Consider the following 56,201-nt stretch of genomic DNA (forward strand, 5'->3'; position numbering starts at 1 on the left):
CCGTAGAGCGCCTCGACCTCGCGGGCGATGCGCTCTACCGTCGGCGGATGCAGCCCGAACTGCCCCGGCCCCATCAGCGCCTCGCCCGAGATCTTCAGGAGGATGCGCTTGTATGCGGGACGGGGGACCGATGCTGCCATGGTTGCGACGCCGTCGGTCATGCCTTCGTCCCTGCTGTCTGGATCGCGCGCCAAAATGGCGGAATTCGGATACGCGCGCAACGGCTATTCCCGCAGCGCACGACGACCGGCCCGAGCGGGCCGGTCGGGAGCCGTCAGCGGCCGGCGGTCTTCGCCACCTCGGCGGCGAAGTCCTCGGTTTCCTTCTCGATCCCGTCGCCCACCGCGAGCCGCGCGAAGCCGAGAACCTCGACGCCCGCGTCCTTCGCCGCCTGGCCGACGGTGATGTCGGGATTGATGACGAACTTCTGGTTCAGAAGCGTCACCTCCTCGAGGAACTTCTTCATCCGCCCGGGGATGATGTTGTTGTGAATCACCGCCTCGGGCTTCGGCTTCGACGCGGTGGCGTTCTCCTCGAGCGCCTTCTGCGTCTGCACCTCGCGCTCGCGCTCCAGCACGGCGGCATCGAGGTCGGCCTCGCTCAGCGACTGCGGCGCCGCGGCGGCGACGTGCATGGCGATCTGCTTGCCGATGCCGTTGTCCGCGCCCTTGAGCGCGACCAGCACGCCGATCTTGCCGAGGTTGTCGGCGACCGCGTTGTGGACATAGGATGCCACGCTGTCGCCCTCGACCGCGACCATGCGGCGCAGGTGCAGGTTCTCGCCGATCGTGACGATCTTCTCGGTCACCGTCTCCTCGACGGTCTTCTCGCCGAGCTTCGCGCCCTTCAGCGACTCGATGTCGGAGACGCCGGTGGCGACCTCGGCGATCGCGCGCACGACGGCCTGGAAATCGGAGTTGCGCGCCACGAAGTCGGTCTCGGAGTTCACCTCGACCGCCACGCCGACGCCGCCCTTCACCGCGACGCCGATCAGGCCCTCCGCGGCGGTGCGGCCCGACTTCTTCGCGGCCTTGGCGAGGCCCTTGGTGCGCAGCCAGTCGATGGCCGCTTCCATGTCGCCGTTCGTCTCGGTCAGCGCCTTCTTGGCGTCCATCATGCCGGCGCCGGACGCATCGCGCAGTTCCTTCACCATCGCGGCAGTGATCGACATGGCAATCTCCTCAAGGCTCGAAAAACGGAAATGCGGCCCCCTTCTTGCCCGGGGGCCGCGACAGGAACGTGACGGCGGGATCAGGCGTCGGCTTCGTCGGCCGCCAGCTCCTCGAGCGGCGCCTCGTCGAGGCCGCCGATGTCGACGCCGGCCGCACCCATCTGGGCGGCCATGCCGTCGAGCGCCGCGCGGGCGATCAGGTCGCAGTAGAGCGTGATGGCGCGGGCCGCGTCATCATTGCCCGGGATCGGATAGTCGATGCCATCCGGCGACGAGTTCGAATCGAGCACCGCGATCACCGGGATGCCGAGCTTGCGCGCCTCGGCGATCGCCAGGTCTTCCTTGTTGGTGTCGATGACGAAGATCAGGTCCGGCGTGCCGCCCATCTCGCGGATGCCGCCGAGCGACTGCTGCAGCTTCGCCTGCTCGCGCTCGAGACCGAGCCGCTCCTTCTTCGTCAGGCCGCCAGCGCCGGACGCCAGCTTCTCGTCGATGTTCTTCAGCCGGCTGATCGACTGGGAGACGGTCTTCCAGTTGGTCAGCGTGCCGCCGAGCCAGCGGTGGTTCATGTAGTACTGCGCCGAGCGCTCAGCCGCGTCGGCCACAGCCTTCTGCGCCTGCCGCTTGGTGCCGACGAACAGGATGCGCCCGCCCTTCGACACGGTCTGCTGCACCGCGTGCAGCGCCTGGTCGAGCAGCGGCACGGTCTGCGTCAGGTCGATGATGTGGATGCCGTTGCGGTCGCCGTAGATGTACGGCCCCATGCGCGGGTTCCAGCGGTGGGTCTGGTGGCCGAAGTGGACACCGGCCTCGAGAAGCTGGCGCAGGGAGAATTCGGGCAGAGCCATGGCCTGCAGTTTCCTTTCCGGTTTCGCCTCGGCGGGGAGAAGAGCCTTCCGGCCCAACCGGGTGGACCCTCGGGGATGTCTCCCCCGGGAGCCGCGACCCCGCCTGTGGATTTGAGTGGCGCGCATCTAGTCGGTTTCCCGCGGCAATGCAAGCCGAGAGTGCGCGACGGTCCGCGCCCCCGGGTTGACGCTCGGGCCGGGCACGCCGAAAAGGGCGGCGCGCCCGAGCCGGGCGGAGCAGGGGGCGGAACCACATGAGCGTGCCGGACGACATCGACCAGCTCCTGAACACCCCGGCCGAGGCGCTGCGCCCGCCGGCGCCCGCCCGCCCGAGCCTCTGGAAGCGCGAGTTCCCCTATCTCCTCATCCTCGTCCTCGCCGCCGGCGGCGCCGGCTGGGTCAGCCTCACGCGCGAGCCGATCGTGCGCTACTGGGATGTGGTTGCCATCGTCGTCGCGGCCGTCGGCATCATCGAGGGCTGGGCCGATGCCGGCGAGCGCGGCGGCCGCTGGCGGCTGATCTGGACGCAGGCCGCGCACTGGGGCGCCTTCCTCATCGCGATGAACCTCGTCTTCCTGCCGAGCATGCAGGCGGTGCTGACCACCGACGCGCTGAGCCTGACCGTGCTGCTGCTCCTCGCGCTCGGCACGTTCGTCTCGGGGATCCACACCGACTCGCCGCTGATGGCCGCGAACGGCGTCTTCATGGGCCTCTGCGTCCCGGCGATCGCCTGGCTCGACCAGACGGCGCTGATCGCCACGCTGGTGATCGTCGTGCTCGCCGCCGGCGCCGGCCTCTTCTTCTGGCTGCGCCGCCGCTACCTGGGCTGAGGGCCCACCGTCCCGGCACCGCGCGAACAGGTCGGGACGCGGGAGATAGAGACGGATTTGACGAGCGGCAAATCCGCCCGCGTCTGTCCCTCCGGGCGGGCGGCGAAACGACCCGCCAGGCCGACCCGTCCGAGTTTCGAACAGGCTGTCAGTCCCCCTGCCACCACACCTCGGGCAGCCAGCCGATCCAGTCGCCGTAGACCGGAATGTGCGCCGGGTGATGCAGGTCGGCCTTGTGCGCCACGAGTGCGCGGTCGGCGTACCAGACCGGGATCACATAGCGCCCCGTCGTCAGCACCCGGTCGAGCGCCTGCACCGCCGCGGTGAACTCCGCCGGGTCCCGCGTCGCCAGCATGTCGTCGATCATCGCCTCCACCGCCGGGCTGTCCACGCCGGCATAGTTGCGCGACCCCGGCGTCCTCGCCCCGTCGCGCCCCCAGTAGAGCATCTGCTCGTTGCCGGGCGAAAGCGACTGGTTCCAGGCGTTGACGATGACATCGTAGTCGTAGTCGTTCTTGCGCAGATTGTACTGCGCCGCGTCGACCGTCTCGACGTGCATCGTGATCCCGAGCGGGCGCAGCGCGGCGGCGAAGATGTTGGCCACCGCCTCGCTCTGCCCGGCCGACAGCATCCCGGCCTGTGCGCTCGACAGCATCACGGTGAACTCGAAAGGCACGCCCTCGGCGTTCTGCAGCACGCCGTCGCGCACCGTCCAGCCGGCCGCCTCGAGCTGCGCCCGGGCGATCCGCAGGTTGCCCCGGTTGCGCGCCCCGTCCGACACCGGCAGCGCATAGGCGTCGAGCGCGTCCGGCGTCAGGTCGGCCGCGAACGGTTCGAGCAGCGCGCGCACCCGCCCCTCGGCCGGCCCGTCGCCCATCGCGAGGCGCGAGTTGCCGAAGTAGCTCGGCCGCCGCGGCAGGGCGCCGCCGGTCTGGGTCTGGTTGATGAACTCGAAGTCGAAGGCGTGCAGGAGGGCATCGCGCACCCGCCAGTCCGCAAAGATCGGCCGGCGGGTGTTGAGGACGAACCCCTCCATCCCGGACGGCCGGCCGTTCGGGATTTCCTCCTGCACCACCTCGCCGTCGCGGGCGGCCGGAAAGCCATAGTCCGTCCGCCACCGCGCCGCGCTGGTCTCGCGATAGACCGACAGCTGCCCGGCGGTGAACGCCTGGAACATCACGCCGCTGTCGAGGTAGAACTCGTAGCGGATGGCATCGAAGTTGTTCACGCCCCGGTTGATGGGCAGGTCGCGCCCCCAGTAGTCGGGATTGCGCACGAACGTGATCGAGCGTCCCGGCTCGAATGTCCCAACGGTATAGGCCCCCGACCCGACCGGCACGCGCAGGCTCGACGCGGCAAAATCCACCCCGTCCCAGTCCGCCTTCTTCAGGATCGGGCGCAGACCGATGACCAGCGGCAGCTCCGCATCCGGCGCGTCGAAGGTGAACCGCACACCCCGATCGCCCACTTTCTCGACCTTGGCCACCTTTTTCCAGGCATTGGAATACTTTGGCAGCCCCTGTTCAGCCATTGTCTGCATCGACCAGATCACATCGTCGACCGTCACCGGGCTGCCGTCCGAAAACCGCGCCTCCGGCCGGAGGGCGAACTCGACCCAGGACCGATCCTCAGGCGTCTCGATCGATTCGGCCAACAGCCCATAGAGACCAAAGGGCTCGTCCCAGTTCCGCGCCATCAGCGTCTCGAAGACGTGACTCTGCATCCCCGAGGGCGCGTGCCCCTTCAGGATGTAGGGGTTCAGGGAGTCAAAGCTGCCCGCCTCGCCGAAAACGATCGTCCCGCCCTTCGGCGCTTCCGGATCGGCATACGGCAACGATACAAAATCCGGTGGCAGGGACGGGGCTCCGTACATAGCTATGCCATGCGTCGGCTCCGCCACCACCCCGGTGACCGGCGCCAACCCCGCCACGAGCGCCAGGGCGAGCGCCCGGAACCACCGTGTCATCTCTGTCACAACCTCGCCCGCGTTAACCGTGTTCCCCCTAAACCACGCCGCGCGGGGGTTTCACACAGATTTTTGGCTTGGCGATAGGCCTTTGATTTTGTATAAGGGTTTCACTGCTCGATAGGTTTCTTGCCTGTATGAAACCTGCCTCAACGACTTGGCGCCCTCCTCGTGAGGGCGTCTTTTTTTGTCCCTCACGTTCCTCCGAGTTGTTGCAGCCGTTGAGCGGGAACCGCCAAGGTCTTCATTGACCACGCATAACCCGGCCGTGACGCGGAACCCCGCATTTCGCGACACACACACGCTCCCGCGACGACCGAAATCCTCAAGGTTCCATTGCCTTGCGCGAAGCAACTCACCTCTCGCCTTTGCCGGGAGCCCCGCATTGCGACGGGCGCAGGGTGGTCGGGAACAGCCGCGCCGCAAAACCCGCGACTCACGCCCCGCTCTCTGGCCGATCCGCCCGCCGCGCCGGCCCTCGGACGGTGACGGCTGGCCCACTTTTAGGTCAATCTGCCTGTCCTTTTGGCAAGCGATCGCCCTTTCGCGCGGCTGCGGCGACATCCCGAGGCGGCTCCGGGACTCGCTCCGTCCGTGCAAGCCAGGATTTCCCGGCACGAGGGGCACATCCGCCGCTCACAGTCCGGGATTGTCAGAAATGATTGAGCTGTTGATCGCCGCCTGCCTTTCCACAGGCCCATGCCAGGACTTTCGCCCCCTCCGTGACGCCCGCGAGGTGTCGCTGCTGACCTGCATGACCGCCGGTCAGCCGCAGGTCGCCAGCTGGCAGCAGGCGCATCCGCTCTGGCAGGTGCGCCGCTGGCAGTGCGGCATCCCCGATCCGACGACCGCCCGGCTCTGAAGGCCGGGACGTTCCGCGCCGGGGGGGCAACCCGGCCGAGCCTCCCCGCCGGCCGCCGAGCCAGCCGCCGGAACCGCTGCACCCGCGTTGACAGCCGCAACCCGCCCGGTATCGTCGGGCCGGATGCGGAGGCACGGGTGGCGGAGAGGAAGAACAGCTTCGCGGTGATCGGCCTCGGCGCCTTCGGCAGCACGGTCGCGGTCGAGCTTGCCCGCCTCGGTGCCTATGTCCTCGGCGTCGACCTCGACGACCGCCGGGTCGCCCGCGTCGCCGACCAGCTCGCCGAGGCGAAGATCCTCGACGCCACCGACGAGACCGCCCTGCGCGAGGCAGGCTTCGACCGCTACGGCGCGGTGCTGGTCGCGATCGGCGAGAGCCTCGAGGCGTCGATCCTCGCCACCCTCAACGCCCGCCTCGTCGGCTGCCGCACCGTGTGGGTCAAGGCCCGCGACAAGACCCATCACCGCATCCTCAGCCGCCTCGGCGTCGACCGGGTGATCCTGCCCGAGATCGAGATGGGCCAGCACGTCGCGCAGATGCTGCACAATCCGCTGGTGCGCGACTACGCCAGCCTCGGCAACGGCTTCTTCGCCATGAGCCTCGATGTGCCGGCACCCCTCGACGGCCGCCGCATCGCCAGCCTCGATCTCGCCCGCCATGGCCTCCGGGCGCTCGCCCTGATGCGCGGCACGAAGGCGCTCGACCTCGCCGACGATCCGGTGCTGGCGCGCGAGGACCACCTCGTGCTGCTCGGCCGCGACAGCGACCTGCGGAGGTTCGGCGACGCGCTCTGAGCGCGCGCGCCCCGCGCCATGGCCATCCCGCTCCGCCAGCTCCTCGGCAAGCTCGTGCTCCGGCTCCCGCCGCCGCTGGTGCTCGCCGTCTTCAACATCGTGCTCGCCCTCGCCGCCACCCCGGTGCTGATGCTGCCGGCCGCCCAGACATCTCCGTTCTCCTGGGGCGACGCGCTCTTCACCGCGCTCGCCGCCGTCACCGTCACCGGCCTCGGCGTCATCAGCCTGCCCGAGCACCTCTCGACCTTCGGCTATGTCGTCATTCTCGTGCTGATCCAGCTCGGCGGCCTCGGCCTGATGACCTTCGCCGTGCTGGTGCTCTCGGCCTTCGGCCTGCCCATCGGCCTCACCCATTCCGCCTATCTCAAGGAAGACCTGAACCAGACCTCGGTCCGCCGGGTGATCGCGCTCCTCGCGGTCATCCTGCGCGTGGTGATCGGCTGCGAGCTGGCCGGCACGCTGCTCCTCGCCTTTGTCTTCGTCCCGGCCTTCGGCCTCGGCGCCGGCCTGTGGCACGCGGCCTTCCATGCGGTCTCGGCCTTCATGAATGCCGGCTACTCGTCGCTGCCGGGCGGCCTCGCGCCGTTCCAGACCCGGCCCCTCGTCACGCTCGCCGTGCCCGCGCTCGTCATCATCGGCGGTCTCGGCTACGGCGTGCTGACCGAGATCGTCACGCTGCGCAGCTGGCCGCGCCTGTCGCTGCACGCGAAGCTCATGCTGGTCGGCACCGTGGCGCTCATCGGGCTCAGCGTCGCGCTGTTCGCCGGGCTCGAATGGTCCAATCCGCGCACCCTCGGCCAGTTCGACGGCTGGGGCGAGAAGCTCGCCGTCGCGTGGTTCCAGGGGGTGAACCCGCGCACCGCCGGCTTCACCACCCTCGACGTCGCCGGGCTCGAGGACAGCACCACCTCGCTGTTCATGGGACTGATGATCGTCGGCGCCGGCCCCACCTCCACCGGCGGCGGCATCAAGGTGACGACGGTCATGGTGATGCTGCTCGCCACCGTCGCCTTCTTCCGCCGCCAGACCGAGCTGCACGCCTTCGGCCGCTCCATCGGCCTCGAGGAGGTGCTGAAGGTGATGGCGCTGACCGCGATCAGCCTCGGGGTGATCTTCCTCACCACCTTCCTGCTCACCCTGACGCATCAGGGGGCGTTCCTCGACATCGCCTTCGAGGTGGCGAGCGCCTTCGGCACCACCGGCCTCTCCCGCGGCCTGACGCCCCAGCTCGACGGCTTCGGCCGCGCGGTCATCATGGCGGTGATGTTCCTCGGCCGCGTCGGCCCGCTGACGCTCGGCTTCTTCCTCGCGACGCGGGTCCAGCCGCGGGTGCGCTATCCGGCGGCGCAGGTCTTCCTCGGCTGACGACTGCCGCGGGGCCGGCCGCCGCGGGCCGGCTGCCACGGGAGCTTGCCTTGACAGCATAGGGGGCAGGCGCGACAAGGCCGCTCAGCCCAAGCGGCGCTGCAGCAGCACGGACGGATCCTGAATGGCGACGAAGACCAAGGCCAAGGGCGGGTTTCTGGAACTCGTCAAGACGATCGTCTATGCGCTGCTGCTCGCCGGCGTCATCCGCACCCTGTTCTTCCAGCCGTTCTGGATCCCCTCGGGCTCGATGAAGCCGACGCTGCTGATCGGCGACTTCCTCTTCGTCAACAAGATGGCCTACGGCTATTCCCGCTATTCCTGCCCGTTCGCCATGTGCCCGATCGACGGCCGCCTCCTCGGCCGCGAACCGAAGCGCGGCGACGTGGTGGTGTTCCGCCACCCGACCAACGGCACCGACTACATCAAGCGGCTGATCGGCCTGCCCGGCGACACGATCCAGATGCAGGACGGCGTCCTCTTCCTCAACGGCGTCGCGGTGCCCCAGGCCCAGGACGGCACCTTCACCGAGGTGAACGAGCCGCAGGGGCCGATGGCGAGCCCGCCGCGCTGCAAGAACCAGCCCGCGCCCGGTGGCGACTGCGAGGCGGACCAGCTGATGGAGGCCCTGCCCGGCGGCCCGGAGCACCTGATCCTCAACCTCGAGAACGGCTTCGGCGACAACACGCCGGTCTTCACCGTGCCCGAAGGCGAGTTCTTCTTCATGGGCGACAACCGCGACAACTCGATGGACTCGCGCTTCCCGCGCTCGGCCGGCGGCGTCGGCTTCGTGCCGTTCGAGAACCTGATCGGCCGCGCCGACCGGATCATCTTCTCGTCCGGCGGCTCGTCCATGCTCGCGTTCTGGACCTGGCGGCCCGACCGCTTCCTGAAGGCGATCCATTGAAGCCCGGCCGCGCGGTCGAGGAGGTCGCCGCCCGGCTCGGCCACAGCTTCGCGCGGCCCGAGCTTCTGGTCGAGGCGCTGACCCACCCCTCGCTCGCGACGGCCAGTCACAACCAGCGGCTGGAATTCCTCGGCGACCGCGTGCTCGGCCTCGTCATTGCCGAGGCGCTGCTCGCCGCCGACCCGAAGGCGCAGGAGGGCGCGCTCGCCACGCAGCTGAACGCGCTGGTCCGCAAGGAGACCTGCGCCGAGATCGCCGCCGAGCTCGGGCTCGGCGCCGGGCTTCGCATGGGCCGGTCGGAGATGCTGACCGGCGGCCGCAAGAAGATGGCGCTGCTCGGCGACGCGATGGAGGCGGTGATCGCCGCGGTCTATCTCGATGCCGGCTACGACGCCGCCCGCCGCCTCGTGCTCTCCGCCTGGGGGCCGCGGATCGCCAGCGCCCACGTGATCGCGCGCGACGCCAAGACCGCGCTGCAGGAATGGGCGCAGGCGCGCGGCCTGCCGCCGCCCGAGTACGTCGACATCTCCCGCGATGGTCCCGACCACGCGCCGCTCTTCCGCGTCGCCGCCCGTCTCGCCGATGGCCGCGACGCCGAGGGCGAGGCCGCCTCGAAGCGCGCGGCGCAACAGGCCGCGGCCGAGGCGCTGCTGGTCGCGGTAGAGGGCGGGGCGTGAATTTCCGCACTGGGGCATTGTGCGCTCCGGGGCAAACTCCCCGCCGCCCGCAGTTTGCAACGCTGACGCCAGACGGATTTGTCCGTCGACAAATCCGTCCGCGTCTGCCCCTGCGGGGGGCAGGCGCGTTGCCGCGCCAGCCGGGGCAGCCACGGCCGGATTGGTGCTTTTCCGCAGAAATTTCCACCCCTGACGGCTTCCGCGCGTCCCGCGCTCCCTGCCGTTGGCGCGGCGAAAGCAGTGCTTTCGCTTGTCGCGCCGAGGCTCGCGGGCAAGCCCGCTTCGGCCGCTTGGCGCCTCCCAGTACAGGGCGACGTCACGGCAGGAGACCCTCAGGATCTGGCCTCCTCAACTTCGACGCATTAACCGCCCCTTCCCGCATGAAGTCCCCCCGTTCCGCCCCCAGCCGCTTCGGAGCCCGCCCGTGACCGCCCCTGACCCCCGCTGCGGCATCATTGCGCTGATCGGCGAACCCAACGCCGGCAAGTCCACGCTGCTGAACCGCATGGTCGGCGCCAAGGTCTCGATCGTCACCCACAAGGTCCAGACCACGCGCACCCGCGTCCGCGGCATCGCGCTGAAGGGCCCGGCACAGCTCGTCTTCGTCGACACGCCCGGCCTCTTCCGCCCGCGTCGCCGCCTCGACCGCGCCATGGTCAAGGCCGCCTGGGGCGGCGCCGCCGACGCCGACGTCACCCTGCTCCTCGTCGAGGCCCACCGCGGCATCACCGATGGCGTGCGCTCGATCCTCAACTCGCTCGCGACCCAGCTGCCGCCGAACCGCACCGTGGCGCTCGCCATCAACAAGATCGACCGGGTGCAGGCCGAGACCCTGCTCGCCCTCTCCGCCGAGCTGAACGCCCTGCGCGCCTTCGCCGCCACGTTCATGATCTCCGCCGAACGCGGCTACGGCGTCGACGACCTGATGGAATGGCTGGCCGAGCAGGTGCCCGCCGGCCCGTGGCTCTACCCCGAGGACCAGATCGCCGACCTGCCCCTGCGCCTCCTCGCCGCCGAGACGACGCGCGAGAAGCTGACCCTGCGCCTGCATCAGGAACTGCCCTACGAGCTGACCGTCGAGACCGAGAAGTGGGAGGATCGCAAGGACGGCTCCGTCCGCATCGACCAGATCGTCTATGTCGCCCGCGACGGCCACAAGGGCATCACCCTCGGGCCGAAGGGCACCACGATCAAGGCCGTCGGGCAGGCCGCCCGCGCCGAGATCGCCGCGTTCCTCGGCCGCGAGGTGCACCTGTTCCTGACGGTCAAGGTCCGCCCCGGCTGGCTGGAAGAGCGCGAGCGCTACGGCGAGATCGGCCTCGACTTCTCCGACGGCGAGCCGTGACGCGCCTCACCGCCGAATTCTGGGTCGCCGCCTACCTTGCCCGCCTGCGCCTCGCCGAGATCCCGGCCTTCGTCGTCGCCCGGGGCGACGCCACCGCCGGCGCCGTCGTCGTCAAGGCGAACCGCCTCGACGGCACGGCCGCCGCCTTCGCCCGCAGCTGGGACGCCGCCGGTGCCCGGGTCTGGACGCCCATCGCCGACGGCCCCGACGCCGAGGTCGAGGCCGCGCTCACCCGCCAGCGCCGCTTCGACCCCGACCTCTGGATCGTCGAGGTCGAGGACCGGCAGGGGCGCACCCTGCTCAGCGAACCGGGCCTCGCGGATTAACCTCGCGACGCGATCTCCCGCCAGCCGTGGAGTGCGGCGAGATCCGGCAGCCGCGCCCGCCAGAAATGCCCCTGGAACGGCTGGTCCCACTGCCGCCCGATCGCCGCCCCTTCGAGCGCGGCGAGCAGCAGCGCCCCCACCGCCCCGTGCGCCACGACGGCGAGATCACCCGCCTCATGCCCGGCCACGATCCGGCGGACGGCGGCGCTGACCCGCGCCTGCGCATCCACCGCCCGCTCCCAGCCGCGCACGCTCTCCTCCGGTCGGGCGAAGAAGGCGTCCGCCGTGCGCTCGAACTCGGCCGGCGGCAGGAACCCCGTCGCGCTCCGGTCGTTCTCCCCGAGCCCCGGCTCCACCGCCACGCCGAGCCCGAGGCGTGCGGCGACGATCCCCGCCGTCTCGATCGCCTTGGTCTCGGCGCTCGCCCAGACCACCGAGACCCCGTCCGCGACGCCACTTTCCGCGAAGACGCGCGCCCGCGCGATTCCGGCGGACGAGAGATGCCACCGCGCGACCGGCTGCCCGGGGTCCATCACGACCTCCGGGTGGGTGATGAAGAGAAGCTCCGCCATGGGCCGCCACGCTAAAGGCAGCACGCCTCGCCCTCAAGCCCGCGACAGGCTATGGAAGCGCCATGGACTGGCGCGACGAAGGCATCCTCATCTCCGCCCGCCGCCACGGCGAAAGCGCCGCCATCGTCGAGCTGCTGACCCGGGCCCACGGCCGCCACGCCGGGGTCGTGCGCGGCGGCGCCGGCCGTCGGCTCGCGCCGGTCCTGCAACCGGGCGCCCGCCTCGCCGTCGACTGGTCGGCCCGGCTCGAGGAGCACCTCGGCAGCTTCCGCGTCGAGCCGCTCGCCCCCGTCCCCGCCGCGCTGATGGCCGACGGCGCCGCGCTCGCGACCCTCGCCTCCGTCGCCGCGCTGCTCGGCGCCACCCTCCCCGAGCGCGACCCGCACCCGGACCTGCACGCCCGGACCTGCGCGCTGGTGGAGGCCCTCGGGCGCGCGCCGGACTGGCCCGCCCGCTATGCCGCGTGGGAACTCGGCCTGCTCGCGGAACTGGGCTTCGGCCTCGACCTCGCCCGCTGCGCGCTCACCGGCGCGACGGACGACCTCGCCTTCGTCTCGCCGCAGACCGGCCGCGCCGCCAGCCGAACCGCCGCCGCCCCCTGGGCCGACCGCCTGCTGCCGCTGCCGGCGTTCCTGCGCGACGGCTGGGACGCCCCGCCCCCGGCGTCGGAGGTGGCCGCCGCCCTCGCCCTCACCGGCCACTTCCTCGACGCCCGCGTCGCGCCGGGACTGCCGCGCGAGACCCTGCCCGCCGCCCGCGCCCGCGCCCTCGACGCGATCCGCCGCCGCTAGCTCCTGATCCGCCAGCCGGTGCGGAAGATCCACCAGATCGCCAGCAGGCACAGCCCGGTGAAGAGCCCGATCGCCGCGAGGCTGAAGCCGACGCTCACGTCCGCCATCCCGAAGAACGACCAGCGAAAGCCGGAGATGAGGTAGACCACCGGATTGAACAGCGTGATCGTCTGCCAGACCGGCGGCAGCATCGAGATCGAGTAGAACGCGCCTCCGAGGAACACCAGCGGGTTGATGACCAGAAGCGGCACCAGCTGCAGCTGCTCGAAGTTCTTCGCCCAGATGCCGATGATGAAGCCGAAGAGCGAGAAGCTGACGCAGGTCAGCACCAGAAAGCCCAGCGCCGCCAGGGGATGATTGACCGGCAGCGTCACGAACAGGTTCGCCGTGAGGTAGATGACGAGCCCGATCATCAGCGACTTCGTTGCCGCCGCCCCGACGTAGCCGACCACCACCTCGAGGAACGACACCGGCGCGGACAGCACCTCGTAGATCGTGCCGATGAACTTCGGGAAGTAGATACCGAACGAAGCGTTGGAGATCGACTGCATCAGCACGGTCAGCATGATGAGGCCCGGCACGATGAACGCGCCGTAGGCCACGCCGTCGACCGTGTCGATCCGCGAGCCGATCGCGGTGCCGAACACCACGAAATAGAGCGAGGTGGAGATGATCGGCGCCACCAGGCTCTGCACCAGCGTGCGGAACGTGCGCGACATCTCCGAGCGGTAGATCGTCCAGATCGCGCGCCAGTTCATGCTTCTTCCTTCACGAGGCCGACGAAGATGTCCTCGAGCGAGTTCTGCCGGGTCTGCAGGTCGCGCAGCACCAGCCCCGCCTCCGACAGCGCGCTCAGGAGCGAGACGATCCCCGTCCGCTCCGCCGCCCGGTCGTAGGCATAGGTGAGCGTGCGCCCGTCGTCGCCGCGCTCGAGGCCGAACGCCGCGAGCGCCTCCGGGACCGCCTCGACCGGGCTCTGCAGCTCGATCACCAGTTCCTTGCGACCCATCCGCTGCATCAGGCGGTCCTTCTCCTCGACCAGCAGGATCTGGCCGCCGTTGATGACGGCGACCCGGTCGGCGATCTCCTCCGCCTCCTCGATGTAGTGCGTGGTCAGGATGATCGTCACGCCCTCGGCGCGCAGCGCGGCCACCACCTCCCACATCGACTTGCGCAGCTCGACGTCGACGCCCGCGGTCGGCTCGTCGAGGAACAGCACCCGCGGCCGGTGCGACAGCGCCTTGGCGATCAGCACCCGGCGCTTCATGCCGCCGGACAGCTCCTTGGTCATCGCGTCGCGCTTGTCCCAGAGCGAGAGCTGCTTCAGCAGCCGCTCGATGTAGGACTCGTCCGGCGGCGCGCCGAACAGGCCGCGGCTGAACCGCGCGGTGACGGCGACCTTGGTGAAGGGCTCCAGCGTGATCTCCTGCGGCACGAGGCCGATCAGCTTGCGGCTGGCGCGGTAGTCGGTGACGACATCGTGCCCGGCCACCGTGACCCGGCCCGAGGTCGGGCGGGTGATGCCGCAGATCGTCGAGATCAGCGTGGTCTTGCCCGCGCCGTTCGGCCCGAGCAGCGCCAGGATCTCGCCCTGCTCGATCGCGAGGTCGACGCCCTTCAGCGCCTCGAAGCCGCTGTCGTAGACCTTGCGCAGGTTCTCGACCGAAACGATCGCTGCCATGCTCGTGCCTCCCATGCCGCGCCTCATCTAGCAGCGGCGGCGGCGAGGGCAAATGCCGCCGCTCGACATTTCCCCGCCGCTCGGGCAGGACGCCTCCATGAGCGACGCCCCCGACCTTCCCGACGAGACCCCCGAGCCCCCCTCCGGTGCCGACGCGCGCCGCGCCGTCGTGCGCCTGCGCCCCGACCGGCGCCGCCGCGGCCTCGGGCCGTGGGCCTACGCCGACGAGGTGGTGCTCGACCGGCGCACCCGGGCGATCGCCCCGGGCTCGGTCGTGACGGTGGAGGACGCCGAGCGCCGGCCGCTCGCCACCGCGGCGTTCAACCCGGCCTCGAAGATCGCGCTGCGCCGGCTCGACGCCGATCCGGCGGCCGAGATCGGCCGCGACTGGTTCGCGGGCCGGCTGCGCCGCGCGCTGGCCCTGCGCGAGACGATGTTCGACGCGCCGTTCTATCGCCTTGTCCACGCCGAGGGCGACGGACTGCCCGGGGTGGTCATCGACCGCTTCGGCGAGGCCGCGGTCATCCAGCCGAATGCCGCCTGGGCCGACGCCCGGCTCGACGAGCTGGTGGCGGCGCTGGTGGATGTCACCGGCATCGCCACGGTGGTGAAGAACGCCGCCGGCCGGGCACGCAGCCTCGAAGGGCTCGACGATGCCTCGGGCGTGCTCACCGGCGCGCTCGACGGGCCGGTGGCGGTGCCGATGAACGGGGCGACCTATCTCGCCGACCTGACCGGCGGCCAGAAGACCGGCCTGTTCTACGACCAGCGGCCGAACCACGCCTTTGCCGCGCGGCTCGGCCGCGGGCGGAGCGTGCTCGACGTCTTCGCCCATGTCGGCGGCTTCGGCCTCGCCGCACTGGCGGCCGGGGCAAGCTCGGTGCTCGCCGTCGATGGCTCCGCCCCGGCACTGGCGCTCGCCGAGCAGGGCGCGGTGGCGGGCGGGGTCGCCGGGCGGTTCACCACGCAGAAGGCCGACGCGTTCGACGCGATGGCGGGCCTCGCGGCCGAGGGACGCCGCTTCGGCCTCGTCGTCTGCGACCCGCCGGCCTTCGCGCCGGCCAAGGCGGCGCTCGATGCCGGGCTGCGCGCCTACGAGCGGGTCGCCCGGCTCGGGGCGGCGCTGACCGAGGCGGACGGCTTTCTCGTCCTCTGCTCGTGCAGCCACGCCGCCGACCTCGCGAAGTTCCGCGAGGCGAGCCTGCGCGGGGTGGCGAAGGCCGGGCGGCAGGCGCAGGTGCTGCATGTCGGCAGCGCCGGGCCCGATCATCCGGTCCACGCCGATCTGGCCGAGACGAGCTATCTCAAGGCGCTGTTCCTGCGGCTCGACTGATGCGGGTGCTGCTCGACGCCTGCGTGCTGTTCCCGACGGTGCTGCGCGAGGTCCTGCTCGGCGCGGCGGCGGCGGGCGGCTTCGAGCCGGTCTGGTCGGCGCGTCTGCTGGAGGAATGGGCGCGCGCAACCCGCCGCCTGCCGCCGGGCGCGGAGGCGGTGGCCCGGGCCGAGATCGCGGTGCTGCGCGACCGCTGGCCAGCGGCGGAGGTGGCGGTGCCCGAGGATCTGGTCGCCAGCCTGTCGCTTCCCGACCCGGACGACCGGCACGTGCTGGCCGCGGCGATCGCCGGCGGCGCCGGGGTGCTGATGACGCGGAACCGCGCCGATTTCCCCACCCGGACCCTCGGACGGCACGGCGTGCTGCTGCGCGAGCCGGACGGCTTTCTCGTGGAGCTGGCCGGCGAGGGGATCGGCCTCGGCAGTGTGGCCGAGGCGGTGCGCGAGCGGGCCGAGGCGGCGTCCGGCCGGCCGCAGGCGCTGCGCCCGCTCCTGAAGCGGGCGGGCCTGCCCCGGCTGGGGAAGGCGCTCGGCGCAGGGTGAGGCGACACGCGGCGCCTCACCCCCCGCGCAGCATCCGGGCGGCGCGAGGAGCGAGGTAGGTGAGGATCCCGTCGCAGCCGGCGCGCTTGAATGCGAGCAGCGTCTCGAGCATCGCCTTGTCGCCGTCGATCCAGCCGTTCGCCGCCGCCGCCTCGATCATCGCGTATTCGCCCGAGATCTGGTAGGCGTAGGTCGGCACGCCGAACTCGGCCTTCACCCGGGCGCAGACGTCGAGATAGGGCAGGCCGGGCTTCACCATCACCATGTCCGCGCCCTCGGCGAGGTCCGCCGCCACCTCGCGCAGCGCCTCGTCGGTGTTGGCCGGGTCCATCTGGTAGGTCTTCTTGTCGCCCTTGAGCGCGCCGGTCGCGCCCACCGCGTCGCGGAACGGCCCGTAGAAGCACGAGGCGTACTTGGCCGCGTAGCTCATGATCGCGGTGTCCTGAAAGCCCTCGCGCTCCAGCGCCGCGCGGATCACGCCGATGCGGCCGTCCATCATGTCGGACGGCCCGAGGATGTCGCAGCCGGCCTCGGCCTGCGCCAGCGCCATCTTCTCCAGCGCCACCAGCGTCTCGTCGTTCAGGACCACGCCGTCGCGGACCAGACCGTCGTGGCCGTCGGCGTTGTAGGGATCGAGCGCCACGTCGAGCAGGATGCCGATGTCCGGCACCGCCGCCTTGATCGCCCGCGTGGCGCGGCAGACGAGGTTTTCCGGGTTCCACGCCTCGGTGGCCTCGCGGTTCTTGTCGCGCGCGTCGGTGTAGGGGAAGAGCGCGAGGCAGGGGATGCCGAGCCCCGCCGCCTCCTCCGCCGCGCGCACGGCCCGGTCGATCGACAGGCGGTCGACCCCGGGGAGCGAGGCGATGGGCTCGGCGACGTCGCGCCCGTCGCGCACGAAGATCGGCCAGATCAGGTCGGCCGTGGTCAGGCGATGCTCGGCGACGAGGTCGCGGATCCACGGCGTCCGGCGCAGGCGGCGGGGCCGGTTGTGCGGAAACGGGGCGATCGGGTGCATGGCCGGACTCCGGGCGAAACGATGGCCCGGATCGTCTGGCACGCGCGCCCTCCAGCCTCAAGCCCTCCGGCCTCAGGCCCGCGTTGCCCGCCTTCGGACCGCGTTGACCCTGTGACGCCGTTTCGGTTGACGCCCGCGCCGCCAGCCGCCACTCAAGGAGAGCCGGCACGGGATGCCGGCCCGAGCCGTTCTCCCCCGGGGCCTTGATCCGCTTGCTCGCCACCGCGCATTTCGACAGCCCCTGGTACTGGGTCCTCCACGTGGTCGTCTGGTCGGTCGTCTGCGCCCGCACGCTCGGCGTGCCGACCGACATGCTGGTGCGCGCCCGCCGCGACGGCGACGCCGCCGCGCGGGTCGACCTGCTCGCGGGGATCGCCGCGGAGCGCGTCGCCGGCGTCTCGGACCGGGCCGGCCCGGCGATCGCCGCTGCTGCCGGCTTCGTCATCGCCGGCCTTGCCGGCATCGGCTTCGGCAGCGGCATCGAGGCGGCGCAGGCCGTGCTGTTCCTGCTCGCGCCCCTGGCCGCGATCGGCTACTCCAACGTCCGGCTGTCACTCTATCTGCGGCAGAGCCGCCTGGTCGGGCCGCATCTGGTGCTCGCGCTCGGCTGGCGGCGGATCTGCCACCAGACGATTGCGGTGGTGGCGATGCTCGCAGCAATCGCCACCGCGGTGCTGCTGCACGGCCGGGCGGTCTGAGGGGCGGGCGGTCTGAGGGGCGGGCGGTCTGAGGGGCGGGCGGTCGGACGGGCGCGCCGGCCGCGAGGGCGCCGCTTGTCAGCCCACCGGCCTTGCGCTAGGTCGCGGGACCATGACCGAACTCCGGCCGCTTCGCCCCGGACGCCTGCTCGTCGGCGGCTGTCCCGAAGGATTCGACGCCCGCTATCTGGCGGAGGTGATCGCACGCGCCGGCGGGCCGGTGATCCACGTCGCCCGCGACGACGCGCGGCTGGAGGGTCTGCGCGCCGCGCTGCGCTTCTTCGCGCCGGACGTGCCGGTGCTGTCGTTTCCGGCGTGGGACTGCCTGCCCTACGACCGCATCTCGCCGAACCCGGAGATCGCCGCGCGGCGGATGGCGACGCTCGCGGCGCTCGCCCGCGGTTTCTCCCGGCCGGCGGCGATCCTGACCACCATCAACGCGGCGACCCAGCGGGTGCCGGCGCGCGACGTCCTGGCGGCCGCGAGCTTCGTTGCCGAGGTGGGCGGCCGTGTCGACGAGCGCGGCCTGCGCGCGTACCTCGTGCGCATGGGCTATACCCAGACGCCCACCGTGACCGAGCCGGGCGAATTCGCCGTGCGCGGCGGGCTCGTCGACATCTTCCCGCCGGGAACGCGGCAGCCGGTGCGGCTCGACCTGTTCGGCGATGTGCTGGAAAGCGCGCGGCGGTTCGATCCCGAGACGCAGCGCACCAGCGAGACGGTGCGCCGGGTGGAGCTGGCGCCGGTCTCGGAGGTGATCCTCGACGACGACGGCATCCAGCGGTTCCGCACCCGCTACCGCGCGATGTTCGGCGCCGCCGGCAACGACGATCCGCTCTACGAAGCGGTGAGCGCGGGCCGCAAGCATCAGGGCATGGAGCACTGGCTGCCGTTCTTCCACGCGCGGCTGGAGACGATCTTCGACTACCTGCCCGGCGCGCCGGTGCTGCTCGACGACCAGACGGGCGCGGCGCGGGTGGCGCGCTGGGCGGCGCTGTCGGAGCAGTACGACGCGCGCACGTCGGCGCTGGCGGCGAAGTCGCGGCTCGGCACGGTCTACAAGCCGGTGCCGCCGGGCGAAGCTCTACCTTGACGATCCGGCGTTCGACGCGGCCGTGGCCGGGCGGCCGCTGCACCAGCTCGCGGCGCTGCCGCAGCCGCTCGGGCCCGGCGTGATCGACGCGGGCGGGCGGATCGGGCGGGACTTCGCCCCGGAGCGGCAGCAGGAGCGGGTGAGCCTGTTCGGCGCGCTGGCCGATCACGTGAAGGCGCGGCGCCGCGCGGGCGACGTGGTGATCGCGAGCTATTCCAAGGGCGCGCGCGAGCGGCTGATGGGACTGCTCCGCGACAACGGCGTCACGGACGCGCGCGAGATCGCGCGGGCGGCCGACCTGCGCGGCGACAACGGCCTCTCGCTGGCGGTCTGGCCGCTGGAGCACGGGTTCGAGGCGCCGGGGCTGACCGTCGTCTCGGAGCAGGACGTGCTCGGCGACCGGCTGATCCGGGCACCGCGCCGGCGGCGCAAGGCGGAGAACTTCCTGACCGAGGCGGCGGGCCTCACGCCCGGCGATCTCGTCGTGCACGTCGACCACGGCATCGGGCGGTACAAGGGGCTCGAGACCGTGACGGCGATGGGCGCGCCGCACGAGTGCCTGCTGATCGAGTATGCCGGCGGCGACAAGCTGTATCTGCCGGTAGAGAACATCGAGCTTCTCTCGCGCTATGGCCATGAGGAGGGCCTGCTCGACCGGCTCGGCGGCGGGGCGTGGCAGGCGAAGAAGGCCAAGCTGAAGCAGCGCATCCGCGACATGGCGGAGCGGCTGATCCGCATCGCGGCGGAGCGGGCGATCCGCAAGGGCGCGGTGATGGAGCCGACCGACCATCAGGACTGGGAGAGCTTCTGCGCCCGCTTCCCCTACACCGAGACCGACGACCAGCTGTCGGCGATCGAGGACGTGCTCGGCGATCTTGCCTCCGGCAGCCCGATGGACCGGCTGGTCTGCGGCGATGTCGGCTTCGGCAAGACCGAGGTCGCCCTGCGGGCGGCCTATGTCGCGGCGATGTCGGGCGGGCAGGTGGCGGTGATCGCGCCGACGACGCTGCTGGCGCGGCAGCACTACAAGAACTTTGCCGAGCGGTTCCGTGGCCTGCCGATCCGCGTGCGGCAGCTCTCGCGCTTCGTCTCGGCGAAAGACGCGGCCGAGACGCGCGCGGGGCTTGCCGACGGCACGGTCGAGATCGTCGTCGGCACCCACGCGGTGCTGGCGAAGACGATCCAGTTCCGCCACCTCGGCCTGCTCATCATCGACGAGGAGCAGCATTTCGGCGTCGGCCACAAGGAGCGGCTGAAGGCGCTGCGCTCGGACGTGCACGTGCTGACGCTGACCGCGACGCCGATCCCGCGGACCTTGCAGATGGCGCTCTCCGGCGTGCGGGAGCTATCGCTCATCGCGACGCCGCCCGTCGACCGGCTGGCGATCCGCACCTACGTCTCGGAGTTCGACCCGCTGACCGTGCGCGAGGCGCTGCTGCGCGAGCACTATCGCGGCGGGCAGTCGTTCTACGTCGTGCCGCGGATCTCCGACCTCGAGCCGGTGGCGGAGTTCCTGCGCGAGCAGGTGCCGGAGGTGAAGTTCCAGATCGCCCACGGCCAGATGGCGGCGACCGACCTCGACGAGCGGATGAATGCCTTCTACGACGGCGCCTTCGACGTGCTGGTCTCGACGACGATCGTGGAGTCGGGCCTCGACATCCCGGCGGCGAACACGCTGATCGTCGAGCGGGCGGACATGTTCGGGCTGGCGCAGCTCTACCAGATCCGCGGCCGGGTCGGGCGCTCGAAGCTGCGCGCCTATGCGTTCTTCATGACCGAGCCGCGCAAGAAGCTGACGCCGCAGGCGGAGAAGCGGCTGCGCGTGCTGGGCTCGCTCGACTCGCTCGGGGCGGGCTTCACGCTGGCGAGCCAGGACCTCGACATCCGCGGCGCGGGCAACCTGCTCGGCGACGAGCAGTCCGGGCAGGTGCGCGAGGTGGGGTTCGAGCTTTACCAGGAGATGCTGGAGGAGGCGATCGCCAAGCTCCGCTCGGGCGACATCGAGCTGGCCGACGAAGGCGGCGAGTGGTCGCCGCAGATCAACCTCGGGGTGCCGGTGCTGATCCCCGAGCCGTATGTGCCCGACCTCGACGTGCGGCTCGGGCTCTATCGCCGGCTGTCGTCGCTAGAGCGGAAGGTGGAGCTGGAGGGCTTTGCCGCCGAACTGATCGACCGCTTCGGCCCGATCCCGCCGGAGGTCGAGACGCTGATGCTGATCGTCCGCATCAAGGCGCTCTGCAAGCGGGCCGGCATCGCGAAGCTCGACGGCGGGCCGAAGGGCGCGACGGTGGTCTTCCACAACGACAAGTACGCGAGCCCGGCGGGTCTGGTGCAGTTCCTGAACGACCAGCGCGGGGCGGCGCGGATCAAGGACAACCGCATCGTCATCCGCAAGGAGTGGGCGGAGGAAAAGGCCCGGCTCGTCGGCGCCTTCGGCATTGCCCGCGACCTCGCGGCGCTGGCCGAGAAGCAGGTGGCGGCGTAGCGGCCCCTCAGGCGCCGTCCGGGTCGCCTTCGGCGACCGCCGCCCGATCCGGCTGGCCCTGCCCTTCGAGCGACAGGAACCTCTGGTGCAACATGCAGGCCGCGCCGAAGGCCGAGCCTCCGTCGGTGGCCTCGATGACGATCGACGGCACCGGAAAGCTCGTCTCCTGGATCAGGCCGACGTGTGCGATCACCCGGGCCGAGACCAGCGGATAGAGCGCGGCCAGCGACCCGCCGAGCACGATGTGGCCCGGATCGAGCAGCCGGCACACCTGCACCAGCGCGAAGGCCAGCGTTCGCGCCCAGCTCTCCGCGACCGTCACCGCCGCCGGCTCGCGGTCGCGCACCCGCGCCAGGAACTCCGGCAGCGCCGGCCGGTCGAGCCCCGCCGCCGCGGCATAGGCGGCGAGCACCGCCTCGAGCCCGATCACTGCCTCGAGCGGGCGCAGCCGGCCGGCGGCGTCCGGCGCGAGCATGTGGCCGATCTCTCCCGCCAGCCCGTGCCCGCCGCGCACCAGCGCACCGTCGACGGCGATACCCGCCCCGACGCCGGTCTCGAGCACCAGGAACAGCGTCACGCCCCGCGGCGGCGCGCTGTGGCCGTAGATCGCGCCAATGGCAAAGGCGTTGCCGTCGTTCTCGACCATCACCGGCAGCGCCTGCGGCAGGGCGCGCCGCAGGCGGGCGGGCAGGTCCACCGCCTTCCAGCCGAGGATCGGCGCCACCCGGACCAGCCCCTCGTGGTCCATCTGCCCCGGCGCCGTGACGCCCGCGCCCTCGCAGCGCGCGAGCCGCTCCGGCCCGATCGTGTCGAGCGCCAGCGCCACCGCGACCTCGATCGCCCGGTCGGCCGGCGTGCCGGCGCCGTCGAACGGCTCGGCCCGGTGCGCGACGATCCGGGCGTCGAGGTCGATCACCACCGCGCGGACATGCTCGACGCCGATCTCGATCCCGAGGAAGAACACCGCCCCCGGCACCAGCTCGAAGCGGATGCCGGGACGCCCGACCCGCGCCGGCTCGGCCGGCGCCGCCGCGGCGGTCTCGCGCACGAGGCCGCTCGCGAGCAGCGCCGCGACGATGTGCCCGGACGACGAGCGGTTGAGCCGCAGCGCGCGCGCCAGCTCGGCCCGGCTGAGCGGACCCATCCGGTGCAGCGCCCGAAGCACGGCGATCTCGTTCGACTGCCGGGTCCGGCGCGACGAGACAGACGTGATCCCCGGGTCGAGCACCCTCGCCTCCCGAAGCCCGACGGTGCTCAGGGCCTCGCGTTCGTGGCGCGGCGCCGCTCCGCCTCGCCGAGCTTCAGCTCGATGTAGGCCTTGGCGTGGCGCGCCAGCGGCACATTGTCGGTCCAGGTGTCGCGCCAGATGCCGCAGGCGAGGCAGAGCGCCTCGTCGACGATCGCCCCGGAGAACGACTCGAACGTGATGTCGCTGGAATAGCCGATGTCGAGCAGCGCATCGAAGGTCCGGTCGAAGTCGATCACCCCGTCGCCGAGGTAGCCGCGGTTGCTCTCGCCGATATGGAAGTACGAGACCTTCGGCCCGGCGAGCCGGATCGCGGCGGCGGGGTTCGCCTCCTCGATGTTCATGTGGAAGGTGTCGAGGTGCAGCGTCACGTCGTCGCTGCCGGTGTCCTTCAGGAACGCGAGTCCCTGCGCCGTGGTGTTGATGAGGTTCGACTCGAACCGGTTCACCACCTCGAGCACCAGCGAGACGCCCGCCTCGCGCGCCGCGTCGGCGGTCTTGCCGATCGCCGCCGCGCTGTTCTGCCAGCCGCGCGCCGTCGGCTTCGCGTCGTACTTGCGGTGGGCGGAGTAGAGGATGCCGCCGAGGCGGGTGCCGCCCACGTCGCGCACCGCGGCCACGGCATTGGCGAGCAGCGCTTCACCGGCCTTGACGACCGCCGGGTCCTCGCTCGATACATCGGCAGCGACGGGCAGGCCCATCGTCACGGTGATCTCGATATCGAGCCCCTGCGCCCGCTTCGCGAGGGCGTCGAGGTCGAACAGCTCGGGGCGCAGGTAGGCGAATTCGATCAGGCCATAGCCTGCCTCCGCCGATTGCTCGAGCGCCCGCTCAAGCCCCGCCTGGGTCTTGCCGTCCGTCCAGACGAACGAGTGAACGCCCAACCGCCGCATTGCCTCTCCCCCCGGCCGGATCGTCCGGCCCTATTGTTGCCCGATGCAACAAATCAAGCGAATCGGCGATTGCTGTCAAGCGTCGGATTGGTCGTGCGGTCTCCTTCATCGCCGGAGCCGTCGGCGCCGCTCCGCCGGCACTGCCGACGCTCCGAGCCGGCAGCGCGCCAGGCACGCGCGGTTGATTGCTGCGCCGCATCACGCACTTAAGGCTGCATTCCCTCGTCAATTTTTCGAGATTCCGCCGTGGGCGCGCCGACCCGATACGCGGCCGCAACACGATTTTCCGGCACCGCGCAGAGGCGTCAGGCATTTCCGCGCTCTACGCAACAAATTCTTGTCGCGCTCGCGGAAACGGATTAGCGTCTGGCACGGGGCGGCCGAACCGACGCGACGACAAGCGCCGGAGACTCACCCGACAAGGCCGCTGGAGAGAAGCCGGACCCAGGGAAACGCAACCGGCGCCGCCGAGGCCCGGACCAACTTGGAGGAAGCGTATGAGACACGGGCTGAGGGCGGGCGCGTCGGCGCTCATCTTCGCGATGATGGCCGGCTCCGTGCCGGCCTGGGCCGACTTCTGGTCCGAGGCCGGCGCACCGTTCAAGGGCGTGACACTGCATGGCGTCACCGAGAACGCACCGCCGTCGACCTACATCCGCGACGTGCTGGCGCCGGAATTCGAGAAGAAGACCGGCATCAAGGTCGAGATCGAGACCACCTCGTGGGATCAGATGTACGACAAGGCGATCAAGGACATGGAGGCCCAGACCGGCATCTATGACCTCGTCTACATCGAGCAGGACATCATCTACGCCTATCTGCAGCGCCAGTTCCTGACCGATGTCACCCAGTCGCTGAAGGACAAGCCGGAGCTGAAGGCGCCGACGTTCGACGAGGCGAAGTTCACCACCTTCGCGAACTACTTCAAGGGCGAGAAGGGCGACCTCTTCGGCGTGCCGATGGAAGCCTTCATCAAGGTCTACCTCTACCGGACCGACCTGTTCAACGACCCCGAGATTCAGGCCGCCTACAAGGCCAAGACAGGTCACGACCTGAAGCCCGCGACCACGCACGAGGAATATACCTCGATCGCCGACTTCTTCACCGAATACGGCAAGGAGAAGGGCCTCGACCTCTGGGGCTCGACGGCGCAGGCCAACACCGGCCACCCGTCCTCGTGGTATGAGTACTTCGAGACGGTCGCCCCGACCTTCGGCGTCTACAACTGGGGCATCGACGCGAACAACAACTATGCCGCCACCGTCGAGCACGGCGGCCGGATGAACAGCCCGGAGGCCAAGGAGGCGCTGAAGTGGTGGCTCCACCTGCGCGACATCGCGCCGCCGGAGTCGCCGTCGAGCACCTGGACCGAGGTCGCGGCCACCTTCGCCGCCGGCCGTGCCGCCCAGGGCTTCGTCTACGGCGAGAATGCCGCGTGGATCGCGTCGGACCCGGAACGCTCCAAGGTCGTCGACCATGTCGGCGTCGCCCTGCCGCCGGTCTCGCCCGGCGTGATGGAAGCGGCCGAGAAGGGCGAGGGCTACATCGGCTACTATGACGGCGGCGCCTTCGGCGTGCCCGTCAGCTCCAAGAACCGCGACGCCGCGCTGCTCTTCCTCCAGTATATCGGCCAGGACGAGGTGCAGCCCGCCTGGGCCGTCGCCGCGCCGCGCATCACCAACACCGCCACCTATTCCGACCCGGGCGTCATCGCCATGGATAAGAAGCTCGCCGGCTACTACACGATGCTGAAGGACGACGGGAAGCTGTTCGCCGGCGCCCCGCCCTACCCGTTCCACGCGCAGCTGCGCGAGGCGACCGCGCCGATCTTCTACGACATCCTGACCGGCGCCATCGGCCCGGACGAAGGTCTCGACAAGATGGCCGCGACCGCGGAGCAGGAATTGACCAACCTCGGCTATCGCAAGTAGCCTCGACATCTGGCGGGGGCCCGTATCGGCCCCCGCTCCCACAAGCGCAAGAAGACGATCCGGGGGGGGAGCGAGATGCGCTCGAACAAGGTGGGCTGGCTGCTGCTGGCTCCGACGCTGACTATCCTTGGCGTCTTCGGCATCCTGCCGTTCATCTACGTGCTGTATCTGTCGTTCCACCAGTGGAACCCGTTCGGCGCCAATCCGAACCAGGTCTTCATCGGCGCCAACAACTTCCGCCGCCTGGTCTTCGACGCCGAATTCCTCACCTCGGTGTGGCTGACGCTGAAGTTCGCCTTCTTCGCGGTCGGCTCCGAGATCATCATCGGCTACCTGCTCGCCCAGCTCCTCATGCGCGAGTTTCCGGGCAAGGGTTTCTTTCGCACCGTCCACACCCTGCCGCTGATCGTCGCGCCCATCGTCGTCGGCTCGGTCTGGCGGCTGATGACGACGCCCAGCCTCGGCATCGTGCCGGTCTACCTGAAGCGCTGGTTCGGCTATACGCTCAACATCGGCAGCGACGCCAATGCCGCGTTCATCCTGACCGTCATCATGGACATCTGGCACTGGACGCCGCTCGTCACGCTGACCCTGCTCGCCGCCCTCCTGTCGCTCCCGAAGGAGCCCTTCGAGCAGGCGCAGATCGACGGCGCCAGCCGCAGCCAGATCTTCTGGCACATCACCCTGCCGATGATCCGGCCCGCGATCCTCGCCACCGTCTTCATCCGCATGATGGATGCGCTGCGCACCGTCGACGAGGTCTGGATGCTGACCGGCGGCGGCCCGGGCGCCGCCACCCGCTATGTCGGCCTCCACATCTGGAAGGTCGTCTTCCCGAAGACCGACTACGGCTATGGCGCCGCGATCTCGGTCGTCGTGCTCTATCTCACGCTCGTCATGTGCTGGATGCTCTACGTCGGCCTCGTCGCGCCGCGCAACAAGGGGAAGTGACCGGTGCGCACCTCGAACCCGTTCGTCAGCCTGCTGCTCTGGATCGCGCTCAGCTTCGTGACGCTGTTCCCGATCTACTGGCTGTTCGTCATCTCGGTGAAGGCGCCGGTCGATCTCTTCACCACGCCTGACGTGATCCTCAAGAGCTTCTACTGGAAGAACTACGCTCAGGTTCTCACCGACGAGACCCTGCGCCGCTACATGATGAACTCGATCATCATTGCCACCGGCAACGCCGTGCTGGTCTGCACCCTCGCCTTCATGGCCTGCTACGCGCTGTCGCGCTATGATCTCGGCGGCAAGGAAAACATCTTCTTCTGGACGATCACCAACCGGATGGCCCCGGCGGCGGTGTTCCTGCTGCCGTTCTTCCTGCTCTTCACCAAGCTCTTCGTCATCGGGCCGTTCAAGCTCTACGACACGCGCATCGGCCTGATCCTGCTCTACTGCACCTTCAACCTGCCGTTCGCGATCTGGACGCTCCGGCCCACGATGGAAGGCATCCCGAAGGAGCTCGACGAGGCCGCGACCGTCGACGGCGCCTCGACCTGGCAGGTGGTCCGCGAGGTGATCTGGCCGCTCGCCCGCCCGGGCCTCGCGGTGACGCTGATCCTCACCTGGGTCTTCGCCTGGAACGAGTTCCTGCTCGCGGCGACGCTGACGAGCTTCAACGCCCGCACCATCACCACCGGCCTGTCCGAGTACGTGACGACCACCGGCACCGAATGGGGCAAGATGGCGGCGATCGCGATGATCACCCTCGTGCCCGCCCTGTTCATCTTCGGCCTCGTCCAGCGCCACATCGTCGCCGGCCTCACCTTCGGCGCGGTCAAGGAGTGAGCCCATGGACCTGATCGACCTCGAGAACGCCGACGACGAGGCCAAGGCGGTGCAGGCCACGCCCGCCCGCGTCGGGTTCCTGCCGATCGCGACCAACTGGTTCGACCGGCTGTTCATCGCGATCTACATCGGCGTGGCGATGGAGCTTCTGTGGATGCGCTTCCTCGAAGCCGCGATCCCGCTCTGGATCTGCCACATCCTCGTGCTTGCGCTCGGGGTCTTCATCATTCGCAAGGGTTAAGGGGAGGATCCGGTGAAGGCACTGGTACTCGAAGAGAAAAAGAAACTGTCGCTCCGGGACTTCCCGATCGAGCGCGACGAAATCCTCGGCGCGCGCGATGTCCGCATCAAGCTGCACACGGTCGGCATCTGCGGCTCCGACGTGCACTACTACACCCACGGCGGCATCGGCCCGTTCATCGTGCGCGAGCCGATGATCCTCGGCCACGAGGCCAGCGGCACGGTGATCGAGACCGGCTCTGCGGTCACCACCCTCAAGGTCGGCGACCGCGTCTGCATGGAGCCGGGCATCCCGGACCCGGACAGCCGCGCCACCCGCCTCGGCATCTACAACGTCGATCCCGCCGTGCGATTCTGGGCCACGCCGCCCGTCCACGGCGTGCTCCGCCCGACGGTCGTCCACCCGGAGCTCTTCACCTTCAAGCTGCCCGACAATGTGAGCTTCGCCGAAGCCGCAATGGTGGAGCCGCTGGCGGTCGGCGTGCACGGCGCCACCAAGGCGGCGGTCAAGCCCGGCGACGTCGGGCTCGTCATCGGCGCCGGCCCCATCGGCCTCGTCACCGCGCTGTCGCTGCTCGCGGCCGGGTGCGCGCGCGTCTACGTCTCCGATGTCGATGACGCGAAGCTCGCGCTCGCCGCCACGCTCGGGGCGATCACCCCGATCAACGTCCGCTCGCAGGATCTGGCCAAGACCGTCCTCGCCGGCACCGATGGCTGGGGCGCGGACATCGTCATCGAATGCTCCGGCAACCCGCGCGGCGCCGCCGGCGTGTTCGAGCCGCTCTGTCCGGGTGGCCGCGTCGTCTTCATCGGCGGCCAGAGCGACCCGATCGCCTACGATGTCGGTGCCGGCATGGTCCGCGAGGCCCGCGTCGAGCATGTCTTCCGCTACGCCCACGTCTTCCCGCGCTGCATCGGCATGCTGTCGTCCGGCGCGATCGACGTGAAGCCGCTCATCACCCGCACCTTCGGCTTCGACGAGAGCGTGGAGGCGTTCGAGATCGCGGCCTCGGCGCCCGCGGGCCAGGTCAAGATGCAGATCGTCCTGCCGGAGTAACCCCATGGCCGAAGTCACCGTCAGGAACGTCAAGAAGCGCTACGGCAGCGTCGAGGTCATGCACGGCGTCAGCGTCGACATCGAGGACGGCCAGTTCGTCGTCCTCGTCGGCCCGTCCGGCTGCGGCAAGTCCACGCTGCTGCGGATGATCGCCGGTCTCGAGCCGATCTCGGACGGGCAGATCTCGATCGGTGGCCGGGTGGTCAACGACGTGATGCCGAAGGACCGGGACATCGCCATGGTGTTCCAGTCCTACGCGCTCTACCCGCACAAGACCGTGGGCGAGAACATGGGCTTCGCGCTCAAGATCAAGGGCACGCCCAAGGCCGAGATCGCCGAGAAGGTCGGCCGGGCCGCCGCGATCCTCGACCTCGGCCACCTGCTCGACCGCTACCCCAAGCAGCTCTCGGGCGGCCAGCGGCAGCGCGTCGCCATGGGCCGGGCCATCGTCCGCGATCCGGCGGTGTTCCTGTTCGACGAGCCCTTGTCGAACCTCGACGCCAAGCTGCGCGTGGCGATGCGGGTCGAGATCAAGGAGTTGCACCAGCGGCTCAAGACGACGATCGTCTACGTCACCCACGACCAGATCGAGGCGATGACGATGGCCGACAAGATCGTGGTCATGCGCGACGGCCGGGTGGAGCAGATCGGCCCGCCGCTCGAGCTTTACGACAACCCGTCCAACACCTTCGTCGCGGGCTTCATCGGCTCGCCGGCGATGAACTTCATCAAGGGCAGGCTGGCGAGCGCCGACGGCCGCGTCGTCGTCCGCGCCGATGGCGGCGCCACGCTTCCGCTGGAGGGCGTGCGTGCCGACGACGGCCGGCCGGTGGTCTACGGCATCCGGCCCGAGCACATCGACGTCGGCCCGGGCGGCCTGCCCGCCCGCGTCTCGGTGCTGGAACCGACCGGCTCGGAGACGCAGATCTTCGCGCGCATCGGCGAGGACGCCATCGACGCGGTGGTCAAGGACCGCTTCGACGCGCGTCCGGGCGAGGAGATCTCGCTGCGCATCGACCCGCGCCGCGCCCATCTGTTCGACGGCGCCAGCGGCGCCCGCATCTGAGGACCTCACGCATGGACTTCACCGGCAAGCACGTCGTCGTCACCGGCGCCGGCAAGGGCATCGGGCGGGCGACCGCGGTGATGCTCGCGCGCCGCGGCGCGACCGTTACCGCGCTGTCGCGTTCGGCGAGCGACCTGGCGGCGCTCGCTGCCGAGATCGGCTGCAAGACACATGCGGTCGACCTCGCCGACCCGGAGGCGACCCGGGCCGCGATCCGGGCGGCGCTGCCGGCCGACCTGCTGGTGAACAACGCCGGCACCACCGAACTCGACTCGTTTCTCGACCTGCCCGAGGCGCATCTCGACCTGCTCTATGCCGTCAACACCCGCTCGCCGATGATCGTGGCGCAGGAATACGCCCGGAGCATCGTCGCCGGCGGCGGCAAGGGCGCCATCGTCAACGTCTCGTCGGTCTCGGCCTTCGTCGGCTTCCGCGACCATGCCGCCTACTGCGCGTCGAAGGCCGGCCTCGACGGACTGACCCGGGTGATGGCGGTCGAGCTTGGACCGAAGGGGATTCGGGTGAACGCGATCAACCCGACCGTCACGCTGACGCCGATGGCGGTCAAGGCGTGGAGCGACGAGGCCAAGGCCGCCTCGATGCTGAGCCGGATCCCGGTCGGCCGTTTCGCCGAGCCGGACGACGTGGCCGAGGTGATCCTCTTCCTGCTCTCGGACGCCGCCGCCATGGTGCACGGCGTCTCGCTGCCGGTGGATGGCGGCTATATGGTTGCGCCATAGTCGCGCGGCGCCCGGATAACCACCGGGTGCGTCCGACGGCGCCGCCCGGCATGAAAACGAATGACTGCCCCAACAGCACGCGTGAAACCAGGGTGCGACCCACTCTTTCACGCGTGAAATGAGGAGGAAACCCATGGACCAGACCCTGAGCGGCAAGGTTGCCGCGATCACCGGCGCCGCCTCCGGCATCGGCCTCGCCTGCGCCCGCCGCCTGCTCGACGCCGGCGCCAGCGTCGGCCTCATCGACCGCGACAAGGCCGCGCTCGACAAGCTGGTGGCCGAGCTGGGCGACAGGGCCTTCGCCGTCGAGGTCGACCTGCTCTCGCCGGAGAGTGTCTCGACCATGGTCCCCGCGATCCTCGCCAAGGCCGGTCAGCTCGACATCTTCCACGCCAATGCCGGCACCTATGTCGGCGGCGACCTGCTCGACAGCAGCCCGGACGAGTGGGACCGGATGCTGAACCTCAACGTCAACGCCGTGTTCCGCACCGCCGGCGCGGTCATGCCGCACATGATCGAGCGGGGGACCGGCGACATCGTGGTGACGAGCTCGATCGCGGGCCACGTCGCCGTGCCGTGGGAGCCGGTCTATACCGCGTCGAAGCACGCGGTGCAGGCGTTCGTCCACGCCATGCGCCGGCAGCTCGCGAAGCACGGCATCCGGGTGATGGAGGTCGCGCCCGGCCCGGTCGTCACCGCGCTGCTCAAGGACTGGCCGAAGGAGAACCTCGACCGTGCGATCGCCAACGGCGCGCTGATCGAGCCCTCCGAGGTGGCCGACGCCGTTCACTACATGCTGACCCGGCCGCGGAACGTGAACATCCGCGATCTCGTCATCCTGCCGAACAGCTTCGACATCTGAGCCGACGAAGGAGACCCGGGCATGCCCGAGCGCGTGGTGCTCGCCTATGGCGACTCGAACACCCACGGCACCGTACCGATGGCGACGCTGGAGGATCAGGGTCGCTTCGGTCCGGCCGAACGCTGGCCCGGGGTCTGCGCCGCGGCGCTCGGTCCCGGCTGGCGGGTGGTGGAAGAGGGACTGCCCGGCCGGACCACGGTGCACCCCGACCCGATCGAAGGCGTCTACAAGAACGGCCTCGCCGTGCTGCCGGCAATCCTCGAGTCGCACCGGCCGATCGACCTCGTGGTGCTGATGCTCGGCACCAACGACCTGAAGCAGCGGTTCAGCGTCACGCCGCTCGACATCAGCCAGTCGGTCTCGCTGCTGCTGCACACGCTGCGCCACAGCTACTGCGGCCAGGACGCCAGCCAGCCGCGAATGCTGGTCGTTGCGCCGATGCCGATCGAGGAAGTGGGCTGCCTCGCCGAGATGTTTCTGGGCGGTGCCGCCAAGTCGCGCGGCCTCGCGGCGGAATACGCCCGCGTCGCGGCCCGGCACGGGGCGGAATTCCTCGACGCCGGCGAGGTGATCTCGGTCAGTCCGGTCGACGGCATCCACTTCGACGCCGCCGCCCACGCCGCGCTCGGCCGGGCAATTGCCGCGAAGATCGCCACGATGAACATCTAGCGGCGGAGAACCGCGATGGCAGGGGACGGGCAGAGGCTTCTGGTGCTGCAATCGCTCTGGGCGATGGAGCGGCGCCACACCGACGGCTTCGAGCGCACGCTCGAAGAGAACGTCGCGATGATCGCGGGCGCGGGCTTCGACGGGGTCAGCACCCACTGGACCGACCGGGCGGCGGTGGCGCGGCTCTCCGGCCTGCTCGGGCCGGCCGGCCTGCGCGCCGAGGGCCAGTGCTTTCCGCAGACGGTGGACGACCTGAAGCCGGTGCTGGAGATCGCGGCGGAGTTTCCGCCGCTGCACCTCGACATCCAGCCCGACGTGCGGCCGCGGCGCGTCGAGGACTGCCTGCCGCTGCTCGAAGGCTGGATGCGCCTCGCCGAGGAGGTGGATTTTCCCGTCCTGATCGAGACTCACCGCGACCGGATGACCACCGACCTCTACTTCACCCTCGACCTGCTCGATGCCCTGCCCGGACTGCCGCTCCTGGCCGACCTGTCGCACTTCCTGGTCGGACGCGAGTTCGCCTGGCCGGTCTCGGACGAGAACCACGCGATGATGGAGCGGATCATCGACGCCTCCTGGGCATTCCACGGCCGTGTCGGCTCGCGCGAGCAGGTGCAGGTCGAGATCTCGTTCCCGCCGCACCGGATGTGGGTGGAGCTGTTCGAGCGGTGGTGGCGCCATGGCTTCGCCAGCTGGCGCCGGCGCAGCGCGGCCGATGCCGAGCTGGTCTTCACCTGCGAGCTGGGACCGAAGCCCTATGCCATCGTCGGCCGGGACGGCAACGACACCGCCGACCGATGGGCCGAGTCGCTGCAGCTGCGCGACATCGCGCGGCGGCTCTGGGCGGAGACCTGACGCTCAGGCGCCAGGATCGCGCTCGGCACGCTGCCGCCGCATCTCGCCGATCCACGCCCGCTCCAGCCGGTTCTCGAGCCATATCCCGATCAGCACGCCGGCCGCGAAACCGCCGAGGTGCGCCTGCCATGCCAGCATCCCGCCGAGCCCGTAGTACAGCACGACGTTGAGCCCGGCGAGCACCAGCACCCGGCGCAGCACCGGCGACGTCGAGCGCGCAGCCCGCTGATGCCGCCGCCAGTCCCAGACGATCCACACCCCGAGAAAGCCGAAGACCGCCCCCGAGGCCCCGACCATGGGAAAGGCCGGACTCGCCAGCAGCTTGAACACCGCCCCGCCGGCGATCGCGCAGAGCAGGAACACCGGCAGGATCGAACCCGCGCCGTAGCGGTCGCCGACGAACCGGCCGATCGCGAGCAGGATCGTCATGTTCATCACCATGTGCAGCAGCGATCCGTGCAGGAAGGCATGGCTGATGAACATGGTCACCGGCTGCAACGCGAAGAGCTGCCCCGCCGGCGCGCCGCAGAGCCGTGCGAAGGGCGCGTCCGGGCCGAGCGCGGACCAGAATCCGCCGGCGCACAGCGCCCGGCTGCGCAGCGACGGGTCGGCGATCCAGCCGGCGTCGGACAGGCTCAGCACCAGCTCGATCACCGCGATCACGGCAACCAGCACCAGGAGGGACCGCGGCATCGGGCCGCGCGGATCGGGGACGGGCTTCATGGACGAGCCTGGGAGTGGGTGCGCATGGTCCCCGTTATGCCCGGCGGCGTCAGGCACCGCCAGCCCCGCTGGACACTCGCGGCGCGGGCGCGCAAGCTCGTTCCAGCAGCGACGAGGTGAGCCGAGCCATGCGCGCCAGGACCGAGGAGAGCGTCAACGTGCTGGGCGGGCCGCTCAAGCCCTGCTCCTTCGACCCGCAGACCGGCTTTTTCCGTGACGGCTGCTGCAACACCGGGCCGGAGGATCGCGGCCGGCACACCGTCTGTGTGCGCGTGACCGAGGAATTTCTCGCCTTCTCGCGGCAGCAGGGCAACGATCTCTCGACGCCCCGGCCGGAGTACGGATTTCCCGGCCTGCGCCCGGGCGATCGCTGGTGCCTCTGCGCCGCCCGCTGGGCGGAAGCGCTGGCGGCGGGTGTGGCCCCGAAGGTGGTGCTCGCCAGCACCCACCGCGCGACGCTGGCCGTCGTGCCGCTCGAAGTCCTGCAGGCGCACGCGATGCCGACCCGCGATCCGACGCGGCATTGAGGTTCAACGGCAGGAATGGCTGGCTTGAGCGGGCGCCCGCGCGTCAGGACGCGCGTTGCTCCACGTAGCGGCTGAGCACGGCACGCACCCGCGGGTCGCGGGCGAGGCGTTCGGGATCCCACAGACGCAGCGCGTCCTTCGACGTCAGCCGCTCGCCGATCGCTTCCTGAAGCACGTCGGCGAGGCAGGGACCACGCATCGGGTCCATCCCGCGAGCGATCAACCTCTCGTTGATCCGTGCGTCAGTCGCGAGAACGACGATGGTCCGGTCCTGCATGTGCATGTGCGTCCTCCCAGGGCGTTCTTCGATGGTGCCAGAACCATAACTCAACTTGCGGTTCCATCACAGTGCGACGTTTCCCCGCAGCGGGCGAGCGCCGTGCCCGTCGCCATGCTCATCTGCGCCGGATGCGGGAATCCGCGCGTTTCAGCCGAGTTGATCGGTTCACCGCGGAAATTTTCTTGCGAAACGGGTCGATGGAACATGTCGGATTGTCTCCTGTTTTCTCGCCCCGCAGACGCTCGGCAAGCCGGTTTGGCATGGGAACCGACCGTCGAGGGGCGAATCACCGAGCACCCGTGCCGTTCGCACGCGCAGCACTAAACGCAACTGATGGCAAATTTGCGACGCATCACGACAGATATACGACACAATCATGGACCTTGGTCTGATAGATTGTTTGGGATGGAGATGCGCGGTGGCCGATCAGCCGCTGGCGCATGCACCGGAAACCGATGAATAACCTGTTGCTCCGCGAAAGGCTCCGCGCGCCGGCGTTTGAAGGACCTCCCTGCAACGTCGGCCTGATACGACCCTGAATCTATACTTTCAAATATCCAAGATTATTTATTTAATAATCATAATACAGAATCCACTTTTTCCATTCATGCGAGTAGTATCTAGCCGCCCCTCAAAACGATCACAAAAAAATTGGAGTGTCCCGACCTGAACCGTCTCGTGCAAGCCGGGATCCACACCTGCAACTTTTGCGTGCAACGGCACCTTCCAGACGCCGCGCTGACGGCCCGCCCCGGAGGGGTTACACGTCGAGTTCGTCTTCCGCGACGAACCGGGCGTTTTCCTGGATGTACTGGAAGCGCAGCTCGGGCTTCTTGCCCATCAGCCGCTCCACCAGATCGCCGGTCTCGCCCTCGTCCTCGGCGATCGTCACCTTGATGAGCGTGCGGGTTGCCGGACTCATCGTCGTCTCGCGCAGCTGCGCCGGCATCATTTCGCCCAGGCCCTTGAAGCGCGACACCTCGATCTTGCCGCGCCCGCCGATGCCCTTCGCGACCAGCGCCGCCTTTTCCGCGTCGTCGCGGGCATAGACCGACTTCGCCCCTTGCGTGAGCCGGTAGAGCGGCGGCGCGGCGAGATAGAGGTGCCCGCGGTCGATCAGCAGCCGCATCTGGGTGAAAAAGAACGTCATCAGCAGCGAGGCGATGTGCGCGCCATCGACATCGGCGTCGGTCATGATGATGATCTTCTCGTAGCGCAGATCGTCGACGGAGAAGCGCGACCCCGCCTGCACGCCCATGGCGAGCGCGAGGTCGCTCAGCTCCTGATTCTGCATCAGCTTGGACGACGCGGCACCGAGCACGTTCAGGATCTTGCCCCGGAGCGGCAGCACGGCCTGAGTCTTGCGGTCGCGCGCCTGCTTCGCCGAGCCGCCGGCCGAGTCGCCCTCGACGAGGAACAGCTCCGAGCCGTCGCGCGTCGCCCCGGAACAGTCGGCGAGCTTGCCGGGCAGGCGCAACTTCTTCACCGCCGTCTTGCGCTGGGTTTCCTTCTCGGCGCGCCGGCGGGTCCGCTCCTCGGCCTTCAGCACCAGATAGTCGAGGATCGCCCCCGCGGTCCGGGTATCCGCCGCGAGCCAGTGGTCGAAGCGATCGCGCACCGCATTCTCGACCAGACGCGCGGCCTCCTGCGTCGCCAGCCGGTCCTTGGTCTGTCCGACGAACTCCGGCTCGCGGATGAAGACAGAGATCATCGCCGAGCCGCCGGCCATCACGTCGTCGCGCTGGATCTGCGCCGCCTTGCGGTTGCCGGCCAGCTCGCCAAAGGCCCGCATCCCCTTCAGGACCGCCGCCCAGAAGCCGGCCTCGTGCGTACCGCCCTCCGGCGTCGGGATGGTGTTGCAGTAGGACGAGACGAACGGCTCGCGCTGCGGCGTCCAGTTGATCGCCCATTCCACCGAGCCTACCGTCTCGGGCCCGAACCGCTCGGAGAAGTCGACCTTTCCGGCGAACGCCTTGTCGGCATAGCAGTCGGCCCCGTCCAGCCGCTCGGCCAGATAGTCTGCAAGGCCGCCGGGAAAGTGGAAGACCGCCGCCGCCGGCGTGTCGTCGCCCGCCGCGAGGCACTCGGGCGCGCATTTCCAGCGGATCTCGACTCCGGAAAACAGGTACGCCTTCGAGCGGACCATCTTCAGCAGGCGCGCGGGCTTGAAATGTGCGGCGGTGCCGAAGATTTCGGCGTCCGGGTGGAAGGTGACGGTGGTGCCGCGTCGGTTCGGCACCGCGCCCAGCGCCTCGAATTCCGCCCTGCGGATGGCCGCGGCTGAACGTCTGGCGCCAGAGCTGGCGGTTCCTCGCCACCTCGACCACCAGCCGGTCGGACAGCGCGTTCACCACCGATGCCCCGACCCCGTGCAGGCCGCCCGAGGTCTGGTATGCCTTGCCGGAGAACTTGCCGCCGGCGTGCAGCGTGCAGAGGATCACCTCGAGCGCCGACTTGCCCGGAAACTTCGGGTGCGGATCGACCGGCATGCCGCGGCCGTTGTCGCGCACCGTCACCGAGAAGTCGGCCTCGAGCTCCACCTCGATGCGGTTGGCGTGGCCCGCCACCGCCTCGTCCATGGAGTTGTCGAGGATCTCGGCGACCAGATGGTGCAGCGCGCGTTCGTCGGTGCCGCCGATGTACATGCCCGGGCGCTTGCGCACCGGCTCGAGCCCTTCGAGCACCTCGATCGAGCTGGCATCGTAGCCGCCCGAGGCGGGATCGTCACCGAAGAGATCGGGCGCATGGACCATGGGGGCCTCTTGTTCGACGCCCGCCAAGGATAGCGCGGGCCTGCTCCAGATCGTCAATATCTGGAAACAGGCCCGCTGGCAAAGCGCGTCGTCAGGCGGCCCCCGCCAGCGCCGGCCGGCTCAGCCGCCCTTCGAGATGCGCCGCGAGCCGCAGCGCCAGCGTCGCCACGGTGAACGTCGGCGGCACGCCGCCGCCGGTGACGAAGACCGAGCTGCCCGCCACGTAGAGGTTCGAGGTGCCGAAGACGCGGCAGTCGGCGTCGACCACGCCCTGCGACGGCGCCGTCGCCATCCGCGTGGTGCCCATGTGGTGCCACGTTGTGATGACGGTGGAGTCCCAGCGCTCCGGCTCCCACACCGACGGATCGACCGTGGTCCGGCCGTAGCCGCGCGCCTCGACCGCCTTGCGCACGGAGTCGAGCGCGTGGCGGTGCGTCTCGCGCTCCACGTCGTGCCGGCGCCAGGTGAGATGGATCTTCGGCACGCCGTGGCGGTCCTTCGCGTCGACCAGCACCACCCGGTTCTCCCGGTCGGGCAGCGGCTCGACCACCGTCTCGATCTCGTAGCGCATCCTGGCGCCGCGCAGGTCGAGCTTGCGGCCCAGCACATAGGCGGCCGCCCCCGGCGCCTTGGCGATCACCCGGGCGAGGCGGCGTGCGTCGATCGTCTCGTGCAGCTCGCCCTTCAGCGCCTTCCACACCTGCCGGGCGTCTTCCATCGTCGAATCGCTCTGGCCGAAGTAGGTCGCGACCAGCCCGGTGTAGCTCTGCAGCACGCCGGCGCGCGCCTGTTCGGCCAGCGTCGGCGAAAACGCCGCGCCGTGCCGCCCGCGCCGCGTCACCATCGAGCCGCCGCCGTAGTGGCGCGCGTCGTAGAGCCGGGCGAAGCCCGGGTCCTCGTCGAGCAGCAGGTGACGCATCCGAAGCCGCGGGTGGTCCATGAAATACCGCCCGACCAGATCGTGCCGGTTGCCGATGCCGCCCGAGGCGAGCAGCAGCCGCGGGTTCTCGATCCCGCCCGCCGCCAGGACGACCATGCCGGCGCGCACCCGGAACGGGCCGGCCGGGCTCATCCCCTCCACCGCCTCGATCGCGTCGCTGGTCGGCGAGGAGACAAGGCGCGTCACCGTCGCCTCGAGGATGACGTCGAGGCCCGGCGCGTTCGCCAGCAGCTCGCGGTGGACCTTTCCAAGCGCCGTGGGCGGGCTCATCCCGAAGAAGATCGTGCGGAACGCCTCGCCGCCGATCTCGGCCAGCCGGCGCAGGTCGGGCGGCAGCTCGCCCATCAGGTCGGCGTCGGAGCGCGGCTCCACCACCTCGAGCAGCTCGGCGGCGCGGGCGTAGTGCGGCGCGAGGTCCGACTCGCCCACCGGCCAGCCGGTCATCCCGAGCCACGGTCGCGGGTCGAAGTCGTTCGACGTGGCCGGCCGGGTCCAGCCACCCCAGCAATTCGAGCTGCCGCCGAGCATGCGCGTGCGCGTTCCGGTCAGGCTGTAGCGCGGGTCCCAGACCTCGCCGCCATACAGCTCCTGCGAGCGCCACGAAAAGGTCTCGCGCCCGCCTTCAAGCAGGCAGACCTTGCGACCCGCCGCGGCGAGCTGGAGCGCGATGGAAATTCCCGCGACCCCGCCCCCCACGATGCAGACGTCGGCAGGCACATCCGCCGCGTGGGCAATCCCCCCTGCGTCCCCGATCATTTTCAATACCCTCTCTGCGGTCGCTCACCCTCGCGGCCGCCGGCAGCAAAGCACAGGATGCGCCCGTCGGGATGCTGGCCGATCGTGCAGGACAATACGTCCTTGGGGCGACAGTTAATCGCCAGAGTGGTCAAGGCGCGCTGCCCCGACCAAAGCGCTTTACTTGCGGCCGGGGCGGTGGGAAACGGCGGCGGTCAGCCTTGGGAGAGCCCTGCATGAGCGCGAGCGCCCCGAACGTCCTGCACGACCGCCTGCCCGTCGTCCCGTGGATGGCCGAACACACGCTGCGCCTGCCGGGAACGACGCCGATCACACTGGCCGACTGGCTGCAGCGCGACGAGGTCTTCGCCGGCCAGATGTCGCTGCGCGACTGGCTGATCGCCGAACGCCCTGCCGAGGTGCACGCGCTCGCCCCGGGCGCACGGCCCGCCGCCGACGAGCTGCTGGCGCTGGTGCTCGCCCATCTCGAGGGCGTGCCCGGCTATGTCCGCGAGGGCGGGGCGATGCGGCGGCCGGACGGTATCCTCGTGCCGCTCGCCGGAGCGCCGCTGCTCGTCGCCGGCCGTCTGGTGCAGGAGGATTCTGGTGATCCTCGAGAAGCCCGAGGGCGCGGCCGAGCACGTGCTGACCGGGGCCGTGCTCTGCTTTCCGTCGAACTGGACGCTGGCGCAGAAGTTCGGGATGCCGCTCGGGCGCATCCACCTGCCGGTCGATGTCTATGACGAGACCGTGGCGCGGCGGGTGCAGCGGCTGTTCGACGCGATACGGCCCGAGGCGCCGATCATGCGGGCGAACCTCATCCCCTATGCCCACGCCAACCTGCACAGCCCGCGGCCGGAATTCTCCCGCCACTCGCCGGGCGCGGGCGAGGTGGCCTATGTCCGGGTTGAGCGGCAGACGCTGCTGCGCCTGCCGCTGACGCGGGCCGTGGTGTTCTCGGTCCACGTCTACCAGCTGCCGCTCGACCGCCTGCCCGAGGCCGAGGCGGCGCGGCTGCGGGAGGTGCGGCCGGGGTGGTTTGCCGGGGCCTGAGCGCAGGAGCCGCGCCCACGCGGCGAGCGGACCACGACGGTCGGGAACGACGGATTTGGCGGGTGACAAATCCGTCCGCGACTGCCCCTCCGGGGGGCAGGCGCGTTTCCGCGCCCGCCGGGGCAGCCACGGCCGGATGGCGCCCTTCCGCAGAGATCTCCACCCCTCGCAGCCTTTGCCTGGGCAAAGGCTGCCCGGCCCGGAAAACTCTCCACTGGAGAGTTTCCTTGTCGGGCCGGCACTCGCGCAAGCGCGCTTCGGTCGGTACAGGAAGTCGCCCGTCAGTTCCCGAGGATCCCCGGCAGCCGCAGCCCGTGCTCGCGCGCGCAGTCGAGCGCGATCTCGTAGCCCGCATCCGCATGCCGCATCACCCCGGTCGCCGGGTCGTTCCAGAGCACCCGCCCGATGCGCTGCGCCGCGGCGTCGGTGCCGTCGCAGACGATCACCATGCCCGAGTGCTGCGAAAAGCCCATGCCGACGCCACCGCCGTGGTGCAGCGACACCCACGTCGCACCGCTGGCGCAGTTGAGGAGCGCGTTCAGGAGCGGCCAGTCGCTGACCGCATCCGACCCGTCCATCATCGCCTCGGTCTCGCGGTTCGGCGACGCGACGGAGCCCGAGTCGAGGTGGTCGCGCCCGATCACCACCGGGGCCTTCAGCTCGCCCGTGCGCACCATCTCGTTGAAGGCGAGGCCGAGCCGGTGCCGCTGCCCGAGCCCGACCCAGCAGATGCGCGCCGGCAGGCCCTGGAACGCGATGCGCTCGCGCGCCATGTCGAGCCACTGGTGCAGGTGCGCGTCGTCGGGGATCAGCTCCTTCACCTTGGCGTCGGTGGCATGGATGTCGGCCGGGTCGCCGGACAGCGCGGCCCAGCGGAACGGGCCGATGCCGCGGCAGAACAGCGGCCGGATGTAGGCCGGCACGAAGCCCGGGAAGGCGAAGGCATCCGCCAGCCCCTCCTCCAGCGCCATCTGCCGGATGTTGTTGCCATAGTCGACGGTCGGCACGCCCGCCTTCCAGAAGTCGACCATCGCGGCGACATGGACCTTCATCGACGCCCGCGCCGCGCGCTCCACCGCCTTCGGGTCGCTCTCGCGCCCTGCCCGCCACTCGGCCATGGTCCAGCCCTGCGGCAGGTAGCCGTTGATCGGATCGTGCGCGCTGGTCTGGTCGGTCACGATGTCGGGCCGCACGCCGCGCCGCACCAGCTCGGGGAAGACGTCCGCCGCGTTGCCGAGCAGGCCGACCGACTTCGCCTCGCCGGCGGCCGTCCACCGCTCGATCATCGCCAGCGCCGCGTCGAGGCTCTCGGCGCGCTCGTCGACGTAGCGGGTGCGCAGGCGGAAATCAATCGAGTCCGGGTTGCATTCGACGGCGAGGCAGCAGGCGCCCGCCATCACCGCGGCCAGCGGCTGCGCCCCGCCCATGCCGCCGAGGCCGCCGGTCAGGATCCAGCGGCCCCTGAGATCGCCGCCATAGTGCTTGCGGCCGGCTTCGGCAAAGGTCTCGTAGGTGCCTTGGACGATGCCCTGGCTGCCGATGTAGATCCACGAGCCTGCCGTCATCTGGCCGTACATCATCAGGCCCTTGCGATCGAGCTCGTGGAACTTGTCCCAGGTCGCCCAGTGCGGCACGAGGTTGGAGTTGGCGATGAGCACGCGCGGCGCGTCGGCGTGGGTGCGGAAGACGCCGACCGGCTTGCCCGACTGCACCAGGAGCGTCTCGTCGTCGCCGAGCGACTTCAGCGTCGCGACGATGCGGTCGAAGTCCTCCCACGTGCGCGCCGCCCGGCCGATGCCGCCATAGACGACCAGCTCGTGCGGGTTCTCGGCCACATCCGGGTGCAGGTTGTTCATCAGCATCCGCATCGGCGCCTCGGTCAGCCAGCTCCGGGCGCTGATCTCGGGTCCGGTGGGCGGATAGACGTCGCGGGTGTTCTTGCGCGGATCAGACATCGCGGCCTCCGAGATCGGCGGTCATCCCCGCCAGCGTTTCGAGAATGCCCCCGAGCGTGCGGCGCAGCCGCCGGGCGCGCTCCGGGTCACAGGCGAAGGGCGGCGCCTCCGTGGCGAGGTGGGTCGCCTGCGCCAGCTCCATCTGCAGCGCGTGGACGCCAGCCTCCGGCCGCCCGTAGTGCCGCGTCGTCCAGCCGCCCTTGAAGCGCCCGTTCGCGACGTAGGTGAAGCCCGAGTCGCGGCATTGCGCCAGAACCGCGGCCTCGACGCTGGGCGCGCAGGACGTGCCCTCGGCGGTGCCGACGTTGAGGTCGGGCAGAACCCCGTCGAACAGGTAGGGGATGACGCTGCGGATCGAGTGGCAGTCGTAGAGGATCGCCACGCCATGCGCGGCGCGCACCCGCTCGATCTCGCGCGCCAGCATCCGGTGATACGGCGCATGGTAGGCGGCCGTGCGCTCGGCCACCTCCTCCGGCCCCGGCGCCTCGCCGTCGCGCCAGATCGGCCGGCCGTCGAAGTCCGTCACCGGACAGAGCCCGGTGGTGTTCTGGCCCGGATAGAGGCTCGCGTCGTCAGGGCCGCGGTTCGCGTCGATGAGGTAGCGGTGAAAGGTCGCCCGCACCGTCGTCGCACCGGGCAGGAGCCCGGCGTAAAGCTCGTGGATGTGCCAGTCGGTGTCGGCGAGCCGCTGGCCGACCGGGTTCAGCCGCGCGAACACGTCGTCCGGCAGCCACGTGCCGGTGTGCGGCAGGCCGAGGATCACCGGCCCGTCGCCCTGTACGACCTCGACCAGCATCAGCCGAGGTCCGGGAAGGCGGCGCCCGAGGCCGCGACCAGCGCGCCGTCGCGGACCAGCGCCGCGGCGGCCTCGAGGTCCGGGGCGAGATAGCGGTCCTCGGCGAGGGGCGCCACGTCCTGCCGCAGCCGCGCGAGCGCCGCGGCGAGCGGCACGCTGGTGCTCAGCGGCGCGCGCACCTCGACGCCCTTCGCCGCGCAGAGCGCCTCGATGCCGATGATCCGCTCGAGGTTTCGCACCATCGGCGTCAGCCGCCGGGCACCATGGGCTGCCATCGACACATGGTCCTCCTGATTGGCGCTCGTCGGGGTCGAGTCCGTCGAGCACGGCGTGGCGAGGTGCTTGTTCTCGCTCATCAGCGCCGCGCTCGTCACCTCGGCGATCATGAAGCCGGAGTTGAGGCCGGGGTCGGTGGCGAGGAACGGCGGCAGGTCGTGCGACAGGGTGGGATCGACCATCAGCGCCACCCGCCGCTGCGCGATCGCGCCGGTCTCGGCGACCGCAAGCGCGATCACGTCGGCGGCGAAGGCCACCGGCTCGGCGTGGAAGTTGCCGCCCGAGACGATGGCGTCCTCCAGCACCAGCGGGTTGTCGGTGGCGGCGTTCGCCTCGATGACCAGCGTCGCCGCCGCCTGCCGGAGCAGGTCCATCGCCGCGCCCGTCACCTGCGCCTGGCAGCGGATGCAGTAGGGATCCTGGACCCGGGTGTCGCCCTCGCGATGGCTGTCGCGGATCGCCGAGCCCGCCATCACCGCCCGCATCGCCGCCGCCGCCTCGATCTGGCCGCGGTGCCCCCGCAGCGCGTGGATCTCCGGCCGCAGCGGCGCGGTCGAGCCCATGATCGCGTCGGTCGTGAGGCACGACACCAGCAGCGCCGCCTGCGCCGCCCGCCACGCCCCGAACAGGCCCGCGAGCGCCCAGGCGGTGGAGAACTGCGTGCCGTTGATGAGCGCCAGCCCCTCCTTCGCAGCCAGCTCGATCGGCGCGAGCCCGACCGCGGCCAGCGCCGCCGCCCCGGGCAGGCGCCGGCCGCCGACCTCGGCCTCGCCCGCGCCGATCATCACCGCCGCCATGTGCGCGAGCGGCGCCAGATCGCCGGAGGCGCCGACCGAGCCCTGCACCGGCACCACAGGCACCACGCCGGCGTCCAGCATCCCCTGCAGCAGCGCGACCAGCTCCCAGCGCACCCCCGACGCCCCGCGCCCGAGCGAGACGAGCTTCAGCGCCATCATCAGCCGCACCACGGTCGCGGGCGTCGCCTCGCCGACGCCCGCACAGTGCGACAGGATGAGGTTGCGCTGGAGCAGCGCGGTATCCTCCGCCGCGATCCGCTTGCTCGCGAGCTTGCCGAAGCCGGTGTTGATGCCGTAGACGGGCGCCCCCGCCGCCACCACCGCCGCGACGCGGGCGGCGGCGGTCTCGATCGCGCCGCGCGCCGCGGGATCGAGTGTCGCGTCGGCGCCGCGCCACACCGCTTCCAGCTCGGGGAGCGTCACCGCCCCGGGAACAAGGATCATGCCTCGCCTCCGAAAATCCGCCGGCTCAGCGGGTTGTAGCCCATGCGATAGGAAAGCTCCGCCGGGTGCGCCACGTCCCAGACCGCCAGATCCGCCCGCCGCCCCGGCGCGATGACGCCCGCGTCGTCGAGCCCGAGTGCGCGGGCCGCCTCGCGGGTGGCCCCCGCCAGCGCCTCCTCCGGCGTCATCCGGAAGCAGGTGCAGGCCATGTTCATCGCGAGCAGCAGCGAGGTGAGCGGCGAGGTGCCCGGGTTGCAGTCGGTCGCCACCGCCATCGGCACGCCCGCGGCCCGCAGTCCCGCGATCGGCGGCGCCTGCGTCTCGCGCAGGGCATAGAACGCGCCGGGCAGCATCACCGCCACCGTCCCGGCCGCGGCGAGCGCCGCGATGCCGTCGGCGTCGAGGTATTCCAGATGATCCGCCGACAGCGCCGCGAACTCGCGCGCCGCCATCGCCGCCCCCCCGAGGTTCGACAGCTGCTCCGCGTGCAGCTTGACCGGCAGGCCGAGCGCGCGCGCCGCCGCGAACACCCGGCGGATCTGGCTGACCGAGAACGCGATGCCCTCGCAGAAGCCGTCGACCGCATCGACCAGCCCCTCCGCCGCCGCCGCCCGCAGCGTCGGGATGCAGACCGTGTCGATGTAGGCGTCCGCGTCCATCCCGTCCGGCACCGCGTGCGCGCCGAGAAACGTCGTGCGGACCCGCACCGGCCGCGCGCGCCCGACGGCGCGGGCCACGCGCAGCACCCGCAGCTCGGTGTCCCGGTCGAGGCCGTAGCCGGACTTGACCTCCAGCGTCGCCACGCCTTCGGCGATCAGCGCATCCGCCCGCCGCAGCGCCGCGGCAAGCAGCTCCGCCTCGCCAGCCGCGCGCGTCGCCCGCACGGTCGAGACGATGCCGCCCCCGGCCCGCGCCACCTCCTCGTAGCTCGCGCCGAGGAGCCGCATCTCGAACTCCCGCGCGCGGTCGCCGCCGAAGACGAGATGGGTGTGACAGTCGATCAGCGCCGGTGTCACCAGCCGGCCGCCGAGGTCGCGCTCCGGCAGGCCCGCCCCGACCGTGCCGCGTGGGCCGACCGCCTCGATCCGCCCGCCGCGCAGCGCCACGGCGCCGTCCTCGACCAGGCCGTAGGCGGCGCTGCCGGGCTGCATCGTCGCGACGGCGACGTTGACCAGAACCTCGTCCAACCCGAGCGCCCCCCTTTGCCTTCGCCGGCATAATCGACTTAACTCGCACCCGCCCGCAAGCAGGATGCCCAACGACGATGCCCGCGCTCTTCGCCCCCCGTGCGCTTCTGCCCGACGGCTGGGCGAGCGATGTCCGCATCACGGTCGAGGAGGGCCGCATCACCGGCGTCGCGCCCGAGGCCGAGGTCGTCGCCGGCGACCGCGTGCTCGGCCGGTGCGCCCTGCTGCCGGCGCCGTCGAACCTGCACAGCCACGCCTTCCAGCGCGCCATGGCCGGCATGACCGAGCGGCGCGGCCCCGCTGCCGACAGCTTCTGGACGTGGCGGCGGCTGATGTACCGCTTCCTCGACGTGCTCACGCCCGACGAAATCGAGGCGATCGCCGGCCTCGTCTACGTCGAGATGCTGGAAGCGGGCTACGCGGCGGTGGCGGAATTCCACTACCTGCACCACGCCCCCGGCGGGACGCCCTACGCCGACCCGGCCGAGCTGTCGCACCGAATCGTCGCGGCGGCCGAGGCGACCGGGATCGGCCTCACCCTGCTGCCGGTGCTCTACACCTGGGGCGGGGCCGACCGCACGCCGCTCGCCGGCGGGCAGCTGCGCTTCGGCAACGACCTCGACGCCTTCCTCGCCCTGCACCAGCGCGCCGGCGCCGGCCTTGCCCGCGACGGCCGGCTCGGCGCGGCGCCGCACTCGCTGCGCGCCTCGACGCCCGACGACATCCGCGCCCTGCTCGCCGCGGTGCCGGACGGCCCGATGCACATCCATGCCGCCGAGCAGGTACAGGAGGTGGAACAGGTCTCCGCCTGGCTCGGGGCGCGGCCGGTCGACTTCCTGCTCGATGCCGTCGGCCTCGGGCCACGCTGGTGCCTGATCCACGCCACCCAGATGACCGCGGCCGAGACCGCCCGGCTCGCCGCCTCCGGCGCCGTTGCCGGCCTCTGCCCGATCACCGAGTCGAACCTCGGAGACGGCATCTTCGACGGCGCCCGCTACCGCGCGGCCGGCGGCGCCTTCGGCATCGGCTCGGATTCCAACGTGCGCATCGCTTTGGGGGAAGAGCTGCGCACCCTAGAATACAGCCAGCGCCTGCGCGACCGCGCGCGCAACGTCCTCGCCGAGCCGGAAGCGTCGGTCGGCCGGACGCTCTACGACGCGGCGGTGGCGGGCAGCGCGCGGGCGCTCGGCCGCGACGCCGGCGCGCTGCGGCCCGGCGCGCTGGCCGATATCGTCGCGATCGACGTCGACGACCCGGTGCTGATGGCGCTCTCCGACGACGCGCTCCTCGACGGCTGGATCTTCGCCGCCGACGACCGGGTGGTGCGCGACGTCTGGTCCGCCGGCCGGCACGTGGTGCGCGACGGCCGGCACGTGGCACGCGATGCGGTCGAGGCGCGCTATCGCGCCGCGCTTCGGGGCGTCCTCGCGCGGCTCTGAGGTCGATCAACCACAGCCGGCGGCCATCCTCCGCCGAACCCGCGGTAAACCAGCCGCGAAGGCTGGACAGCGGCAGCTTTCGCCTTATACACGATAATCCCGGTCGTGATAATCGTGTTTACGGCCGGTTTCTGAGGCCGCCCCTCTCCCCCGGACGGGCCGGCCGAAAACGCTAGGAGTCGATCTTGCCAGCCAAGAACCTCGTCATGTTCACCGTCGACGACCTGCGCTCGACGGCGGATTGGGGCCATTTCGCATCCCTCGTCGTCACGCCGAACCTCGACCGGCTGATGGACGCCGGCACCACCTTCCAGAACGCCATCACCCAGGTCCCGCTGTGCAATCCGTCGCGCTCCAGCGTCCTGACCGGACAGCCGCCGTCGCAGACCGGCATCCTCGACAATCAGGTGCCGTGGTACGACCGGGTGAGCGCGGGGGATACGCTGCCCGCGGTGCTGCGTCAGGCCGGCGCTTACGTCGCGATGTACGGCAAGAACTTCCATGACGACCCGATCCCCGACCGCGACCGGGCGATCCTGTTCGACGACTTCCGCTATCCCGCAACCAACATCCGGCCGGAACAGGTGCTGCACGACGGCGTCTGGCACACCTCGCCCTTCCTGACCGGACACTATGGCGGCGCCGACAACCTCCGCGACGCGCAGACCGCGGCGGCGGCGGTCGACTTCCTGACCGACACGGCGCCCGATCTCGCGAAGCCGTTCTACCTCGGCGTCGGCATCAGCCACCCGCACCTCGACTGGGTGGTCCCCACCGCGTACTGGGATCTCTACGACGAGGACGCCATCCGTGCCGCGCTGCAGGCCAGCCTCGCGGACGGCACCATCCTGCCTGGCCGGACCGAGCTGACCGACGTGCCGCCGATGACCGGCCAGCTCTACAACTCGGTCAACGGCGACATGGACGCGTGGGTCGACTACATCCACGGCTATCTCGCGTCGGTGAGCTACGCCGACGCCAAGATCGGCGAGGTGCTCGACGCCCTCGCCGCCGACCCGGACCTCGCCGCGGACACCGCGATCGTGCTCTGGAGCGACAACGGCTTTCATCTCGGCGACAAGAACCGCTGGGAAAAGTCGACGCCGTGGCGCGCCGCGACCGAGGTGCCGCTCGTGATCGTCGACCCCGACGCCAGCGGCGGCAAGGTGGCGAGCCAGGTGGTCAGCCTGACCGATATCTACCCGACCGTCCTCGACCTGATGGGAATCGACCGGCCGAAGGCGCTCGACCTCGCCGGCACCAGCCTGGTGCCGCTGGTCAGCGATCCGACGCGGACGTGGTACGATCCCGACACCGGCAAGGGCGTGGCGCTGACGACCATGTACGGCGTCGTCTCGATCCGGGCGCAGATCCCCGGCGAGGGCGACCTGCGCTATACGCGCTATCCCGACGGGACGAAGGAGGCTCTACGACCTGACGCGCGACCCGGACGAGCACGTCAATCGCCTGAACTACCGCACCGGCGACGGCCTCACCGATCGCGACGACCGGCTGCTCGCCAGGATGCAGGCGCTCCTCGACGAGCGCGCCGCCGATGCCGGCCTGCATCTCGGCGACGGCACCCGGGCGCTGGCCGGCACTGCGGGCGACGAGATGTTCGTCTCGACCAAGGGCGCCGGCAGCAACGCCTTCGCCGGCGGGGCCGGGGACGACACCTATCTGCTCTACGCATCCGCCACCGTCACCGAGGCGGCGGGCGGCGGGCGCGATCAGATCGTGCTGCTCAACGGCGCGATCGAGTTCGAGCTATCGGCTGCCGCTCAACGTCGAGATGCTCGAGGTGGCGCGCTTCGGCACCGGCAATGCCGCCGACAACTGGATTTACGCCACCGGCCGCTCCGGCACGCTGTCCGGGCTGGGCGGCAACGACCGGATCCACGCGGGCAACGGCGACGGCTTCACCCTCGACGGCGGCGAGGGCAACGACACGCTTGCCGGCGGCAACGGCGCGGACACGCTGCTCGGCGGCAACGGCGCCGACAGCCTGTCGGGCGGCGACAAGTCCGACGTCCTCACCGGCGGCGGCGGAAGCGACATCCTCACGGCCGGTGCGGGCAAGGACACGCTGACCGGCGGCCTCGGCGCCGACCGCCTCGCCGGCGGCGGCGATCGCGACACCTTCGTCTTTGCCGCAGGCCATTCCACGCCGGCGGCGGCCGACACCATCACCGACTTCCAGGCGCCCGGCGCGGCGGCGGGCGACCGGATCGACCTTTCGGCGATCGACGCGCGCGCCGATCTCGCCGGCGACCAGGCCTTCGTCTTCGGCGGCACCGGCGCAGGCCACCTGCGCGTGGTCGAGGAGGGCGGCCGCAGCATCGTGCTCGGCAACGTCGACGCCAGCGCCGCGAGCGAGCTGCGCATCGTGCTCGACGATGGCGGAACGGCCGCCGCGGCCTACGCCGCCGCCGACTTCGTGCTCTGAAACGACCGCGCCGCCGGCCGGGATCCCTCCCCGCCGGCGGCGCGCTTCAGCTCGGTCGCGGCCCGGGCCGCGATCGCGTCCGAAATCAGAAGCCGAGCCCCTCATACTTCTTCTTGAACTTCGACACCCGGCCGCCGGTGTCCATGAGCCTCGCCGAGCCGCCGGTCCAGGCCGGATGCGCCGACGGGTCGATGTCGAGCACCAGCGTGTCGCCTTCCTTGCCGTAGGTCGAGCGCGTCCGGTACGAGGTGCCGTCGGTGAGCTTCACTTCGATGAAGTGATAGTCGGGATGAATGTCCTGCTTCATGATCGGTCCCCTCAGCTCTCGGACTTTTCGCGATAGTTGGTCTTCTCGCTGATGCGGGCGGACTTGCCGCGGCGCTCGCGCAGGTAATAGAGCTTCGCGCGGCGGACCTTGCCGCGGCGCACGACGGTGATGCCGTCGATGTTCGGCGAGTGGAGCGGGAAGACGCGCTCGACGCCCTCGCCAAAGCTGATCTTGCGGACGGTGAAGCTGGCGCCGATGCCCGCGCCGCCGCTGCGACCGATCACCACGCCCTCGTACGCCTGAACGCGCGAGCGGGTGCCCTCGGTCACCTTGTAGCCGACGCGAACCGTGTCGCCCGGCGCGAAATCGGGGATCTCCTTGCCGAGCGCCTTGATCTGCTCGGCTTCGAGCTGCGCGATGATGTTCATCGGCAATCGTCCTTCTCTGGCCCGCCGTTTGCGGCGGAGGTGTGCGCGTCCGAGAAGCTCTGCCTCTCCTGCCGGGTCTGCTGCCGTGGCGCCGGTCTCCCCCGCCACGTAGGCCCGCCAGAGGTCGGGACGACGTTCCTTGGTCAGCCGCTCCGCTTCCGAGCGTCGCCATGCGGCGATCCGTCCGTGATGTCCCGAGAGGAGAACCTCGGGGATCGCCAGACCTTCCCACTCGGGCGGGCGGGTGTATTGCGGGTGCTCGAGAAGGCCGCCGGCGAAGCTTTCCTCCACCGTCGACTCAAGATTGCCCAGAACGCGCGGTATAAGGCGAACGGTGGCGTCGATCAAGGCCATCGCCGCGATCTCGCCGCCGGTCATCACGAAGTCCCCGAGGCTCAGCTCCTCCACCCCGCGCGCGGCGATCAGCCGCTCGTCGATCCCCTCGAAGCGGCCGCAGAGGATCGTCACCCCCCGCCCCGCCGCCAGCCGCCGCACCCGGGCCTGGTCGAGCCGCGGGCCGCGCGGCGAGGGATAGATCACCGGCCAGTCCGCCGCTGGCAGCCCCGTCGCCAAGCCGTCGAGCGCCGCGGCCGCCACATCCGCGCGCAACACCATGCCGGCGCCACCGCCGGCGGGCGTGTCGTCCACCGTGCGGTGCCGGTCGGTCGCCCAGTCGCGCAGGTTCGCGACCTCCAGCCGCCAGAGCCCGCGCTCCACCGCCCGCCCGATCAGCGACAGGCCGAGCGGCCCGGGAAACATCTCCGGCATCAGCGTCAGCACCCGCGCGGTCCACGGGGCATCTGTCGGGTCGGTCATGCCGGTGCTCCGGTTGCGGTCGGCGGGTCCTAGCCGGCCGGCCGCCGATGGTAAAGCGGGCGGCCCGCAGGTCTGGAACTCTTGGCGACCGGCGTGAAAGCCAAGACCAGACAAGAACTCGGCCAGCGCAACCATCGCCCAAGGCCAAGAGCAACCGCCGGAGACCCCGCCATGCCAGCCAGAAACGTGGTGATGTTCACCATCGACGACATGCGATCCGTCGCGGATTGGGGAAATTTCGCCTCTTTGGTCGTCACGCCCAACATCGACCGGCTGATGGACGACGGCATCACCTTCGACCGGGCGATCGCTCAGGTGCCGCTCTGCAACCCGTCGCGCTCCAGCGTCTTCACCGGCCGCCAGCCCAGCGCCACCGGCATCCTCGACAACGACATTCCCTGGTACGACCGCAACGACCCGAGCGAGACGCTGCCCGCGGTGCTGCGGCAGGCCGGCGTCTACGTCGCGATGTACGGCAAGAACTTCCACGACGACCCGATCTCGGCGGCGAATCAGCGGATCCTGTTCGACGACTTCTATTACCCGGCCACCGACGGCCAGGCCTCGCAGATCCGCCACGACGAGGTCTGGCACACCTCGCCGTTCGTCAGCGGCCACTACACCGGGGTCGACAACCTCCGCGACGCCCAGACGACGGCCGCCGCGGTCGGCTTCCTCGCCAATCAGGCGGGCGACCTGACCCAGCCGTTCTATCTCGGCGTCGGCATCAGCCGGCCGCATCTCGACTGGGTGGTCCCCACCGCCTACTGGAACCTCTACGACGAGTCGGACATCCGCGCGGCGCTGCTGAAGAGCCTCGCGGACGGCACGATCCTGCCGGCGATCGACGAGTACTTCGACGTGCCGCCGATGAACCGCCCGGCTTCGGTCGCGGCGACGATCGCCGCCGACCTGGACCTCTGGGTCGACTACATCCACGGCTATCTGGCGTCGGTGAGCTACGCCGACGCCAAGATCGGCCGCGTGCTCAACACCCTCGCCGCCGACCCCGACCTCGCCGCGAACACCTCCATCGTGCTCTGGAGCGACAACGGCTTTCACCTCGGCGACCAGTCGCGCTGGCAGAAGAACACGCCCTGGCGCACGACGACCGAGGTGCCGCTCGTCATCGTCGAGCCCGATGGCGTCGGCGGCCAGCACGCCAGCTCGGTCGTCAACCTCGTCGATCTCTACCCCACCGTCCTCGACCTGATGGGCGTCGACCGGCCGGACGGCCTCCGGCTCGACGGCACCAGCCTGATGCCCCTCGCCCGGCACCCGAACGCCAGCTGGTTCGATCCCGACTCCGGCAAGGGCGTGGCGCTCAGCCTGGTCGAGGGCATCGTGTCACTGCGCGCCACCCTGCCGGCCTTCGGGGATATCCGCTACAGCCTGTACCCGGACGGCCGCGAAGAGCTCTACGACGTCGGCCGCGACCCATACGAGCACACGAACCGCCTCGACATGGACACGGGCGAGGGCCTCACCGTCCGGGACAGTCGCATCCACCGCACCATGGCGGCGCTTCTCGACGAGCGGTTGAACACCGCCGGCATCCACCTGAGCGAGCACGGCGAGCGCATCAACGGTGGCGCGCGGTCGGAGATGTTCATCTCCTCGGCCCGGGCCGAGGGCGACGTCTTCGCCGGACGCGGCGGCGACGACACCTATGTTCTCTACGCCCGCGCGACGGTGATCGAGCAGGCGGACGGCGGCAACGACACGCTCTATCTGATGAACCGCCAGCTCGAGCGCAATTTCAAGCTGCCGGCCAACATCGAGATGGTGAAGGTACTGGCGACCTTCACCGGCAACGCCGCCGACAACTGGATCGCCGGCACCGATCCCGCCGGCACCCTGCGTGGCCTCGGCGGCAACGACACGCTGCAGGCCGGCAGCGGCTCGGGCGAGTATACGCTCGACGGCGGCCTCGGCAACGACGCGCTGACCGGCGGCAACGGTGCCGATGTCCTACGCGGCGGCGACGGCAACGACGTCATGGGCGGCGGCGCCGGGAAGGACACGCTGTCGGGCGGCACCGGCAACGACCGCCTCCTGGCCGGCGCGGGCAACGACGTGCTCTGGGGCGGACGCGGCGCCGACCAGCTTTCGGGCGGCGAGGGCCGCGACACCTTCGCCTTCCGCAGCGGCAGCGAATCGCCTGCGACCGGCTCCGACACGCTCGACGGGTTCGACGCGCCCGGTGCCGGCAACGGCGACCGGATCGACGTCTCCGCGATCGACGCCAACACCGCCGTCGCGGGGAACCAGAGCTTCGCGTTCGGGGGCAGTGCCGGCCGGCACCTGCGCGTGGTGGACCAGGGCCGCTATACCGTGGTCCTCGCCAACACCGATTCGGATCGCGCCGTCGAGCTGCGGCTGGTCATCGACGACCACGGCGTCCGCGCGTCGGCCTATACGGCCGACGACTTCATCCTGTGACGGGTGCCCCGACCGGGCGCCGGGATCAGATGCCCGGCGCCAGCGGCAGGCAGTCGGCCTGCATCCGGGCCAGCGAGGCGCAGGCCGCGAGGGCCGATTTCTGGTCCAGCCCGACGAACTGCGCGCGGTAGACGGTGACGCCCTGCACGCGCGCGGCCTCGACCCGGCGCAGGCCGCCGGACAGCGCCGGCACATCCATCAGCGCCGTGGTCAGGAGCTGCCGCTCCGCATCGCCCTTGGCGCGGTACGAGCCGAGCTGCACGCCCCACTCGTTGCCGCCGGTGGTGCCGGCCGGGCTCGCCGGCAGCGCGTCGTCCTCGGCCACCACGTCGCGGCGCTGCGGCAGGACCGCCTCGGCGACGGCGAAGGTCGAGGCGCGGCCCACCAGCGCGACAGGCTCGGACGCAGGCTCCGCCGCGGACGCGACACCGGGCCGCGGCAGCGGCCGCGCCCCGGCCTCCATCGCCGGAGAGCGCGTCGCCTGAGTCGCCAACTCGGAATTCACCTCGGCGATGGCCGCGGCGATGCTGGCGCTGTTGCGGCTGATCTCGGCGCTGTCGAGCGCGCGCGGCAGCGGCCGGGTCAGCGCCAGCGCGCCGCTCGCGTCCGCGACCACCGGCATCGCTTCCGACACGCTCGGCTGCGGCGCGGCCACCTTCGCGACGGGTGCGGCCGACGCGACCAGCGTGCGCAGCGGCGCAGGCGGCACCACCGCCGCCACAGCCGGCATCGCCGAGAAGCCGAAGTCCATGAGCTTCGCGGCATCGGCATTGCGCTGCGCCGTCGACCGCTCGCCGAGGATCGCGACGATAACCCGGCGATTGCCGCGCTGCGCCGAGGAGACGACGTTGAACCCGGCAACCTTGGTGTAGCCGGTCTTGATCCCGTCCGCGCCCGGATAGGCGTCGAGCAGCCGGCGGTTGGTGTTCTTCACCGTCGACAGCCCGGCCGAGGTCGAGGTCCGGCCGAAGATGTTGTAATACTGCGGGAAATCGTAGACCAGCCGCCGCCCCAGCGTCGCCATGTCGCGCGCGGTCGACAGATGCCCCTCGCGGGTCAGCCCGTTGGCGTTCTTGAAGGTGGTGTTGGTCATGCCCATCGCGCGGGCATAGGCGTTCATCCGCGCCGCGAATGCCGCCTCGGACCCGGCCACGGCCTCGCCGAGCGCCGTCGCCGCGTCGTTCGCCGACTTGATGGCGGCGGCGCGAATCAAATAGCGCAGTTCGATCGTCTGGCCCGCCCGCAGGCCAAGGCGCGACGGCGGCTCGCTCGCCGCGTGCTCGGAAATCGTCACCTGCTGGTCGAGCGACATCCGCCCGGACTTCAGCTCGTCGAAGACGATGTAGAGCGTCATCATCTTGGTGAGCGACGCGGGATACGCCCGGTTGTCGGCGTTCACCGCCTTCAGCACGGCGCCGGTGCGCGCGTCCATCACCACGGTGGCGAATTGCTGGGCCTGCGCCATGGTCCCGAGCAATAGCATTACAACGGCGAGAATCACCCCGCGCGACACGGTCTGGAACATCACTGCCTCCGGCGTGCTGCGACGCCTTGCCTCGGGTTTATCGCAAACGCTACGCGGCGAATGCTTTATTTTCGGTTAAGCTAGCATGGGCCTCCCGACTCGAAAACACATTTGTTTCAAGGCATGCGGCAGTGTGGCTCGCGTGCCCGAGCGCCAATTTACCCTACGTCATGATGCAGTGCAGCAAAAGTTGTTGACGCAATGCAGCATCGCCTGTATACCCATGTCATCGGAGGAACGATAAACCGGAGATTGAGAAGATGACCACCCGCGCCGCGACCGCCAAGACTGCTGCCGAGAAGACCCTCGACGTCACCCAGAACGCCGTGCAGGAAGCGACCGCGAAGGTCGAGACCTTCGTCGCCGACGCCCAGAAGACCGCCACCGAGCAGTTCGAGAAGTTCTCGAAGGGTGTCGAAGGCTTCACCACGTTCTCGCAGGAGAATGTCGACGCTCTCGTGAAGTCGTCCGAGATCGCCGCCAAGGCCGCCGAAGGCATCGGCACCGAGATTTCCGCCTACTCGAAGAAGTCGTTCGAGGACGGCGTTGCCGCCGCCCAGGATTTCGCCTCCGCGAAGACCCTGACCGAGCTGTTCGAGAAGCAGACCTCCTTTGCGCAGTCCGCGTTCGAGGGCTTCGTGAGCCAGGCGACCAAGATGAACGAGATCTACGTCGCCGCTGCCAAGGACATCAGCGCCCCGATCGGCGCGCGCGTGACCGCCGCCACCGAGGCGATGAAGTCCTTCAGCCTCTGAGCGCCGTTTCTTGATTGGTACGCTCTCGCGGGCGCTCATCCTCCCTGGCGGCCCGTATCGAGCGAGAATGACGAGTACCTTCCCCGGTGGCCCAGCCACCGGGGTTTTTGCTGCCTGACGCCCCCCACGCCGACGCCGCCCGCGCATGCCCGTCGCGTGGCGTGACGACACGTCATGCCCCGCCCCTTCCCAATTTCAGCCGAACGCTTATAGTAGACGCCAACCCGTTACATTTCGGCCTCTGGCCCTTGGAATCAGGATGACAGCGTCGGATCCGAGAAACCCTGGCGGCAGCGCCGGCCTTCTCACCAAAACGCGCACGCGGACGGAGCGACCGCCGCTCTACAAGGTGCTGCTGCTGAATGACGACTACACGCCCATGGACTTCGTGGTCCATGTCCTCGAACGCTTCTTCGGCATCGACCGCCATCAGGCGGTCGACATCATGATGACCGTTCACCGCAAGGGCCTCGCGGTGGTCGGCGTGTTCTCTTTCGAGATCGCCGAGACCAAGGTGACGCAGGTGATGGATTACGCCCGGCGCAACCAGCACCCCCTGCAGTGCACCATGGAAAAGGAGTAGGGCGACCGCCCTGCCGCTCATGACCAATCGCGACCGACTCGCCCTCGCCGTCGAGAGCGGCGCCCTCGCGCTGCCCGAGGGCGCCGTGGCCGTCCTCCGCGCCGCGCCCGGCGCCTTTCTCGACCTCGTGCCCGCCGCGCTCTGCGAGCAGACGTTCCGGCCGACATTCGACGCCCTCGCCCGGGCGAATCGCCAGGTCGAGCCGCGGCTTCCCGACGACACCCGGGCCGCGGCGGTCGTGGTCTGCCTCGGGCGCAGCCGGGCAGAGAATCTCGGCCTCGTCGCGCGCGGGCTCGGGATGCTGGACCCGGGCGGCCGGCTGGTGATCGCCGGCTCGAAGGCCGACGGCGTCGACGCGCTGACCCGGCAGGTGACGCGGGCG

51 protein-coding genes and 4 pseudogenes (2 of these 55 running past the window's edge) are annotated in these 56,201 nt (G+C 70.4%); 33 read left to right on the top strand and 22 right to left on the bottom strand.

The features are described 5' to 3' along the window. The 3 genes from pyrH to rpsB all read right to left on the bottom strand — a co-directional run. Positions 1–161: the 5' portion of a UMP kinase gene (gene pyrH, locus QM699_RS14235; protein WP_415011745.1), read on the bottom strand. The gene continues 592 nt to the left of window position 1, outside the view; 161 of the gene's 753 nt are visible here — the first part of the coding sequence; its start codon is at positions 159–161; the stop codon falls past the left edge of the window. 113 nt (positions 162–274) lie between these two features. After that, entirely contained in the window at positions 275–1,171 is an 897-nt protein-coding gene (tsf, locus tag QM699_RS14240; protein ID WP_415011746.1) for a translation elongation factor Ts, read from the bottom strand. An 80-nt stretch (positions 1,172–1,251) separates the two neighbouring features. Next, complete coding sequence (rpsB, locus tag QM699_RS14245; protein WP_415011747.1) at positions 1,252–2,019, bottom strand: 30S ribosomal protein S2; 768 nt, start codon at positions 2,017–2,019, stop codon at positions 1,252–1,254. Between the two features lie 254 nt (positions 2,020–2,273). On the opposite strand from rpsB, the gene QM699_RS14250 reads away from it, so the two are divergent. After that, complete coding sequence (locus tag QM699_RS14250; protein WP_415011748.1) at positions 2,274–2,849, top strand: hypothetical protein; 576 nt, start codon at positions 2,274–2,276, stop codon at positions 2,847–2,849. Between the two features lie 148 nt (positions 2,850–2,997). Here the strand turns inward: QM699_RS14250 and QM699_RS14255 are convergent, their stop codons facing one another. After that, complete coding sequence (locus tag QM699_RS14255) at positions 2,998–4,815, bottom strand: extracellular solute-binding protein (protein ID WP_415011749.1); 1,818 nt, start codon at positions 4,813–4,815, stop codon at positions 2,998–3,000. A 658-nt stretch (positions 4,816–5,473) separates the two neighbouring features. On the opposite strand from QM699_RS14255, the gene QM699_RS14260 reads away from it, so the two are divergent. The 7 genes from QM699_RS14260 (at position 5,474) to QM699_RS14290 (ending at position 11,091) form a co-directional block, all read left to right on the top strand. Then, positions 5,474–5,677, top strand: a complete 204-nt coding sequence (locus tag QM699_RS14260) for a hypothetical protein (protein WP_415011750.1) — start codon at positions 5,474–5,476, stop codon at positions 5,675–5,677. A gap of 137 nt (positions 5,678–5,814) precedes the next feature. Then, the gene (locus tag QM699_RS14265) at positions 5,815–6,471 is read left to right on the top strand and encodes a potassium channel family protein (protein WP_415011751.1); all 657 of its coding nucleotides are present in this window, start codon (positions 5,815–5,817) and stop codon (positions 6,469–6,471) included. An 18-nt stretch (positions 6,472–6,489) separates the two neighbouring features. After that, positions 6,490–7,836: a TrkH family potassium uptake protein gene (locus tag QM699_RS14270; RefSeq protein WP_415011752.1), complete on the top strand. Its 1,347-nt coding sequence runs from the start codon at positions 6,490–6,492 to the stop codon at positions 7,834–7,836. A gap of 124 nt (positions 7,837–7,960) precedes the next feature. Continuing rightward, the gene (lepB, locus tag QM699_RS14275; RefSeq protein ID WP_415011753.1) at positions 7,961–8,743 is read left to right on the top strand and encodes a signal peptidase I; all 783 of its coding nucleotides are present in this window, start codon (positions 7,961–7,963) and stop codon (positions 8,741–8,743) included. Continuing rightward, positions 8,740–9,420, top strand: coding sequence for a ribonuclease III (rnc, locus tag QM699_RS14280; RefSeq protein WP_415011754.1), 681 nt, complete (start codon positions 8,740–8,742; stop codon positions 9,418–9,420). Before lepB ends, rnc begins: the two co-directional genes overlap by 4 nt. A gap of 424 nt (positions 9,421–9,844) precedes the next feature. Then, on the top strand, positions 9,845–10,765 hold the full coding sequence (gene era / locus QM699_RS14285; protein ID WP_415011755.1) for a GTPase Era: 921 nt from the start codon (positions 9,845–9,847) through the stop codon (positions 10,763–10,765). After that, positions 10,762–11,091 carry a DUF1491 family protein gene (locus tag QM699_RS14290; protein ID WP_415011756.1) on the top strand — a complete coding sequence of 110 codons (330 nt, stop codon included), beginning with the start codon at positions 10,762–10,764 and terminating at the stop codon, positions 11,089–11,091. The genes era and QM699_RS14290 overlap by 4 nt, the downstream gene beginning before the upstream one ends. On the opposite strand, the gene QM699_RS14295 is transcribed toward QM699_RS14290, so the two are convergent. After that, entirely contained in the window at positions 11,088–11,663 is a 576-nt protein-coding gene (locus QM699_RS14295; RefSeq protein WP_415011757.1) for a histidine phosphatase family protein, read from the bottom strand. The genes QM699_RS14290 and QM699_RS14295 overlap by 4 nt on opposite strands. Positions 11,664–11,725: 62 nt before the next feature. Here QM699_RS14295 and recO point away from each other — a divergent pair, with 62 nt between their 5' ends. Then, a complete protein-coding gene (recO, locus tag QM699_RS14300) occupies positions 11,726–12,454 on the top strand; it encodes a DNA repair protein RecO (RefSeq protein ID WP_415011758.1) in 729 nt (242 codons plus the stop codon). Here recO and QM699_RS14305 read toward each other — a convergent pair. Both QM699_RS14305 and QM699_RS14310 read right to left on the bottom strand, forming a co-directional pair. Continuing rightward, positions 12,451–13,212 carry an ABC transporter permease gene (locus tag QM699_RS14305; protein WP_415011759.1) on the bottom strand — a complete coding sequence of 254 codons (762 nt, stop codon included), beginning with the start codon at positions 13,210–13,212 and terminating at the stop codon, positions 12,451–12,453. The two genes, recO and QM699_RS14305, sit on opposite strands and share 4 nt — an antisense overlap. Next, complete coding sequence (locus QM699_RS14310; protein WP_415011760.1) at positions 13,209–14,135, bottom strand: ABC transporter ATP-binding protein; 927 nt, start codon at positions 14,133–14,135, stop codon at positions 13,209–13,211. The genes QM699_RS14305 and QM699_RS14310 overlap by 4 nt, the downstream gene beginning before the upstream one ends. Positions 14,136–14,232: 97 nt before the next feature. On the opposite strand from QM699_RS14310, the gene QM699_RS14315 reads away from it, so the two are divergent. Next, on the top strand, positions 14,233–15,468 hold the full coding sequence (locus QM699_RS14315) for an RSP_2647 family RNA methyltransferase (protein WP_415011761.1): 1,236 nt from the start codon (positions 14,233–14,235) through the stop codon (positions 15,466–15,468). After that, the gene (locus QM699_RS14320) at positions 15,468–16,010 is read left to right on the top strand and encodes an RSP_2648 family PIN domain-containing protein (RefSeq protein WP_415011762.1); all 543 of its coding nucleotides are present in this window, start codon (positions 15,468–15,470) and stop codon (positions 16,008–16,010) included. Before QM699_RS14315 ends, QM699_RS14320 begins: the two co-directional genes overlap by 1 nt. Positions 16,011–16,026: 16 nt before the next feature. Here QM699_RS14320 and hemB read toward each other — a convergent pair whose 3' ends face one another. Next, a complete protein-coding gene (hemB, locus tag QM699_RS14325; RefSeq protein ID WP_415011763.1) occupies positions 16,027–17,025 on the bottom strand; it encodes a porphobilinogen synthase in 999 nt (332 codons plus the stop codon). Positions 17,026–17,228: 203 nt separating this feature from the next. Between hemB and QM699_RS14330 the strand changes: the two genes are divergently transcribed. Together QM699_RS14330 and mfd are read left to right on the top strand one after the other, a co-directional pair. Then, entirely contained in the window at positions 17,229–17,723 is a 495-nt protein-coding gene (locus QM699_RS14330) for a hypothetical protein (RefSeq protein WP_415011764.1), read from the top strand. 112 nt (positions 17,724–17,835) lie between these two features. Further along, positions 17,836–21,301 (top strand): annotated as a pseudogene (mfd, locus tag QM699_RS14335) (transcription-repair coupling factor). Positions 21,302–21,308: 7 nt separating this feature from the next. Here mfd and QM699_RS14340 read toward each other — a convergent pair. Then, positions 21,309–22,529 (bottom strand): ROK family protein, encoded by a 1,221-nt coding sequence (locus QM699_RS14340; protein WP_415011765.1) that lies wholly within the window; start codon positions 22,527–22,529, stop codon positions 21,309–21,311. Positions 22,530–22,555: 26 nt separating this feature from the next. Beyond that, complete coding sequence (locus QM699_RS14345; protein ID WP_415011766.1) at positions 22,556–23,440, bottom strand: sugar phosphate isomerase/epimerase family protein; 885 nt, start codon at positions 23,438–23,440, stop codon at positions 22,556–22,558. Between the two features lie 497 nt (positions 23,441–23,937). On the opposite strand from QM699_RS14345, the gene QM699_RS14350 reads away from it, so the two are divergent. The 10 genes from QM699_RS14350 (at position 23,938) to QM699_RS14395 (ending at position 32,651) form a co-directional block, all read left to right on the top strand. Continuing rightward, positions 23,938–25,371, top strand: a complete 1,434-nt coding sequence (locus tag QM699_RS14350) for an extracellular solute-binding protein (protein WP_415011767.1) — start codon at positions 23,938–23,940, stop codon at positions 25,369–25,371. Positions 25,372–25,446: 75 nt separating this feature from the next. Continuing rightward, complete coding sequence (locus QM699_RS14355; protein ID WP_415011768.1) at positions 25,447–26,322, top strand: carbohydrate ABC transporter permease; 876 nt, start codon at positions 25,447–25,449, stop codon at positions 26,320–26,322. A 3-nt stretch (positions 26,323–26,325) separates the two neighbouring features. After that, positions 26,326–27,162, top strand: coding sequence for a carbohydrate ABC transporter permease (locus tag QM699_RS14360; protein ID WP_415011769.1), 837 nt, complete (start codon positions 26,326–26,328; stop codon positions 27,160–27,162). Between the two features lie 4 nt (positions 27,163–27,166). Next, a complete protein-coding gene (locus QM699_RS14365) occupies positions 27,167–27,403 on the top strand; it encodes a DUF2160 family membrane protein (RefSeq protein WP_415011770.1) in 237 nt (78 codons plus the stop codon). 12 nt (positions 27,404–27,415) lie between these two features. Beyond that, the gene (locus tag QM699_RS14370; protein WP_415011771.1) at positions 27,416–28,459 is read left to right on the top strand and encodes an NAD(P)-dependent alcohol dehydrogenase; all 1,044 of its coding nucleotides are present in this window, start codon (positions 27,416–27,418) and stop codon (positions 28,457–28,459) included. Positions 28,460–28,463: 4 nt separating this feature from the next. After that, complete coding sequence (locus tag QM699_RS14375) at positions 28,464–29,525, top strand: ABC transporter ATP-binding protein (RefSeq protein WP_415011772.1); 1,062 nt, start codon at positions 28,464–28,466, stop codon at positions 29,523–29,525. An 11-nt stretch (positions 29,526–29,536) separates the two neighbouring features. After that, entirely contained in the window at positions 29,537–30,265 is a 729-nt protein-coding gene (locus QM699_RS14380) for an SDR family oxidoreductase (protein WP_415011773.1), read from the top strand. A 133-nt stretch (positions 30,266–30,398) separates the two neighbouring features. Beyond that, positions 30,399–31,127 carry an SDR family oxidoreductase gene (locus QM699_RS14385; RefSeq protein WP_415011774.1) on the top strand — a complete coding sequence of 243 codons (729 nt, stop codon included), beginning with the start codon at positions 30,399–30,401 and terminating at the stop codon, positions 31,125–31,127. A 21-nt stretch (positions 31,128–31,148) separates the two neighbouring features. Next, positions 31,149–31,796: an SGNH/GDSL hydrolase family protein gene (locus QM699_RS14390; RefSeq protein WP_415011775.1), complete on the top strand. Its 648-nt coding sequence runs from the start codon at positions 31,149–31,151 to the stop codon at positions 31,794–31,796. Positions 31,797–31,811: 15 nt separating this feature from the next. Beyond that, a complete protein-coding gene (locus tag QM699_RS14395) occupies positions 31,812–32,651 on the top strand; it encodes a sugar phosphate isomerase/epimerase family protein (protein ID WP_415011776.1) in 840 nt (279 codons plus the stop codon). Positions 32,652–32,654: 3 nt separating this feature from the next. Here QM699_RS14395 and QM699_RS14400 read toward each other — a convergent pair whose 3' ends face one another. After that, a complete protein-coding gene (locus tag QM699_RS14400) occupies positions 32,655–33,344 on the bottom strand; it encodes a rhomboid family intramembrane serine protease (protein WP_415011777.1) in 690 nt (229 codons plus the stop codon). 158 nt (positions 33,345–33,502) lie between these two features. On the opposite strand from QM699_RS14400, the gene QM699_RS14405 reads away from it, so the two are divergent. Next, on the top strand, positions 33,503–33,901 hold the full coding sequence (locus QM699_RS14405; RefSeq protein ID WP_415011778.1) for a DUF2237 family protein: 399 nt from the start codon (positions 33,503–33,505) through the stop codon (positions 33,899–33,901). 43 nt (positions 33,902–33,944) lie between these two features. On the opposite strand, the gene QM699_RS14410 is transcribed toward QM699_RS14405, so the two are convergent. From QM699_RS14410 to QM699_RS14420, 3 genes and pseudogenes are all read right to left on the bottom strand, one after another. Continuing rightward, the gene (locus QM699_RS14410; RefSeq protein ID WP_415011779.1) at positions 33,945–34,184 is read right to left on the bottom strand and encodes a hypothetical protein; all 240 of its coding nucleotides are present in this window, start codon (positions 34,182–34,184) and stop codon (positions 33,945–33,947) included. A 757-nt stretch (positions 34,185–34,941) separates the two neighbouring features. Continuing rightward, positions 34,942–36,934 (bottom strand): annotated as a pseudogene (gene parE / locus QM699_RS14415) (DNA topoisomerase IV subunit B). Between the two features lie 91 nt (positions 36,935–37,025). Further along, positions 37,026–38,630, bottom strand: a complete 1,605-nt coding sequence (locus tag QM699_RS14420; protein WP_415011780.1) for an FAD-dependent oxidoreductase — start codon at positions 38,628–38,630, stop codon at positions 37,026–37,028. A gap of 215 nt (positions 38,631–38,845) precedes the next feature. Here QM699_RS14420 and QM699_RS14425 point away from each other — a divergent pair, with 215 nt between their 5' ends. Beyond that, positions 38,846–39,352, top strand: a complete 507-nt coding sequence (locus QM699_RS14425; RefSeq protein WP_415011781.1) for a heme-dependent oxidative N-demethylase subunit alpha family protein — start codon at positions 38,846–38,848, stop codon at positions 39,350–39,352. Next, entirely contained in the window at positions 39,267–39,662 is a 396-nt protein-coding gene (locus tag QM699_RS14430) for a heme-dependent oxidative N-demethylase subunit alpha family protein (protein ID WP_415011782.1), read from the top strand. Before QM699_RS14425 ends, QM699_RS14430 begins: the two co-directional genes overlap by 86 nt. 281 nt (positions 39,663–39,943) lie before the next feature. Here QM699_RS14430 and hutU read toward each other — a convergent pair whose 3' ends face one another. From hutU to hutI, 4 genes are read right to left on the bottom strand one after another with little or no spacing between them, the layout of a single operon-like run. After that, the gene (gene hutU, locus QM699_RS14435; RefSeq protein ID WP_415011783.1) at positions 39,944–41,617 is read right to left on the bottom strand and encodes a urocanate hydratase; all 1,674 of its coding nucleotides are present in this window, start codon (positions 41,615–41,617) and stop codon (positions 39,944–39,946) included. Beyond that, positions 41,610–42,413 carry an N-formylglutamate deformylase gene (gene hutG / locus QM699_RS14440; RefSeq protein ID WP_415011784.1) on the bottom strand — a complete coding sequence of 268 codons (804 nt, stop codon included), beginning with the start codon at positions 42,411–42,413 and terminating at the stop codon, positions 41,610–41,612. Before hutG ends, hutU begins: the two co-directional genes overlap by 8 nt. Next, positions 42,413–43,930, bottom strand: coding sequence for a histidine ammonia-lyase (gene hutH / locus QM699_RS14445; RefSeq protein WP_415011785.1), 1,518 nt, complete (start codon positions 43,928–43,930; stop codon positions 42,413–42,415). Before hutH ends, hutG begins: the two co-directional genes overlap by 1 nt. Next, positions 43,927–45,081 (bottom strand): imidazolonepropionase, encoded by a 1,155-nt coding sequence (gene hutI, locus QM699_RS14450; protein ID WP_415012761.1) that lies wholly within the window; start codon positions 45,079–45,081, stop codon positions 43,927–43,929. The genes hutH and hutI overlap by 4 nt, the downstream gene beginning before the upstream one ends. A 113-nt stretch (positions 45,082–45,194) precedes the next feature. Between hutI and QM699_RS14455 the strand changes: the two genes are divergently transcribed. From QM699_RS14455 to QM699_RS14465, 3 genes and pseudogenes are all read left to right on the top strand, one after another. Beyond that, a complete protein-coding gene (locus QM699_RS14455; protein ID WP_415011786.1) occupies positions 45,195–46,556 on the top strand; it encodes a formimidoylglutamate deiminase in 1,362 nt (453 codons plus the stop codon). Between the two features lie 206 nt (positions 46,557–46,762). Further along, a pseudogene (locus QM699_RS14460) lies at positions 46,763–47,773 on the top strand (sulfatase-like hydrolase/transferase); the annotation flags it as partial. Between the two features lie 584 nt (positions 47,774–48,357). Further along, a complete protein-coding gene (locus tag QM699_RS14465; RefSeq protein WP_415011787.1) occupies positions 48,358–49,002 on the top strand; it encodes a M10 family metallopeptidase C-terminal domain-containing protein in 645 nt (214 codons plus the stop codon). Positions 49,003–49,087: 85 nt separating this feature from the next. Here QM699_RS14465 and rpmE read toward each other — a convergent pair whose 3' ends face one another. The 3 genes and pseudogenes from rpmE to trmD form a co-directional block, all read right to left on the bottom strand. Then, positions 49,088–49,309 (bottom strand): 50S ribosomal protein L31, encoded by a 222-nt coding sequence (gene rpmE / locus QM699_RS14470; RefSeq protein WP_415011788.1) that lies wholly within the window; start codon positions 49,307–49,309, stop codon positions 49,088–49,090. 11 nt (positions 49,310–49,320) lie between these two features. Continuing rightward, the gene (rplS, locus tag QM699_RS14475) at positions 49,321–49,698 is read right to left on the bottom strand and encodes a 50S ribosomal protein L19 (RefSeq protein WP_415012762.1); all 378 of its coding nucleotides are present in this window, start codon (positions 49,696–49,698) and stop codon (positions 49,321–49,323) included. Positions 49,699–49,752: 54 nt separating this feature from the next. Then, a pseudogene (trmD, locus tag QM699_RS14480) lies at positions 49,753–50,514 on the bottom strand (tRNA (guanosine(37)-N1)-methyltransferase TrmD); the annotation flags it as partial. Between the two features lie 171 nt (positions 50,515–50,685). Between trmD and QM699_RS14485 the strand changes: the two are divergent. Next, complete coding sequence (locus tag QM699_RS14485; RefSeq protein ID WP_415011789.1) at positions 50,686–52,956, top strand: sulfatase-like hydrolase/transferase; 2,271 nt, start codon at positions 50,686–50,688, stop codon at positions 52,954–52,956. 25 nt (positions 52,957–52,981) lie between these two features. On the opposite strand, the gene QM699_RS14490 is transcribed toward QM699_RS14485, so the two are convergent. Then, positions 52,982–54,481, bottom strand: a complete 1,500-nt coding sequence (locus QM699_RS14490) for a D-alanyl-D-alanine carboxypeptidase family protein (protein ID WP_415011790.1) — start codon at positions 54,479–54,481, stop codon at positions 52,982–52,984. Between the two features lie 260 nt (positions 54,482–54,741). Here QM699_RS14490 and QM699_RS14495 point away from each other — a divergent pair, with 260 nt between their 5' ends. The 3 genes from QM699_RS14495 to QM699_RS14505 all read left to right on the top strand — a co-directional run. Then, positions 54,742–55,236, top strand: coding sequence for a phasin family protein (locus tag QM699_RS14495; protein WP_415011791.1), 495 nt, complete (start codon positions 54,742–54,744; stop codon positions 55,234–55,236). Between the two features lie 259 nt (positions 55,237–55,495). Next, on the top strand, positions 55,496–55,819 hold the full coding sequence (gene clpS / locus QM699_RS14500; protein WP_415011792.1) for an ATP-dependent Clp protease adapter ClpS: 324 nt from the start codon (positions 55,496–55,498) through the stop codon (positions 55,817–55,819). A 19-nt stretch (positions 55,820–55,838) separates the two neighbouring features. Beyond that, positions 55,839–56,201: the beginning of a class I SAM-dependent methyltransferase gene (locus QM699_RS14505; RefSeq protein WP_415011793.1), read on the top strand. 672 nt of this gene lie beyond the right edge of the window; only the first 363 of its 1,035 coding nucleotides appear in the window; its start codon is at positions 55,839–55,841; its stop codon lies off the right edge, out of view.

It is taken from the genome of Amaricoccus sp., from assembly GCF_047602525.1.
Lineage (GTDB): Bacteria > Pseudomonadota > Alphaproteobacteria > Rhodobacterales > Rhodobacteraceae > Amaricoccus.

Excerpts from the sequence above, each read along its gene's own strand:
- QM699_RS14420 (WP_415011780.1), bottom strand. The coding sequence starts at position 38,630 with ATGATCGGGGACGCAGGGGGGATTGCCCACGCGGCGGATGTGCCTGCC.
- QM699_RS14400 (WP_415011777.1), bottom strand. The coding sequence starts at position 33,344 with ATGCCGCGGTCCCTCCTGGTGCTGGTTGCCGTGATCGCGGTGATCGAG.
- QM699_RS14295 (WP_415011757.1), bottom strand. The coding sequence starts at position 11,663 with ATGGCGGAGCTTCTCTTCATCACCCACCCGGAGGTCGTGATGGACCCC.
- hutU (WP_415011783.1), bottom strand. The coding sequence starts at position 41,617 with ATGTCTGATCCGCGCAAGAACACCCGCGACGTCTATCCGCCCACCGGA.
- QM699_RS14345 (WP_415011766.1), bottom strand. The coding sequence starts at position 23,440 with ATGCGGCGGTTGGGCGTTCACTCGTTCGTCTGGACGGACGGCAAGACC.
- QM699_RS14350 (WP_415011767.1), top strand. The coding sequence starts at position 23,938 with ATGAGACACGGGCTGAGGGCGGGCGCGTCGGCGCTCATCTTCGCGATG.
- QM699_RS14355 (WP_415011768.1), top strand. The coding sequence starts at position 25,447 with ATGCGCTCGAACAAGGTGGGCTGGCTGCTGCTGGCTCCGACGCTGACT.
- QM699_RS14395 (WP_415011776.1), top strand. The coding sequence starts at position 31,812 with ATGGCAGGGGACGGGCAGAGGCTTCTGGTGCTGCAATCGCTCTGGGCG.
- QM699_RS14365 (WP_415011770.1), top strand. The coding sequence starts at position 27,167 with ATGGACCTGATCGACCTCGAGAACGCCGACGACGAGGCCAAGGCGGTG.
- QM699_RS14380 (WP_415011773.1), top strand. The coding sequence starts at position 29,537 with ATGGACTTCACCGGCAAGCACGTCGTCGTCACCGGCGCCGGCAAGGGC.
- clpS (WP_415011792.1), top strand. The coding sequence starts at position 55,496 with ATGACAGCGTCGGATCCGAGAAACCCTGGCGGCAGCGCCGGCCTTCTC.
- QM699_RS14250 (WP_415011748.1), top strand. The coding sequence starts at position 2,274 with ATGAGCGTGCCGGACGACATCGACCAGCTCCTGAACACCCCGGCCGAG.
- tsf (WP_415011746.1), bottom strand. The coding sequence starts at position 1,171 with ATGTCGATCACTGCCGCGATGGTGAAGGAACTGCGCGATGCGTCCGGC.
- QM699_RS14260 (WP_415011750.1), top strand. The coding sequence starts at position 5,474 with ATGATTGAGCTGTTGATCGCCGCCTGCCTTTCCACAGGCCCATGCCAG.
- QM699_RS14495 (WP_415011791.1), top strand. The coding sequence starts at position 54,742 with ATGACCACCCGCGCCGCGACCGCCAAGACTGCTGCCGAGAAGACCCTC.
- rpmE (WP_415011788.1), bottom strand. The coding sequence starts at position 49,309 with ATGAAGCAGGACATTCATCCCGACTATCACTTCATCGAAGTGAAGCTC.
- rpsB (WP_415011747.1), bottom strand. The coding sequence starts at position 2,019 with ATGGCTCTGCCCGAATTCTCCCTGCGCCAGCTTCTCGAGGCCGGTGTC.
- QM699_RS14410 (WP_415011779.1), bottom strand. The coding sequence starts at position 34,184 with ATGCACATGCAGGACCGGACCATCGTCGTTCTCGCGACTGACGCACGG.
- hutI (WP_415012761.1), bottom strand. The coding sequence starts at position 45,081 with ATGCAGCCCGGCAGCGCCGCCTACGGCCTGGTCGAGGACGGCGCCGTG.
- QM699_RS14385 (WP_415011774.1), top strand. The coding sequence starts at position 30,399 with ATGGACCAGACCCTGAGCGGCAAGGTTGCCGCGATCACCGGCGCCGCC.
- QM699_RS14490 (WP_415011790.1), bottom strand. The coding sequence starts at position 54,481 with ATGTTCCAGACCGTGTCGCGCGGGGTGATTCTCGCCGTTGTAATGCTA.
- recO (WP_415011758.1), top strand. The coding sequence starts at position 11,726 with ATGGACTGGCGCGACGAAGGCATCCTCATCTCCGCCCGCCGCCACGGC.
- QM699_RS14390 (WP_415011775.1), top strand. The coding sequence starts at position 31,149 with ATGCCCGAGCGCGTGGTGCTCGCCTATGGCGACTCGAACACCCACGGC.
- QM699_RS14425 (WP_415011781.1), top strand. The coding sequence starts at position 38,846 with ATGAGCGCGAGCGCCCCGAACGTCCTGCACGACCGCCTGCCCGTCGTC.
- QM699_RS14310 (WP_415011760.1), bottom strand. The coding sequence starts at position 14,135 with ATGGCAGCGATCGTTTCGGTCGAGAACCTGCGCAAGGTCTACGACAGC.
- QM699_RS14320 (WP_415011762.1), top strand. The coding sequence starts at position 15,468 with ATGCGGGTGCTGCTCGACGCCTGCGTGCTGTTCCCGACGGTGCTGCGC.
- QM699_RS14270 (WP_415011752.1), top strand. The coding sequence starts at position 6,490 with ATGGCCATCCCGCTCCGCCAGCTCCTCGGCAAGCTCGTGCTCCGGCTC.
- QM699_RS14305 (WP_415011759.1), bottom strand. The coding sequence starts at position 13,212 with ATGAACTGGCGCGCGATCTGGACGATCTACCGCTCGGAGATGTCGCGC.
- QM699_RS14455 (WP_415011786.1), top strand. The coding sequence starts at position 45,195 with ATGCCCGCGCTCTTCGCCCCCCGTGCGCTTCTGCCCGACGGCTGGGCG.
- hutH (WP_415011785.1), bottom strand. The coding sequence starts at position 43,930 with ATGATCCTTGTTCCCGGGGCGGTGACGCTCCCCGAGCTGGAAGCGGTG.
- QM699_RS14375 (WP_415011772.1), top strand. The coding sequence starts at position 28,464 with ATGGCCGAAGTCACCGTCAGGAACGTCAAGAAGCGCTACGGCAGCGTC.
- rplS (WP_415012762.1), bottom strand. The coding sequence starts at position 49,698 with ATGAACATCATCGCGCAGCTCGAAGCCGAGCAGATCAAGGCGCTCGGC.
- lepB (WP_415011753.1), top strand. The coding sequence starts at position 7,961 with ATGGCGACGAAGACCAAGGCCAAGGGCGGGTTTCTGGAACTCGTCAAG.
- QM699_RS14485 (WP_415011789.1), top strand. The coding sequence starts at position 50,686 with ATGCCAGCCAGAAACGTGGTGATGTTCACCATCGACGACATGCGATCC.
- QM699_RS14315 (WP_415011761.1), top strand. The coding sequence starts at position 14,233 with ATGAGCGACGCCCCCGACCTTCCCGACGAGACCCCCGAGCCCCCCTCC.
- hemB (WP_415011763.1), bottom strand. The coding sequence starts at position 17,025 with ATGCACCCGATCGCCCCGTTTCCGCACAACCGGCCCCGCCGCCTGCGC.
- hutG (WP_415011784.1), bottom strand. The coding sequence starts at position 42,413 with ATGCTGGTCGAGGTCGTACAGGGCGACGGGCCGGTGATCCTCGGCCTG.
- QM699_RS14405 (WP_415011778.1), top strand. The coding sequence starts at position 33,503 with ATGCGCGCCAGGACCGAGGAGAGCGTCAACGTGCTGGGCGGGCCGCTC.
- QM699_RS14255 (WP_415011749.1), bottom strand. The coding sequence starts at position 4,815 with ATGACACGGTGGTTCCGGGCGCTCGCCCTGGCGCTCGTGGCGGGGTTG.